General features: G+C 74.3%; 42 protein-coding genes and 1 other RNA gene. 21 read left to right on the forward strand and 22 right to left on the reverse strand.

What is annotated here, in order from left to right; all coding sequences use genetic code 11:
- Positions 1 to 1,833: M4 family metallopeptidase (locus tag ACIGG8_RS24905; RefSeq protein ID WP_396550834.1), on the reverse strand; the 1,833-nt coding region annotated here is incomplete at its 3' end.
- A gap of 554 nt (positions 1,834 to 2,387) precedes the next feature.
- A complete protein-coding gene (pulA, locus tag ACIGG8_RS24910; RefSeq protein ID WP_396550836.1) occupies positions 2,388 to 7,892 on the reverse strand; it encodes a pullulanase-type alpha-1,6-glucosidase in 5,505 nt (1,834 codons plus the stop codon).
- A gap of 317 nt (positions 7,893 to 8,209) precedes the next feature.
- Between pulA and ACIGG8_RS24915 the strand changes: the two genes are divergently transcribed.
- Positions 8,210 to 9,178, forward strand: a complete 969-nt coding sequence (locus tag ACIGG8_RS24915) for a phosphatase PAP2 family protein (protein WP_350523303.1) — start codon at positions 8,210 to 8,212, stop codon at positions 9,176 to 9,178.
- Positions 9,179 to 9,297: 119 nt separating this feature from the next.
- On the opposite strand, the gene ACIGG8_RS24920 is transcribed toward ACIGG8_RS24915, so the two are convergent.
- The gene (locus tag ACIGG8_RS24920) at positions 9,298 to 12,336 is read right to left on the reverse strand and encodes a bifunctional [glutamine synthetase] adenylyltransferase/[glutamine synthetase]-adenylyl-L-tyrosine phosphorylase (protein WP_396550838.1); all 3,039 of its coding nucleotides are present in this window, start codon (positions 12,334 to 12,336) and stop codon (positions 9,298 to 9,300) included.
- A gap of 224 nt (positions 12,337 to 12,560) precedes the next feature.
- On the opposite strand from ACIGG8_RS24920, the gene ACIGG8_RS24925 reads away from it, so the two are divergent.
- On the forward strand, positions 12,561 to 13,313 hold the full coding sequence (locus ACIGG8_RS24925) for a class E sortase (RefSeq protein ID WP_396550840.1): 753 nt from the start codon (positions 12,561 to 12,563) through the stop codon (positions 13,311 to 13,313).
- Positions 13,314 to 13,413: 100 nt separating this feature from the next.
- On the opposite strand, the gene ACIGG8_RS24930 is transcribed toward ACIGG8_RS24925, so the two are convergent.
- On the reverse strand, positions 13,414 to 14,625 hold the full coding sequence (locus tag ACIGG8_RS24930) for a hypothetical protein (protein ID WP_396550842.1): 1,212 nt from the start codon (positions 14,623 to 14,625) through the stop codon (positions 13,414 to 13,416).
- A gap of 182 nt (positions 14,626 to 14,807) precedes the next feature.
- Entirely contained in the window at positions 14,808 to 16,169 is a 1,362-nt protein-coding gene (gene glnA / locus ACIGG8_RS24935; protein WP_097238167.1) for a type I glutamate--ammonia ligase, read from the reverse strand.
- A 251-nt stretch (positions 16,170 to 16,420) separates the two neighbouring features.
- On the opposite strand from glnA, the gene ACIGG8_RS24940 reads away from it, so the two are divergent.
- Positions 16,421 to 18,175, forward strand: a complete 1,755-nt coding sequence (locus ACIGG8_RS24940) for an NAD+ synthase (protein WP_350523299.1) — start codon at positions 16,421 to 16,423, stop codon at positions 18,173 to 18,175.
- A gap of 6 nt (positions 18,176 to 18,181) precedes the next feature.
- Here ACIGG8_RS24940 and ACIGG8_RS24945 read toward each other — a convergent pair whose 3' ends face one another.
- The 3 genes from ACIGG8_RS24945 to ACIGG8_RS24955 all read right to left on the reverse strand — a co-directional run bounded on the left by ACIGG8_RS24945 (position 18,182) and on the right by ACIGG8_RS24955 (position 22,006).
- Positions 18,182 to 19,228, reverse strand: a complete 1,047-nt coding sequence (locus ACIGG8_RS24945; RefSeq protein ID WP_396550844.1) for an endonuclease/exonuclease/phosphatase family protein — start codon at positions 19,226 to 19,228, stop codon at positions 18,182 to 18,184.
- Between the two features lie 330 nt (positions 19,229 to 19,558).
- Positions 19,559 to 20,212 (reverse strand): TetR/AcrR family transcriptional regulator, encoded by a 654-nt coding sequence (locus ACIGG8_RS24950; protein WP_350523297.1) that lies wholly within the window; start codon positions 20,210 to 20,212, stop codon positions 19,559 to 19,561.
- Positions 20,213 to 20,395: 183 nt separating this feature from the next.
- Entirely contained in the window at positions 20,396 to 22,006 is a 1,611-nt protein-coding gene (locus ACIGG8_RS24955) for a DHA2 family efflux MFS transporter permease subunit (protein WP_396550847.1), read from the reverse strand.
- Positions 22,007 to 22,317: 311 nt separating this feature from the next.
- Here ACIGG8_RS24955 and panB point away from each other — a divergent pair, with 311 nt between their 5' ends.
- The 3 genes from panB to ACIGG8_RS24970 all read left to right on the forward strand — a co-directional run bounded on the left by panB (position 22,318) and on the right by ACIGG8_RS24970 (position 25,180).
- Positions 22,318 to 23,187 (forward strand): 3-methyl-2-oxobutanoate hydroxymethyltransferase, encoded by an 870-nt coding sequence (gene panB / locus ACIGG8_RS24960; RefSeq protein WP_350523295.1) that lies wholly within the window; start codon positions 22,318 to 22,320, stop codon positions 23,185 to 23,187.
- A gap of 161 nt (positions 23,188 to 23,348) precedes the next feature.
- Complete coding sequence (locus ACIGG8_RS24965; protein ID WP_350523294.1) at positions 23,349 to 24,371, forward strand: ATP-binding cassette domain-containing protein; 1,023 nt, start codon at positions 23,349 to 23,351, stop codon at positions 24,369 to 24,371.
- The gene (locus ACIGG8_RS24970) at positions 24,368 to 25,180 is read left to right on the forward strand and encodes an ABC transporter permease (RefSeq protein WP_396550850.1); all 813 of its coding nucleotides are present in this window, start codon (positions 24,368 to 24,370) and stop codon (positions 25,178 to 25,180) included. The genes ACIGG8_RS24965 and ACIGG8_RS24970 overlap by 4 nt, the downstream gene beginning before the upstream one ends.
- A 141-nt stretch (positions 25,181 to 25,321) precedes the next feature.
- Here ACIGG8_RS24970 and ACIGG8_RS24975 read toward each other — a convergent pair whose 3' ends face one another.
- A complete protein-coding gene (locus ACIGG8_RS24975; protein ID WP_396550852.1) occupies positions 25,322 to 28,684 on the reverse strand; it encodes an AfsR/SARP family transcriptional regulator in 3,363 nt (1,120 codons plus the stop codon).
- Positions 28,685 to 28,881: 197 nt separating this feature from the next.
- Between ACIGG8_RS24975 and ACIGG8_RS24980 the strand changes: the two genes are divergently transcribed.
- Positions 28,882 to 29,697 carry a site-2 protease family protein gene (locus ACIGG8_RS24980; RefSeq protein WP_396550854.1) on the forward strand — a complete coding sequence of 272 codons (816 nt, stop codon included), beginning with the start codon at positions 28,882 to 28,884 and terminating at the stop codon, positions 29,695 to 29,697.
- 95 nt (positions 29,698 to 29,792) lie between these two features.
- Here ACIGG8_RS24980 and ACIGG8_RS24985 read toward each other — a convergent pair whose 3' ends face one another.
- On the reverse strand, positions 29,793 to 29,987 hold the full coding sequence (locus ACIGG8_RS24985) for a hypothetical protein (protein ID WP_350523290.1): 195 nt from the start codon (positions 29,985 to 29,987) through the stop codon (positions 29,793 to 29,795).
- A gap of 112 nt (positions 29,988 to 30,099) precedes the next feature.
- Complete coding sequence (gene npdG, locus ACIGG8_RS24990) at positions 30,100 to 30,792, reverse strand: NADPH-dependent F420 reductase (protein ID WP_396550857.1); 693 nt, start codon at positions 30,790 to 30,792, stop codon at positions 30,100 to 30,102.
- A gap of 47 nt (positions 30,793 to 30,839) precedes the next feature.
- Between npdG and ACIGG8_RS24995 the strand changes: the two genes are divergently transcribed.
- From ACIGG8_RS24995 to ACIGG8_RS25005, 3 genes are all read left to right on the forward strand, one after another.
- The gene (locus tag ACIGG8_RS24995) at positions 30,840 to 31,445 is read left to right on the forward strand and encodes a hypothetical protein (RefSeq protein WP_396550859.1); all 606 of its coding nucleotides are present in this window, start codon (positions 30,840 to 30,842) and stop codon (positions 31,443 to 31,445) included.
- A 125-nt stretch (positions 31,446 to 31,570) separates the two neighbouring features.
- Positions 31,571 to 32,947 (forward strand): MFS transporter, encoded by a 1,377-nt coding sequence (locus ACIGG8_RS25000; protein WP_396550861.1) that lies wholly within the window; start codon positions 31,571 to 31,573, stop codon positions 32,945 to 32,947.
- Between the two features lie 85 nt (positions 32,948 to 33,032).
- Positions 33,033 to 33,800 (forward strand): hypothetical protein, encoded by a 768-nt coding sequence (locus ACIGG8_RS25005; RefSeq protein ID WP_396550863.1) that lies wholly within the window; start codon positions 33,033 to 33,035, stop codon positions 33,798 to 33,800.
- A 25-nt stretch (positions 33,801 to 33,825) separates the two neighbouring features.
- Here ACIGG8_RS25005 and ACIGG8_RS25010 read toward each other — a convergent pair whose 3' ends face one another.
- On the reverse strand, positions 33,826 to 34,056 hold the full coding sequence (locus tag ACIGG8_RS25010; RefSeq protein ID WP_396550865.1) for a hypothetical protein: 231 nt from the start codon (positions 34,054 to 34,056) through the stop codon (positions 33,826 to 33,828).
- A gap of 105 nt (positions 34,057 to 34,161) precedes the next feature.
- Between ACIGG8_RS25010 and map the strand changes: the two genes are divergently transcribed.
- Entirely contained in the window at positions 34,162 to 35,007 is an 846-nt protein-coding gene (gene map, locus ACIGG8_RS25015) for a type I methionyl aminopeptidase (RefSeq protein ID WP_396550867.1), read from the forward strand.
- Between the two features lie 96 nt (positions 35,008 to 35,103).
- Here the strand turns inward: map and ACIGG8_RS25020 are convergent, their stop codons facing one another.
- A complete protein-coding gene (locus ACIGG8_RS25020) occupies positions 35,104 to 35,805 on the reverse strand; it encodes a bifunctional DNA primase/polymerase (RefSeq protein ID WP_350523281.1) in 702 nt (233 codons plus the stop codon).
- 474 nt (positions 35,806 to 36,279) lie between these two features.
- On the opposite strand from ACIGG8_RS25020, the gene ACIGG8_RS25025 reads away from it, so the two are divergent.
- Complete coding sequence (locus ACIGG8_RS25025) at positions 36,280 to 36,510, forward strand: hypothetical protein (protein WP_350523280.1); 231 nt, start codon at positions 36,280 to 36,282, stop codon at positions 36,508 to 36,510.
- Between the two features lie 57 nt (positions 36,511 to 36,567).
- Positions 36,568 to 36,765: a hypothetical protein gene (locus ACIGG8_RS25030; protein ID WP_350523279.1), complete on the forward strand. Its 198-nt coding sequence runs from the start codon at positions 36,568 to 36,570 to the stop codon at positions 36,763 to 36,765.
- Positions 36,766 to 36,810: 45 nt separating this feature from the next.
- Here ACIGG8_RS25030 and ACIGG8_RS25035 read toward each other — a convergent pair whose 3' ends face one another.
- Positions 36,811 to 37,488, reverse strand: coding sequence for a PadR family transcriptional regulator (locus tag ACIGG8_RS25035; protein WP_396550870.1), 678 nt, complete (start codon positions 37,486 to 37,488; stop codon positions 36,811 to 36,813).
- A gap of 213 nt (positions 37,489 to 37,701) precedes the next feature.
- Between ACIGG8_RS25035 and ACIGG8_RS25040 the strand changes: the two genes are divergently transcribed.
- On the forward strand, positions 37,702 to 38,112 hold the full coding sequence (locus tag ACIGG8_RS25040; RefSeq protein WP_350523277.1) for an ACT domain-containing protein: 411 nt from the start codon (positions 37,702 to 37,704) through the stop codon (positions 38,110 to 38,112).
- 109 nt (positions 38,113 to 38,221) lie between these two features.
- The gene (locus tag ACIGG8_RS25045) at positions 38,222 to 38,479 is read left to right on the forward strand and encodes a hypothetical protein (protein ID WP_030056921.1); all 258 of its coding nucleotides are present in this window, start codon (positions 38,222 to 38,224) and stop codon (positions 38,477 to 38,479) included.
- A gap of 79 nt (positions 38,480 to 38,558) precedes the next feature.
- Here ACIGG8_RS25045 and rnpB read toward each other — a convergent pair.
- The 5 genes from rnpB to ACIGG8_RS25070 all read right to left on the reverse strand — a co-directional run bounded on the left by rnpB (position 38,559) and on the right by ACIGG8_RS25070 (position 42,900).
- Positions 38,559 to 38,956: RNase P RNA component class A (gene rnpB, locus ACIGG8_RS25050), an RNA gene on the reverse strand.
- A gap of 13 nt (positions 38,957 to 38,969) precedes the next feature.
- A complete protein-coding gene (locus ACIGG8_RS25055) occupies positions 38,970 to 40,412 on the reverse strand; it encodes an MFS transporter (RefSeq protein WP_396551001.1) in 1,443 nt (480 codons plus the stop codon).
- Between the two features lie 243 nt (positions 40,413 to 40,655).
- Positions 40,656 to 42,143: an RNB domain-containing ribonuclease gene (locus ACIGG8_RS25060; RefSeq protein ID WP_396550873.1), complete on the reverse strand. Its 1,488-nt coding sequence runs from the start codon at positions 42,141 to 42,143 to the stop codon at positions 40,656 to 40,658.
- A 41-nt stretch (positions 42,144 to 42,184) separates the two neighbouring features.
- Positions 42,185 to 42,565: a type II toxin-antitoxin system death-on-curing family toxin gene (locus tag ACIGG8_RS25065; protein ID WP_396550875.1), complete on the reverse strand. Its 381-nt coding sequence runs from the start codon at positions 42,563 to 42,565 to the stop codon at positions 42,185 to 42,187.
- Entirely contained in the window at positions 42,562 to 42,900 is a 339-nt protein-coding gene (locus ACIGG8_RS25070) for a hypothetical protein (RefSeq protein WP_396550877.1), read from the reverse strand. Before ACIGG8_RS25070 ends, ACIGG8_RS25065 begins: the two co-directional genes overlap by 4 nt.
- 293 nt (positions 42,901 to 43,193) lie before the next feature.
- On the opposite strand from ACIGG8_RS25070, the gene yaaA reads away from it, so the two are divergent.
- Positions 43,194 to 43,979 carry a peroxide stress protein YaaA gene (gene yaaA / locus ACIGG8_RS25075; RefSeq protein WP_396550879.1) on the forward strand — a complete coding sequence of 262 codons (786 nt, stop codon included), beginning with the start codon at positions 43,194 to 43,196 and terminating at the stop codon, positions 43,977 to 43,979.
- A gap of 106 nt (positions 43,980 to 44,085) precedes the next feature.
- Here yaaA and ACIGG8_RS25080 read toward each other — a convergent pair whose 3' ends face one another.
- From ACIGG8_RS25080 to ACIGG8_RS25090, 3 genes are read right to left on the reverse strand one after another with little or no spacing between them, the layout of a single operon-like run.
- Positions 44,086 to 45,231: a bifunctional RNase H/acid phosphatase gene (locus tag ACIGG8_RS25080; RefSeq protein WP_396550881.1), complete on the reverse strand. Its 1,146-nt coding sequence runs from the start codon at positions 45,229 to 45,231 to the stop codon at positions 44,086 to 44,088.
- Positions 45,232 to 45,235: 4 nt separating this feature from the next.
- Positions 45,236 to 45,979, reverse strand: a complete 744-nt coding sequence (locus ACIGG8_RS25085) for a C4-type zinc ribbon domain-containing protein (protein WP_350523272.1) — start codon at positions 45,977 to 45,979, stop codon at positions 45,236 to 45,238.
- 23 nt (positions 45,980 to 46,002) lie between these two features.
- Positions 46,003 to 46,839, reverse strand: a complete 837-nt coding sequence (locus ACIGG8_RS25090; protein ID WP_396550884.1) for a Nif3-like dinuclear metal center hexameric protein — start codon at positions 46,837 to 46,839, stop codon at positions 46,003 to 46,005.
- A gap of 607 nt (positions 46,840 to 47,446) precedes the next feature.
- Here ACIGG8_RS25090 and lanL point away from each other — a divergent pair.
- The 5 genes from lanL (at position 47,447) to ACIGG8_RS25115 (ending at position 56,870) form a co-directional block, all read left to right on the forward strand.
- Positions 47,447 to 50,545 (forward strand): class IV lanthionine synthetase LanL, encoded by a 3,099-nt coding sequence (gene lanL / locus ACIGG8_RS25095; protein ID WP_396550885.1) that lies wholly within the window; start codon positions 47,447 to 47,449, stop codon positions 50,543 to 50,545.
- The gene (locus ACIGG8_RS25100; RefSeq protein ID WP_396550887.1) at positions 50,542 to 52,536 is read left to right on the forward strand and encodes an alpha/beta hydrolase family protein; all 1,995 of its coding nucleotides are present in this window, start codon (positions 50,542 to 50,544) and stop codon (positions 52,534 to 52,536) included. The genes lanL and ACIGG8_RS25100 overlap by 4 nt, the downstream gene beginning before the upstream one ends.
- A gap of 141 nt (positions 52,537 to 52,677) precedes the next feature.
- Positions 52,678 to 52,821 (forward strand): VenA family class IV lanthipeptide, encoded by a 144-nt coding sequence (locus ACIGG8_RS25105; protein ID WP_158835523.1) that lies wholly within the window; start codon positions 52,678 to 52,680, stop codon positions 52,819 to 52,821.
- Positions 52,822 to 53,041: 220 nt separating this feature from the next.
- The gene (locus ACIGG8_RS25110; protein ID WP_396550888.1) at positions 53,042 to 54,700 is read left to right on the forward strand and encodes an ATP-binding cassette domain-containing protein; all 1,659 of its coding nucleotides are present in this window, start codon (positions 53,042 to 53,044) and stop codon (positions 54,698 to 54,700) included.
- Between the two features lie 370 nt (positions 54,701 to 55,070).
- Complete coding sequence (locus ACIGG8_RS25115) at positions 55,071 to 56,870, forward strand: ATP-binding cassette domain-containing protein (RefSeq protein ID WP_396550890.1); 1,800 nt, start codon at positions 55,071 to 55,073, stop codon at positions 56,868 to 56,870.
- Positions 56,871 to 56,879 lie beyond the last annotated feature (9 nt).

Here is a 56,879-nt window from a genome sequence, read left to right on the forward strand (position 1 = left end):
GGACTTGCCGGCCGAGTCCTTCACCGTCACGGTGACGTTGGAGGTGCCCGCCGCGGTCGGGGTGCCGGTGATCGCGCCGGTGGAGGCGTTGATCGCCAGGCCGGCCGGCAGACCGGTCGCCGAGTACGACAGCGGAGCGGTGCCGCCCGAGGCCTTGATGGCCAGGTTGACCGCGGTGCCGACGGCGGTCGACTGGTTGCCCGGGTTGGTGACGGTGACGCCGCCCGGGTTGGGCAGCGAGCCGACGTTGACGGCGGCCCAGGCGGTGGCGACCGCGTTGTACTCGGCGCTGTTCGCGCCGTACAGGTCGGTGGCCGCGTTCAGGGTCGCGGTGCGGGCGGCCGCGTAGTTGGTGGTGGAGGTCATGTAGGCGGTCAGCGCCTTGTACCAGACCTGCTGCGCCTTGTCGTGGCCGATGCCGGTGACGGTGATGTTGTTGACGGTCGGGCTGTTGTAGCTGACGCCGTTGATCACCTTGGCGCCGCTGCCCTCGGACAGCAGGTAGAAGAAGTGGTTGGCGACGCCGGACGAGTAGTGCACGTCCAGGTTGCCGACGCCCGAGTACCAGGAGTCGGCCGACTGGCCGTCCTTGGAGGGCTTGTCCATGTAGCGCAGCGGCGTGCCGTTGCCGTTGATGTCGATCAGCTCGCCGACCAGGTAGTCCGGCACGTCCTTGGGCAGGTTGGCGTAGAACTCCACCATGTTGCCGAAGATGTCCGAGGTGGCCTCGTTGAGGCCGCCGGACTCGCCCGAGTAGTTCAGGTTGGCGGTGGCCGCGGTGACGCCGTGGCTCATCTCGTGGCCCGCGACGTCGAGTTCGGTCAGCGGGTGGGTGTCGCCGTCCCCGTCGCCGTAGGTCATGCAGAAGCAGCCGTCGTCCCAGAACGCGTTGACGTAGCCGGTGTCGTAGTGCACGCGGCTCATGGCGCCGACGCCGTCGTTGCGGATGCCGTTGCGGCCGAAGGTGTTCTTGTAGAAGTCCCAGGTGGCGGCGGCGCCGAACTGGGCGTCCACGGCGGCCGACTCGCGGTTGCTGGCCTGGCCGTTGCCCCAGGTGTCCGAGGACTTGGAGAACAGGGTGCCGTTGCCGGAGGTGCCGTTCTTCATGTCGGTGGTGTTCTGGCCGCCGCGGGTGGCGTCCTTCAGCGAGTAGGTCGAGCCGCTCTGGGTGGTGGTCAGCGGAACGTTGCCGACGAAGACGCCGGTGCCGGTGCCGCGCATGATGCCGTCGGCCTTGCTGAGCACGTCACCGGTCTTGGCGTCGGTGACCACGTGCAGCTTGCTCGGGGTGCCGTCGGACTCCTGGCCGGCGATGACCGTCTCCCAGGCGAGCTTCGGGGTGCCGTCCGCGGCCCACACCACCAGGCGCGGGGCGGTGTCGACGGAGCCCGCCTCGACGGCCAGCGCGGCGGCCTGGGCCTTCGGCGCGGCCAGCGCCGGGGTGGTCTGGACACCGGCGAGGCTGGCCTCGCTGGCCTTGGTCACGCTCTTGGTGGCACCGTTCGCGTCCTGGTGGACGATCAGGTCGCCGCCGAGGACGGGGAGTCCGGCGTAGGTGCGCTCGTAGCGCAGGTGGCGACCGCCGTTGGCGTCCTGGACGACGTCCTTGGTGACCAGCTTCTCCTCGGCGCTCAGGCCGAGGGCCTGGGCGAGGGAGGCGGTCTGCTGGTTCGCCGAGGCGATCAGCGCGGCCCGGGTGGACTGCTGGGCGGCGACGGCGGCCGGCGCGTCCGGGGTGGCCGCCTGGGCGATGACCGGTATGCCGGTGACCAGCAGCGCGGTGGACGCGGCCAGGACGACCGCCGCCTTCCGGGCGTGAGCGTAACGGGACATGCGGACTCCTTTTCCGACCGGAGCTGGGTCGCACCGGTGGAGAGAAACCTGGGCCGCGGGGTTGCGGCGCAGTGGGGGCCCCCGCCGGGTGCGACGGAGGTGCGGTAGCGGGTTGCGGTGCACACAACCCGTTGCAGGGTCGGGACGCGCTGCACCATGGCTGGAACGGCTGCACCGGGGGGTGGGGCCCCCTCGTCTGCAGCCGGAGGAATCGTGGCAGCAAACCGGCCGCCAATGACAGATGCATGCCACTGATTGGCCGGTTCATTACCGAAACCGTATGCATGGCGGTTCGTCAGTTGTGGTACGCCATCGCGAACTCGTGAACACGGTTTTCATGCCCCGGACAAAGTTCGATCACTACCGGCGGTCACTGACCAGCAGTCGGAAGCGGCGGCCGTGCCGTCGGGCGCCGCGCAGCGCCGAACGGGCGCGGCACGTCACAGTTCCGGCCGTGCCAGTGGAGCTTTCCGGCCATTCTGTGGCCGGAACGGAACCGGGCCCCGCTCCGCCTCGACGGCGGTGCGGGGCCCGGCAAACAGCGGGTGTACGGATCAGTGTTGGACGAACACCGCCACGGTGCGGCCCGGCACGGTGAAGGTGCCGGTCGCCGCGTCGAAGCCGGACTGCCTGACCACCTGGTCCGCTCCGCCCGCCTGGACGGGGTGCAGCGCCTGGCCCGTCCCCCGCAGGGCCGCCACGGTCTGCGCCTGCGCGGTGGGCGTGGCGTTGAAGACCACCGTGATGCCCTTCTCGGCCCCCGTCAGCCCGGTGCCGTCCAGGTGCAGGGTGATCACGCCGGGCGTCTCGCCGGCGGTGCCGGAGAGCGGGTACGAGAGCCGCTGCTGGACGGCGGCCAGGGTGGGCAGGGAGAACAGCGGCGAGGACTGCTTGATCCGCAGGAACTCCTGGTACTGCGCCGAGGTCGCTTGGATGTCGGCCGCGCCGACGGTCAGCTTCGGGTTCGCCAGCAGGGACTGCGCAGTCGGCCACATGCCCTTGTTGTCGGCCGCCGGCGGCAGGCCGCGGCCCCAGCCGTTGCCGTCCGCGGCGTTCCAGTGGATCGCGTTGAACCAGTCGCCCGAGTCGTAGGCGTTGGAGTCGAGCGACTTGGAGCGCAGCAGGTCGCTGCCGGCCTGGGCGAAGCCCGCGCCCTGGGTGAGCGCGGTGAGCGACAGGCCGAGCGCCTGCATCCGGGCCCGGTCGGCGGGCGCGGTGCCGGTCGGCAGCTTGTACGCGAGCGCGTCGAAGAGGTCGGTGTTGTCGTGGGCGTCCACGTACTCCACCGCCTCGCCCGGCTTGGCCGCGTACCCGGTCGGAGAGCCGTTGTAGTCGACCTGGGCGCCGGTGACGGCCTTCCCGGAGCTGTCGGTGAAGGAGTACCCGGCCAGGTTGCCGGTCAGCCCCACCTTCAACTGGTCCATCTGGTGCAGCAGTCGGGCCTTCTGCTGGTCCGGGCCGCCGTTCGCGGGCGAGCCGTTGGGGTCGGTGAACAGGCCCGAGGCGAAGCCCTGCTGGGGCGCCGAGTCGAGCATGAAGTTGCCGCCCCGCGCGGCGTCGCGGATCCGGTCGTCGAAGGTGGCGATGCCGGTGCCGGCCATGTTGGCCTGGGTGGCCTGCTCGAACCGGGCGTTGTTCGCGACGGCGCCGAAGTTCCAGCCCTCGCCGTACAGGAAGACGTTCTTCCCGTCCACGCCGTCCGAGTCCGGCGTCATCTTCCGCAGCGCGGCCTGCACGTCCAGCATGGTGGACTTCGGGTCCAGGCCCATCAGGTCGAAGCGGAAGCCGTCGACCTTGTACTCGCGGGCCCACAGGGTCACCGAGTCGACCACCAGCCGGTTCATCATGGCGTGCTCGGGCGCGGTGTCGGCGCAGCAACTGTCCGTCGTCACCTTGCCGTCGGCGTCCAGCCGCTGGTAGTAGCCGGGGACGACCCGGTCCAGCACCGAGTGCTCGGCCTGTCCGGCGGCGGCGGTGTGGTTGTAGACCACGTCGAGCACCACCCGCAGCCCGGCCGCGTGCATCGCCTGCACCATCTGCCGGAACTGCACGGTACGGGCCGTGCCCGCGGGGTCCGTCGCGTACGAGCCCTCCGGCACGTTGTAGTGCAGCGGGTCGTAGCCCCAGTTGTAGGCGTCGTCGGCGGCGACCGCCGCCACGCACTCCTGCTGCTTCGGGCCGTCCGCCGGGAGGGACTTGAGGTCGCAGGCGGGCAGCTTCTGGTCGGCCCGGTTCTCCCGGATGGTGGCGATGTCGAAGGTCGGCAGCAGGTGGATCGTGGTCACCCCGGCCTTGGCCAGGTCCCGCAGGTGCTGCATGCCGGCCGACTGCGACTCGGTGAACGCCAGGTAGGTGCCGCGCTCGGCGGCCGGGACGGTGGGGTCGTCCACCGAGAAGTCCCGGACGTGCAGTTCCTGGATCTGCTGCTGCGCGGGCGGCACGGCCTGCGGCCGGGCGTGGTCGTCCCAGCCCGCGGGCTTGAGCTCCTTGGCGTCGAGGTCGGCGACCAGGCTCCGCTCGGAGTCGGTCGACAGCGCCACCGAGTACGGGTCGGTGACGGTGTTGGTCACCACCTGCTGCACCGAGGGCGCCCAGACCTTCACCTGGTACAGGTAGTACTTGCCGTCCAGCTCGCCCTTGTCGCGGACGACTTCCCAGACCCCGGTCTCGTCGTCGAGCTTCAGCGGCAGCGTCTTCGGGGTGCCCCCGGCGGCGCTGTCGAAGACCTGGACGGAGACCTCCTGCGCGGTCGGCGCCCACAGGGACAGCGCCACCTTGCCGTCGTAGTACGCCGGGCCGAAGTCGACCTTGCCGGTCCGCCCGGCGTAGAGGTCGTCCAGCACGCCCGGGGTCTGCACCCCGGTTCCGGCCAGCACGGCGCCGCTGGGCAGGTGTTCGGTGAACAGCAGCTGGCTGCGCAGCGCGGCCGGGACGCGGGCGGTGTCCCGGGCGTCCACGGTGAAGGCCCGGTAGCCCGCCAGGTGCGGGTACTTCGCCTTCTGCGCGTCGGTCAGCCCGCCCTTGACCGGGGTGAGCCGCAGCCACTGGCCGGGCTTGGTCAGCACTCCCTTGTCGGCCTTGATGCCGCCCGCCGGGTCGTAGACCAGCTGGGCGCTGGTGCCGCCGGCCAGGGCGTCGTCGCCCGCGCCGTAGTTCGCCGGGACGACGACGGTCCTCGCGTCGATCCACTGCGCCTTGGCGCCGGTGAGGTCGACCTGCGAGGAGGCGGCCGGGTTCTGCGGCAGCAGGTGGCCCTCGCGGCCGCCGAGGATCCAGACCTCCCTGCCGTCGACCGCGAAGTCCAGCGACTGGTCGGCGGGCAGGTCCTTGTCGTTGCCCCGGTGCAGGATGTAGCTGAGGCTGGTCGCGCCGGGGGCCAGCGGCACCTCGAAGACGGCGCCGAAGGCGTCGCGGCGCGCCGGCGTCAGCGGCTTGCCCCAGTCGGTGGGGGTGGCGGCGCCGGTCCAGTCGTGCAGGCCCCAGCCGTCGTAGTCGCCGTCGGCCCGGTTGTAGTGGATGACGGCGGTGTTCGCCGGCGGCGTGCTCGTCGGGCCCGGGTTCGCGGTGCGCACCGCCGGGTCGCCCTGCTTCAGCCACACCTCGCCGGTGCTGCCGACGTCGATGTGGCGGTCGGCGTCCACGTCCTTGACGCCGTTCTTCTCCACGATGAACCCGACGTCCGAGGCGCCCGGCTTCAGCCGCACGTACGCGAAGGCGCCGTACGCGTCCCGCCCGGTGAAGGCGTGGCCGGCGGGCCACTGGGTGCCCTCGCCGTCGGCGAGGTCGCCCCAGGCGTAGAGGTTCCAGCCGTCGTAGTCGCCGTCCGGCCGGTTGTAGTGGACGACGGCGTACGGGCGGGCGCCCGCGGTGGGCACCGGCCGGGGTGCGGGGGCGCCGGTGGTGAAGCTCGCGGTGGCGGAGCGCAGGTGGCCGCCGGAGTCCTGGACGACGGCCTTGTAGCGCACGACCGTGCCGGGGGCGACGGCGCCCAGGTCCTGGGTGACGGCGTACTTCCCGGTGTCGGCGGTGCCCAGGGTCTGCCAGGGTCCGTTGCCGATCTGGGCGGCGAAGCTCACCCGGTCGAAGCCGCCGCCGTCGACCTTCGCGCCGACCGTGACGAGGCCGGTGGCGCCGTCCGCGGGCGGCTGCAGCGAGATCTGCGGCGCGGCGGTCACGGCGGCGAGCCTGCCGCCCGCCTTGAACACCACGGAGGACAGCGCCGGAACGGTCACCGTCACCTTGCGGTCGGCGCCGGAGGTCAGCTTCTCCCCCGCGGCCGGGTAGATCCGGTCGAAGCCCATTCCCGCCGAGAAGGTGTCCAGCGTGACGGTCTTCGCCTCGGCGGCGTTGTTGACCGCCACCAGGTACTCGACCTGCTGCCCGGCGTCGATCCGGGAGAAGGCGTAGACGCCCGCGCCGTCGGCGGCGTACCGCTCGATCTGGGCGCCGTCGGCCAGCGCCGGGTTGTCGCGGCGCAGCTTCGCCAGGCCCGCGATGCCCTGGTAGAGCGCGCCGTCCTGCCCGTACCGGTCGGCCGGGCCGGAGGCGCCGCCGAGCACGCGGTCGCTGTTGTAGGAGGGCGTCTTCGAGGCGAACAGGTCCTGCCGGGCGTCCTTGTCGCCGCCCGCGCCGGTGAAGCCCTGCTCGTCGCCGTAGTAGACGACGGGCTGGCCGCGGGTGAGGAACTGCAGCTCGGTGCCGAGCCGGTCCTTCTTCAGCAGGGTCGCCTCGTCGGCGCCCGGGTTGTCGGCGAGCAGGAAGGAGCCGAAGCGGCCCATGTCGTGGTTGCCGAGGAAGGTCGGCAGCTCGTAGGCGTCGGTGTCGGCGCCGGTGTAGCGGTAGTCCTGGCCGTAGACGTCGGCGAGGGCCTTCGCCGAGCCGCCCTGGGAGACGTACGAGCGGGCCGCGCCCTGGAACGGGAAGTCCAGGGTGGCCTGCAGCTTGCCCTGGGTGACGTACGGCGAGGTGATCGCCGGGTCGCCCGAGTAGACCTCGCCGAACATGAAGAACTTCTTGTTGCCCTGCTTGGCGGCGAAGTCCTTCAGCGCGGGCGCCCACTGCCGCCAGAACGCCATGTCGACGTGCTTGACGGTGTCGATCCGGAAGCCGTCCACGCCGGCGTCCTTGACCCACTGCTGGTAGACCTTCTCGAAGCCCTTCACCACCCGGGGGTTCTGGGTGTCGAGGTCGTCCAGGCCGCTGAAGTCGCCCTCGGTGGCGGACTCGCCGACGAAGGTCGAGTCGCCGCGGTTGTGGTAGAGCGAGGGGTCGTTGAGCCAGGACGGGGTCTTGGCGTTCGCGTCGGCGGGGTTGCGGAAGACCGGGGTGTAGGGGAACGAGTCCTTGGTGATCCGCGGCCAGGGGGCGCCGGCGTCGGCGACGGCGGTCTCGTCCACCGGGTTCCCGTCCGCGTCGAGCGTCGGGTAGGCGCCCGCCGAGCGGTAGCCGTGCTGCTGCTCGGCGTCGTCGACGACGTCGGCGGTGTGGTTGGTGATGACGTCGAAGAAGACCTTGATGCCGCGGGCGTGCGCCTTGGCTATCAGCTCCTTGAGCTGGTCGTTGGTGCCGAAGTGCGGGTCGACCTGGGTGAAGTCGGTGATCCAGTAGCCGTGGTAGCCGGCCGAGGCTTCGGCCCCGCTGCCCTGCACCGGCTTGTTCTTGAAGATCGGCGCCATCCAGATCGCGGTGGTGCCGAGGTCCTGGATGTAGTCGAGCTTCCGGATCAGGCCGGCCAGGTCGCCGCCGTGGTAGAAGCCCTTGTCGGCGGGGTCGAAGCCGTTGTCCAGCCGCCCGCCGGTGATGCCGCCGGTGTCGTTCGCCGGGTCGCCGTCGGCGAAGCGGTCGGGCAGGACGAAGTAGAACTGCTCGCGGGTGAGGTCGTGCCGCCCGGCGGTCGCGGCGAGCGCGGCGTCCGAGGGCGGGGCGGGCGGGGCGGCACCGAGGGCCGCGGGGGCGCTGCCGAGGGTGGCGGCGGTCAGCGCGACGGCCAGCAGGACGGCCGTGCGGCCCGTCCTGCGGGGTGATCTGCTCCGTCGGGGGCGGAGCGGGGCATCGGCCACTGAGGGCTCCCTTAGGGGAAGGGGCGATCGAGTTTCCAGGAAGCTAGCGGCCTGCAATATGTTTCAGCAAGATGCAGAAACCGTTTCGTCCCGGGAAAATCCAGCTCCACGGCCGCCTCCGGCCACCCCGATTACTCCCCCGGAGCGACGGGCGTGACAATGGGACGTATGTCCGTCCCACCGGTTAGCACCAGAACCCCGCGCACCCCCGACCCCGGTGGGAGCCGGCCCCTAGCCCTCAAGGGGGACAGCCGGTGAAGAATCCACTTCCAGAGGATGAGCAGACGGCTACGAGCGGTCTGGCAGACTTCTCGTCCATGGGGGAACCGACCGAGATCCAGCGAGGCGACGCCGGGCGCGCCGACACGGCCGACGGTGGCGGTTCCGAAGCGGCGACGACCGTCCCCGGTCACGTGCCCGACGGAGCCACCCGTACCGTCCAGTCCCGTTCCGCAGCCCTGCGCAATCGTTTCCGCGAGCAGCGCCGTTCGCCGGCCCGGCCGCGGATCTGGTTCGAGCTGGCCCTGATCGGGATCAGCTACTGGATCTACTCGATCGTCCGCAACGCGGTCCCGGAACAGGAAGCGATAGCCCAGAAGCACGCGCGCTGGATCTGGGAGCTGGAGCAGCACCTCGGCATCGCCGTCGAGCGCTCGGTCAACCACGCGATGGACGGCGTCGGGTGGCTCATCACCGGGATGAACTACTACTACGCGACGCTGCACTTCATCATCACGATCGGCGTCCTGGTCTGGCTCTACCGCAGCCACCCCGGCCGGTACGTCGCCGCCCGCACGGTGCTGTTCGTCACCACCCTGATCGCCCTGGTCGGCTTCTACTCCTTCCCGCTGGCCCCGCCCCGGCTGATGACCGACGGCGGCTTCATCGACACCGTGAAGACCCACGGCACCTGGGGCTCCTTCGCCTCCGGGCCCGCCGCGCACGTCTCCAACATGTACGCCGCGATGCCGTCGATGCACATCGGCTGGTCGATGTGGTGCGGCCTGGCGATCTTCTTCCTGGCCCGCCGGAAGTGGGTCAGGGCACTCGGCCTGATGTACCCGGCCGCCACGCTGGTGGTCATCGTCTCGACCGCCAACCACTTCTGGATGGACGCCGTCGGCGGCGAGATCTGCCTGGCCGTCGGCTTCCTCGCGGCCCGCTGGCTCTACCACGAGTGGGTCTACAAGCTGCCGCAGGTGCCCGCCCGGGAGTCGGCGCAGGACCAGCCGGTCACCGTCCCCGAGCAGTGGAGCGAGCCCGCGGTCAGCACCGCCCGCCGGTAGCGACGACGAACGACGAAGGGGCCCCGCACGGGGCCCCTTTCGCGTGCCCGGGGGCGCTTCCGCAGGCCCGGAGTGACGCTTCCGCGTGCCCGGGGACCCTTCCGCACGCCCCGGGGCGCTCAGAGCCCGTAGAACAGCCGGTCCACCACCGCCCGGGCCCGCCGGGTGGTCCGCCGGTAGTCGTCCAGCAGCTCCCCGCTGTGCCCGGCACCGTACCCGAGGTAGCGGGCCACCCCGGCCAGCTCCCTGGCCTCCCCCGGGAAGCTGTCCCCGGGACGGCCCCGCACCAGCATCACCGCCGCCCGCACCCGGGACGCCAGCACCCAGGCCGCTTCCAGCACCTCGGCGTCCGCCGGCTCCACCAGCCCGCCCGCGACCGCGGCCGCCAGGGCCGCCCTGGTCCGGGTGGTGCGCAGGGCCGGCAGCTCGTGCCCGTGCTGCAGCTGGAGCAGCTGCACCGTCCACTCCACGTCCGCCAGCCCGCCCCGCCCGATCTTGGTGTGGGTGGTCGGGTCGGCCCCGCGCGGCAGCCGCTCGGCCTCGATCCGGGCCTTGATCCGGCGGATCTCCATCAGGTCCCGTTCCGGCACCCCGTTGCCCGGGTAGCGCAGCGGGTCGATCAGCTGCCGGAACCGCGTGCCCAGCTCCTCGTCCCCGGCCACCGGTTCGGCCCGCAGCAGCGCCTGGCTCTCCCAGGCGTGCGACCAGCGCCGGTAGTACGCCGCGTACGAGGCGAGGGAGCGCACCAGCGGACCGCTGCGCCCCTCCGGCCGCAGGTCGGCGTCGACCAGCAGCGGCGGCTCGGTGGACGGCGCGCCCAGCTGGGTGCGCAGCTCGTGGCAGACCGCCTGGGCGGCCCGGGCGGCCTCCTCCTCCAGCGAGCCGAGCAGCGGCTCGTGGACGAAGAGCACGTCCGCGTCCGAGCCGTAGCCCAGCTCGTGGCCGCCGAAGCGGCCCATCGCGACCACCGAGATCCGGGTCGGCAGGTCCCCGTGCTCGGCCTCCCAGCCGGCGACGCAGGCCCGCAGCGCACCCTGCAGGGTGGCGGCGTTGAGTGCGGTGAGCGCCTCCCCCGCGACGTCCAGCGCCTCGGCGGGGTCCTCCCCGAGCCGGCCGAGGACGTCCGCGGCGGCCGTGCGGAACAGCTCCCGGCGGCGCACCGAGCGGGCGGAGGCCACGGCGGCCGTGGTGGACCCGGCCCGGCCGACGGCGGCCAGTATCTCCGACTGCAGCGCCGCCCGCCCGCGCGGTTCCAGGCCCTGCGGATCGCCCAGCATGGCCACCGCCTCGGGGGCGCGGAGCAGCAGGTCGGGGGCGAGTCGGCCGGCCGACAGCACCCGGGCCAGCTGTTCGGCGGCCGCGCTCTCGTCCCGCAGCAGCCGCAGGTACCAGGGGGTGCGGCCGAGCGCGTCGGAGACCTGGCGGAAGTTGAGCAGCCCGGCGTCCGGGTCGGCCGAGTCGGCGAACCAGCCGAGCAGCACCGGCAGCAGGGTGCGCTGGATCGCCGCCTTGCGGCTCACCCCGGAAGCCAGCGCACTGATGTGCCGCAGCGCGGCCGCCGGGTCCGCGTAGCCGAGCGCCTCCAGCCGGGCCCGCGCGGCGTCCGGGGTCAGCCCGGCGGCGCCCGGCGGCAGCTCGGCCACGGCGTCGAGCAGCGGCCGGTAGAACAGCTTCTCGTGCAGCCGCCGCACCTCCACCGCGTGCCGCTTCCACTCCCGGTGCAGCGCGGCCACCGGGTCGGCGCGGGTGTCGTCGTTGATCAGCGGGGCCAGCGACCGGGCCAGTCGGCGCAGGTCCTCGGCCCCGGTGGGCATCAGGTGGGTGCGGCGCAGCCGGTACAGCTGGATCCGGTGCTCCAGCGAGCGCAGGAAGCGGTACGCGGTGTCCAGCGAGGCGGCGTCCGCCCGGCCGACGTACCCGCCGCGGGAGAGCGCGGCCAGCGCCTCCAGGGTGTTGCCGCTGCGCAGCGCCGGGTCGGTGCGGCCGTGCACCAGCTGGAGCAGCTGGACGGAGAACTCGACGTCGCGCAGCCCGCCCGGGCCCAGCTTGAGCTGGCGGTCCAGTTCGGTGACCGGGATGGAGTCGATCACCCGGCGGCGCATCTGCTGCACGTCGGTGACGAAGTTGTCCCGGGCGGCGGCCTGCCAGACCAGCGGGGCGAGCGCCTCGACGTACGCGGTACCGAGGTCGGCGTCCCCGGCGACCGGCCGGGCCTTGAGCAGCGCCTGGAACTCCCAGGTCTTGGCCCAGCGCTGGTAGTAGGCGAGGTGGCTGGCCAGGGTGCGGACCAGAGGTCCGTTGCGGCCCTCGGGGCGCAGGTTGGCGTCCACCGGCCAGATGGTGCCCTCGCCGGTGGTGTCCGCGCAGAGCCGGGTGAGGGCGGCGGCGAGCCGGGTGGCGGCCCTGACCGCCTCGGGCTCCGCCACGCCCTCGCGCGGCTCGGCGACGAAGATGACGTCCACGTCCGAGACGTAGTTGAGCTCCCGGCCGCCGCACTTGCCCATGCCGATCACCGCGAGCCGGCAGGCCGCGGCGGCCTCCGGGTCCTGCTCGGCGGCGAGGTCCAGGGCGGTCTGCAGGGTGGCGCCGGCCAGGTCGGCGAGTTCGGCGGCGGTCCGGGCGAGGTCGGTGGTGCCGGTCAGGTCGCGGGCGGCGATGGCGAGCAGGCAGCGGCGGTAGGCGATCCGCAGCGCGTCCGCCGGGCTGCGGTCGCCGCCGCGGACGTCCGCGTCCCGGACGCCGTCGGTCAGCGCGCGGCTGAAGTCCTCCGGGCCGGGGTGCATGTCGCGCAGCTCGAAGGTGACCAGCACGTGCCAGTCGTGCGGGTGCCGGGCCAGGTGGTCGCCGAGCGCGGTCGAGACGCCGAGCACGCCGAGCAGCCGGTCGCGCAGCGGCTTGGAAGTGGTGAGCGTGTCGCGCAGGGTGTGCCGGTCGGCCTCGTCGGCGGCCTCCATCAGCCGGGCCAGGCCGAGCAGCGCGAGGTCGGGGTCGGCGGTCGCGCCGAGCGCGTCCAGCAGCACCGGGTCGTCGGCCAGGCCCTCCAGGCCGGGGCCCTCCAGCAGCCGCACCGCCCGCGCCGGGTCGCCGAACCCGCGCCGTACCAGCCGGTTCTCCGGCCTGCTGACCCGGCTCCCGGCCCGCTGCTCGTCCACCGCCATCGGCCCCTCCATCCGTCCGCCCCAGCAGGTTACGCGCCCGGGCGGCCCGCCGCCGGACGGCCCACGGGCCGGGCCCGCCCGGTCACCGGCCGGCCCGGCGCACGGACCCGGGCGGCGGCGTGGCGTGTCGGCTTGCCCGCCGGCTCGCGGGCGCGGTGGAGTACGCGCATGACCAGCCCGGACGCCCCCGGCGGCGGCCGGCGCGGCGGCCGAAGGGACGAACCATGGCAATCGAGCACCCGACCGAGGGACGAGCACCTCGCCGGCACCCCCTGCGGGTCGCGTTCGGCGCGCTCGGCGACGTGCTGTTCACCATCGGCGTCCTGCTCGCCCTGTTGCTCACCTACTCGCTGTGGTGGACGAACCTCACGGCCGACCGGCACTCCGGGGTCGCGGCCGAACAGCTCCGCCGGTCCTGGTCGGCCGCGGCCCCGACCGTCCCGACGCCCTCGGCCTCCGGGGCCGCGGCCGCCGCGCCGCCCCCGTTCGACGCGGGCGGAGGCATCGGGTTCCTCCACGTGCCGGCCCTGGGCGCGGGCTACGAGGTGCTGATCAGGATCGGTACCGACGAGGACACCCTCGCGGACGGGGTCGCCGGCGTCTACACCACGCCGTACCGCTCGGCCATGCCCTGGGACGCGCAGGGCAACTTCGCCCTCGCCGCCCACCGCGACGGGCACGGCGCGAAGTTCCACGACCTGGACCGGCTGAAGCCGGGCGACCCGCTGGTCGTGGAGACCCGCGACCGCTGGTACGTCTACCGGGTCGACGCCACGCTGCCGGAGACCTCCGCGGACGACACCGGTGTCATCGCCCCGGTGCCCACCGGCTCCCCGTACACCGGGCCGGGCCGCTACATCACCCTGACGACCTGCACCCCCGTCTACACCTCGCTCTACCGGATGGCCGTCTGGGGCAGCCTGGTCGACGAACGGCCGATGGATCCGGGCCGTACGCCGCCCCCCGAGCTGCGCTGACGGGGCCGGGGCCCGGGAGGGAGCGCGGACGGAAACCGGGACGGAAGACCGACGGGCGGTGCGCTCTCCGCGCACCGCCCGTCGGTCACCCGCTGCCGCGTCATACACGCCGTCGGCTGATCCGCATGGCTGCCGCGCCGGCCACGAGGAACGCCGCCGAGAGAGCCGCCAGCAGCGGCGTCTGGCTCCCGGTGTGGGCCAGCTCGCCGTGGTGGTGGTGCCCGGCCGCGTGCTGCTCGCCCCCGCCGTGGTGCCCGCCCTGCGGGGCCGGCTTGTGCGACCCCTCCTGCGCGGCGAACTTGGCCTTGTTCACGTTCTGCGCGGCCTGGTGATTGCTCTGGCTCTGGTGGTTGGACAGGTTGTTGCTCTGCGCGGCCGACTGGTGCGCGGAGTTGTTGGAGTTGCTGGTGGAGCTGTTGTTCGACGTGCTCGCGGCGCTGTTGTTCGCGCTGTTGTCGAGGTTGTTGGTGACGACGTTCTGGACGACGACGGTGAGGTCGACCTTCTGGTCCTGCCGACCGTCCTGCTTCTGCTCGGCGTTCTGGGCCTGGCCCTGGGCCTGCTCCTGACCCTGCGCCTGCTCCTGGCCCTGGGCCTGGTTCTGCTCGCCGTTCTGGCCCTGCCCCTGGTCCTGACCGCCGTGCTCGCCGTGGCCCTCGTGACCACCGTGGCCCTCGTGGCCGCCGTGCTCACCGTGCTCGCCATGGCCCTCGTGCCCGCCGTGGCCTTCCTGACCCTCGTGGCCGCCGTGCTCGCCGTGCTCGCCGTGCTCATCATGGCCCTCGTGGCCGCCGTGCTCACCGTGCTCACCGTGCTCACCGTGCTCACCGTGCTCACCGGGCGGGCAGACGCACTCGGGGAGCTCGTGGTGGCCGGGGCTGCCCTCCTCCCCGCAGGACGCGCCGCCGGCCGCGGCTCCTTCGGGGAGCCCGGGCGCCGCCGGCTCGCCCATCGGCCGGCCACGCTCGGCGCCGTCCTCGCCCACCTGGACCGAGTCGCCCGGCTCTGCGGCGTCACCCGGCTCGGTGGCGTCGCCCGGCTCGATGGCCTCGTTCGACTCCGGGTCGGCCGGCTCCGGCGTGTCCGACCGCATGATGCTCCGGCTGGTGACGGTCCAGGTGTTGCCGGAGAAGCCGGTGCCGTCCCCGGCGAGGCGCAGAAGGCTGTCGACCCATTCGCCCTGGGCCCCTGCCGACTCGGAGGCGGTGCCGTGGTCGACGGAGGACGAGGCGTAGGCCGTGTGACCGGCACCCAGCACGAGCGTGGCCGAGGCCAGTCCGGACAGGACCAGGGTGGTGATTCGAGTACGCATGGACACTCCAGGATGATCCGTAAAACGGATCTTCTGAATACGCCCCTGGGTCACTCGACCGCGGTTCGCACCGCTGCAGAGTCGTCGGATTGGCCCAACGGATTAGCGTGCGCGGAGGATGCCGCACGAAACAGGCGGGCCCGCTCCGACCGGAGCGGGCCCGCCTGGTGATTGACGGACCGTCAGAGGACCTGGAGGTTCTTCCGCAGCTCGAACGGGGTCACCTCGGAGCGGTACTCCTCCCACTCCTGGCGCTTGTTGCGCAGGAAGAAGTCGAAGACGTGCTCGCCCAGCGTCTCGGCGACCAGTTCGCTGCGCTGCATCAGGTCGATGGCCTCGCCGAGGTTCTGCGGCATCGGCTGGATGCCGAGGGCGCGGCGCTCGGAGTCGGAGAGCGCCCACACGTCGTCGTCGGCGCCGGGCGGGAGCTCGTAGCCCTCCTCGATGCCCTTCAGGCCGGCCGCGAGGGTGACGGCGTAGGCGAGGTAGGGGTTGCAGCCGGTGTCGAGGGAGCGGACCTCGATCCGGGTGGAGCCCTGCTTGCCCGGCTTGTACATCGGCACCCGGATCAGCGCCGAGCGGTTGTTGTGGCCCCAGCAGATGTAGGAGGGGGCCTCGCCGCCGGCGCCGGCGGTGCGCTGGGAGCCGCCCCAGATCCGCTTGTAGGAGTTCACCCACTGGTTGGTCACGGCGGCGGTCTCGGCGGCGTGCTTCAGCAGGCCGGCGATGAACGATCTGCCGACCTTGGAGAGCTGGTACTCGGCACCGGACTCGTGGAAGGCGTTGCGGTCGCCCTCGAACAGCGAGACGTGGGTGTGCATGCCGCTGCCGGGGTGCTCGGAGAAGGGCTTGGGCATGAAGCTCGCGTGCACGCCCTGCTCCAGCGCGACCTCCTTCATGACCAGGCGGAAGGTCATGATGTTGTCGGCGGTGGAGAGCGCGTCGGCGTAACGCAGGTCGATCTCCTGCTGGCCGGGGGCGCCCTCGTGGTGCGAGAACTCGACCGAGATGCCCATCGACTCCAGCATGGTGATCGCCTGGCGGCGGAAGTCGTGGCCGACACCGCGCGGGGTGTGGTCGAAGTAGCCGGACTGGTCGGCCGGGATGGGCGCGGTGCCGTCGCCGGGCAGGTTCTTCAGCAGGAAGAACTCGATCTCCGGGTGGGTGTAGAAGGTGAAGCCCAGGTCGGAGGCCTTCTCCAGGGTGCGCTTGAGCACGAACCGGGGATCGGCGTAGGACGGCGAGCCGTCCGGCATCAGGATGTCGCAGAACATCCGGGCGGTGCCCGGGGTCTCCGAGCGCCACGGCAGGATCTGGAAGGTGGTCGGATCCGGCTTGGCGATCATGTCGGACTCGTACACCCGGGCGAAGCCCTCGATCGCGGAGCCGTCGAACCCGATGCCCTCCTCGAAGGCCTGCTCCAGCTCGGCCGGGGCCACCGCGACCGACTTGAGGAACCCGAGCACGTCGGTGAACCACAGCCGGACGAACCGGATGTCACGCTCTTCGAGCGTCCGAAGCACGAACTGCTGCTGCTTGCCCATGGGGACAGTCTCACCTCTGCTCTTTACGCTCGTGTTACGCCCGGGAGGCCACCGGAAGACCCCTGCCGGCGAATGCCCCCATCATGGCCGATCACCGGGCGGCACGGCAGTGCCGACCCCCGGGAAGACCTCCGGAACCTCCCCTGAGGACCAAGGGAGGACCAAGGGAGGACCAGAGGACGGCGCCGGGAGGACCCCGGAGCGACCCCCTCGCGGGACATTGCGTCAGATAGACGATTACACTCGGGGACATGCCCAATCTCCGTCTCGCCCTGAGCCAGATCGACCCCTGGGTCGGTGACCTCGCCCGCAACAGCGATGAGGTGGTGCGCTGGACCAAGCAGGCCGTGGAGGCCGGCGCCCAGCTGGTCGCCTTCCCCGAGATGGCCCTCACCGGGTACCCGGTCGAGGACCTCGCCCTGCGGCACTCCTTCGTCGAGGCCTCCCGCGGTGCGCTGGTCGAGCTGGCCGGCCGGCTGGCGGCCGACGGGCTGGGCGAGGTCCCCGTGGTGGTCGGCTACCTCGGGCGCTCCGACCACGCGTCGCCGCGCTTCAACCGCCCGGCCGGGTCCCCGCAGAACTGCGCCGCCGTGCTGCACCGGGGTGAGGTGGTGACCCGCTTCGCCAAGCACCACCTGCCCAACTACGGCGTGTTCGACGAGTTCCGCTGGTTCGTCCCGGGCGACCAGCTGCCGGTGGTCCGGGTGCACGGGGTCGACGTCGCGCTGGCGATCTGCGAGGACATCTGGCAGGACGGCGGCCGGGTCACCGCGGCCCGCGAGGCCGAGGCCGGGCTGCTGCTGGTGATCAACGGTTCGCCGTACGAGCGGAACAAGGACGACCAGCGGCTGGAGCTGGTCCGGCGCCGGGCGGCCGAGGCGGGCTGCACCCTGGCGTACGTCAACATGGTCGGCGGCCAGGACGAGCTGGTCTTCGACGGCGACTCGATCGTGGTCGGCGCGGACGGCGAAGTCCTCGCCCGCTCCCCGCAGTTCGAGGAGCACCTGCTGCTGCTCGACCTCGACCTGCCGGCCGCCAGCAGCGACCACACGGACGGCCTGCTGCTGAGCGACGGGCTGCACCTGGTCCGTACCGAGCTGGGCGGCGAGCCGGTGCCCGCGCCCGCCGACCGGGCGGACGCCGGGGTCGCGCCGCGGCTGTCCGACGAGGCCGAGATCTGGGCCGCGCTGGTCTCCGGCACCCGGGCGTACGTCGCCAAGAACGGCTTCGGGTCGGTGCTGATCGGCCTCTCCGGCGGCATCGACTCCGCGCTGGTGGCCTCGATCGCGGTGGACGCGATCGGCGCCGAGAACGTGTACTGCGTGTCGATGCCCAGCCGCTACTCCTCCGAGCACTCCAAGGGCGACGCGGCCGAGCTGGCCCGCCGCACCGGGCTGCACTTCCGGACCGTCTCCATCGCCCCGATGTTCGACGCCTACCTGGCCGCCACCGAGCTGACCGGCCTGGCCGAGGAGAACCTGCAGTCCCGGCTGCGCGGCACCCTGCTGATGGCGATCTCCAACCAGGAGGGGCACATCGTGCTCGCGCCCGGCAACAAGAGCGAGCTGGCGGTCGGCTACTCGACCCTGTACGGCGACTCGGTGGGCGCGTTCGGGCCGATCAAGGACGTCTACAAGTCGCTGATCTTCCGACTGGCCCGGTGGCGCAACGAGGAGGCCGAGCGGCGCGGCGAGGTGGCTCCGATCCCGGAGAACACCATCGTCAAGCCGCCGTCCGCCGAGCTGCGGCCGGACCAGAAGGACACCGACTCGCTCCCGGACTACGACCTGCTGGACAGCGTGCTGGCGCGCTACATCGAGGGCGACGAGGGCCGGGACGCGATCGTGGCGGCGGGCTTCGACCCGGCCGTGGTGGACCGGGTGGTGCGGCTGGTCGACACCGCCGAGTACAAGCGGCGCCAGTACCCGCCGGGCCCCAAGATCTCGGTGAAGAACTTCGGCCGGGACCGCCGACTGCCGATCACCAACCGCTGGCGGCGCGGCTAGGAGCCTTCAGTACCGGTAGGTGGCGACCACCGCGAGGTGGTCGCTGCCGTCCCGGGGCAGGGTGCGGGAGTCGACCGGTTCGAGCCCGCCCTTGCTCATGATCTGGTCGATCCGGGCCATCGGGAAGGACGCCGGCCAGCTGAAGCCGAAGCCGTCCCCGGCGGCGCCCTGGGCCGAGCGCATCTGCGAGGTGACGGGCGCCAGACTGCGGTCGTTCATGGTGCCGTTGAGGTCGCCGAGGAGCAGCACCTTCTTGATCGGCTCGGCCTCGATCGCGTCGCCGAGCGCCTGCGCGCTGGCGTCCCGCTGGTTGACGGTGAAGCCGCCCTCGGCCTTCAGCCGCACCGAGGGCAGGTGCGCGACGTACACCGCGACCGGACCCTGCGGGGTGCCGACCTGGGCGCGGAACGCCCTGGTCCAGCCCATCTTGAGGTCCACCGGCGCGACCCCGCTGATCGGGTACTTCGACCAGAGCCCGACCGTGCCCTCCACGGTGTGGTACGGGTAGGCCTCGGCGAGCCCGGTCTCGTACGAGTGCAGCGCCCGGCCCGCCAGCTCCTGCAGGGCGACGATCTGGGCCCCGGAGGCGACCAGCCCCCGGATGGTGCCCGGCACGTCGGTGTTGGCGGCGGCGACGTTGTGGCTGACCACCTTCCACTCGCCCTTGCCGCCGCTCCGGTCGATCAGCAGGCCGCCGAACAGGTTGGCCCAGAGCACCACGGGCAGCAGCAGGGCGAGCAGCGCGGTGGCGGAGCGGCGCAGCAGCGCGGGCACCAGCAGCACCGGGACGGCCAGGCCCAGCCAGGGCAGGAAGGTCTCCAGCAGGCTGCCGAGGTTGCCGGCGCCGTTGGGCACCTCGGCGTGGAAGGCGAGCAGCGCGGCGGTGAGCCCGGCCAGGGCGGCGATCACCAGGCCGCGCCGCCAGGTGGTGGCGCCGCGGGCGTCCCGACCCCAGTTCCGCAGGCCGAGGAAGCCGCCGGACCGCGCCGCCGGGGCCGACTCGTCGGCACCTCCGGGGGCCGCGATCCGCTCGGTCCTGTCCGCCTGCGTCATGCCGTGGCTCCCGTTCGCTCGTGCCGGCCGCCGGTCCGGGGTCCGGCCCGTGGGACGGGCACGGCACCGGACCGGTGCCGGTTCGATCGGATACCCGGCTCAGCCTATGCCGGGACAGACGTCAGGCCCCCGGAGCGGGTTCCGGCGCGGCCCGGATTGGTGAGTTAGGCCACGTCCGGCCGGTGCGGCGCCCGGGCGGCCCCGGACGGCGGGCCGGTGCCCGGGCCGGCGCGACCTCGCACGGCGGGCCGGTGCCCGGGCCGGCGCGACCTCGCACGGCGGGCCGGTGCCCGGGCCGGCGCGACCTCGCACGGCGGGCCGGTGCCGGGGTCAGCGCGGCCCGAGGCCTCCGATCAGCGAATCGACCATCTTGCGGGCGAGGTCCGGGTCCTCCAGGTCGGAGTCGTCCCACAGGATGCTGCGGTAGAGGATCGGGCCCATCAGCAGGTCGCCGAGCAGGTCCAGGTCGAGGTCGGAGCGGAGCACGCCCTCGTCCACGGCGCGGCGGATCAGCTTCAGCCCGGCTTCGCGGCGCGGCTTGACCACCCGTTCGCGGTAGGCGTTGTGCAGCTCGGGAAGGCTGTGCATCTGGCCCAGGGCGGCCTTCAGCACCCAGCGGGTGCGCTTGGCGAGGCCGCGCCGGCGCATGTAGTCGATCATCTCGATCAGGTCGGCCCGCGCGCCGCGGCCGGTCGGCTCCGGCATCGGGACCTCCAGCTTGCCGACCACGTCGACCAGCAGGGCCTCCTTGTTGGGCCAGCGCCGGTAGATGGTGGCCTTGCCGACGCCCGCCGCGGTGGCGATGCCCTCGATGGTGAGTTCGGACATCGTGGTGCCGCCCGACATCAGGTCCACCACCGCGCCGAAGATGGCCTGCTCGGCGGCCTCGCTGCGGGGCCGGCCGCGGCGTGCCGCGGCACAGGCCTGGCCGCTGTCGGCGGCGCAGTCCTGATCGGTGTCGGCGGTCGGGGTGTCCGTCTTCATCCCCGCTGTACTCCCTCGCTGTCCGCGGGCGCGCGGGCGCCGTCCGTGTCGTTGACGGTCCGTGCGGCGGGCGGGAGCCCGCCGTCGGACCGAGGCCCTGCCCCCTCGGGCGCACCCGGGGGGACAGGGCCATTGTCACCCAGTCGTGTTCGAGGCCTCACCGCCGTCCGGTCGGACCGCAGGTCAGGCGTCCGCGGCCGCGGTCTCGGCGAGGGGCTCGTCCCGCTGCTCGGGGGCCGGACCGGCCGGCGCACCGGGGGCGGCCGAGCGACGCGGCAGCAGGAACCAGGCGACCAGCGCGCCGAGCACCGAGATGCCCACCGAGAGGGAGGCCACGACGTGCATGGCGTGGATGAAGGAGTCGTTCGCCGGGCCGATCAGGGCCTTGCCGCCCGGGATCCGGTCGGCGATGGCCAGGGTGGCCTCCAGCGACTCGCCGGCCTTGTCCCGCAGGTTCTCGGGCAGCTGGTTCAGCGTGTCGGACATCCCGTCGCGGTAGACGGTGGAGAGCACCGCGCCGAGCACGGCGACGCCCAGCGAGCCGCCGACCTGGCGGAAGGTGTTGTTGACGGCCGAGCCCGCGCCAGCCTTCTCGCGGGGCAGCGAGCCCATGATCGCGACGGTGACCGGCGGCATGACGTGCGCCATGCCGGCGCCCATCACCAGGCCGAGCACGATCAGCACCCAGATCGGGCTGGTGGCGGTCAGCACGGTGTAGCCGACGAAGCCGAGCGCGACCAGCAGCATGCCGCCGGCGGCGGTGGCGGCGACGCCGATGCGGTCGACCACCAGCCGGGCCCGCGGCGCGAACAGCAGCTGGGCGACGGCCAGCGGCAGCATCAGCAGGCCGGCCTGCAGTGCGCTGTAGCCGCGCACGCTCTGGATGTAGAAGACGCCGAAGAAGGAGACGCCCATCAGCGCGAAGAAGATCACGCCGACGACGACCACGGAGGCACTGAACACCTTGTTGCGGAACCAGCTGACGTCCAGCGCGGGGAACGCGGTGCGGCGCTCGAACCAGACGAAGGCGACCAGCGCGACCACGCCGATCAGGGTCGGCGCCCAGGCCTCGACGGCCGTGAAGTCGGCCAGCTCGCCGCCCTTGATGATGCCGTAGATCAGCGCGACCAGGCCGATGATCGACAGCAGCACGCCGACCGGGTCGAGCTTGCCCGGGTTGGGGTCCTTGGACTCGGGCACCAGGACCGCCATCGCGATCACCGCGACGATCACGATCGGGACGTTGATCAGGAAGACCGAGCCCCACCAGAAGTGCTCGATCAGCACGCCGCCGGTGATCGGGCCGATGGCGATGGCCAGACCGACCGCGCCCGCCCAGATGCCGATGGCCTTGGGCTGCTCGGAGCGCTCGAAGACGTTCATGATGATCGCCAGCGTGGCGGGCATCGCGAGCGCGGCGCCGACGCCCATCAGGGCGCGGAAGCCGATGAGTTCACCGGGCGAGGCGGCCATCGAGGACAGCAGCGAGGCGATGCCGAAGACCACCATGCCGGCCAGCAGCGCGAGCTTGCGGCCGAAGCGGTCGCCGAGCAGGCCCGAGGTGAAGAGCAGCCCGGCGAACACCAGGGTGTAGGAGTTGATCGACCACTCCAGGTCGCTCTGGGTGGCTCCGAGGCCGACCGGAGCGGGGGTCGCGATGGTCTTCATCGCGACGTTGAGGATCGAGTTGTCGAGCACGACGACGAGCAGGGCGAGCACCAGGGTGCAGAGGATCGCCCAGCGCCGGCGGTGGATGGCTTCCGGCACGCGGGGTGGCGCGGCTGCGGTGGTCATTGGTCTTCCCGTCCGTGTTGGTGTGGCACTGGCGGGTAATTCCGAGCCGGATACGTCTCGTAACCCCCCGCACCAGAGTAGCCGGGAATACGATACGAGACGACCCCGTTTCGCAAAAACGAGGCAAAGCCCGCCGCCTCCGCCCACCACGACCGGGCCCGGTGTGCCACCACGACCGGACCCGGTGTGTCACGGATCGCACCGGGACGAACGCACCCCTCTTTGCGCGCACGCCGGGGCGTGCAAGCATGGAGGGGATCCGGGGACGCCGCACGGCGCCACGAGACGACAACCCTTCAGGAGTCCGTTCGATGAACGCTTCTTCGCCTTCGCCTGCCCAGAACCAGGCGTCGACCGCCACCCTCTACGGCGGGGTCACCAACCGCCGCATCACCGTCCGCGACCTGGCCTCCGCCAAGCAGCGCGGCGAGAAGTGGTCGATGCTCACCGCCTACGACGCCCTGACCGCGGGCGTGTTCGACGAGGCCGGCATCCCGGTGCTGCTGGTCGGCGACTCGGCGGGCAACTGCCACCTCGGCTACGAGACCACCGTCCCGGTGACCATGGATCAGATGGTGATGCTCTCCGCCGCCGTCGTCCGCGGCACCAAGCGGTCGATGATCGTCGCCGACCTGCCGTTCGGCTCCTACCAGGAGTCCCCCGCGCAGGCCATGCACAACGCGGCCCGGCTGATGAAGGAGGCCGGCGTCGGCGCGGTGAAGCTGGAGGGCGGGGAGCGCAGCGCCCGCTCGATCGAGCTGCTGGTCGAGGCCGGCATCCCGGTGATGGCGCACATCGGCCTCACCCCGCAGTCCGTGCACGCCCTCGGCGGCTACCCGGTCCAGGGCCGCGGCGACGAGGCGGCGCACCAGCTGCTGCGCGACGCCAAGGCCGTCCAGCAGGCGGGCGCCTTCGCGGTGGTGCTGGAGGCGGTGCCGGCCGAGCTGGCCGCCCAGGTCACCGAGCAGCTCGCGATCCCGACCGTCGGCATCGGCGGCGGCCCCGACACCGACGCCCAGGTGCTGGTCTGGACCGACATGGCCGGCATGACGGCCGGCCGGGTGCCGAAGTTCGTCAAGCAGTACGCCAACCTGCGGGCCGTCCTGGGCGACGCCGCCCGGGCCTTCGCCGAGGACGTCCGCGGCGGCGCCTTCCCGGCGGAGGAGCACACCTTCCACTGACGGGCCGTACGACCCACCGCCCCCGCTCCGCCCGTCGGAGCGGGGGCGCTGCCGTGCCCCGCCGGCGGATGACAGCGGCGTGACAGCCGCCTGGCAGCGGGGTGCCACGGCCGCCGCCCGGCTGACAGGGGGCTGACAGCCGGGGCGGACAACCTGGTGGCATGACACGAATCGCCACCGCCCCGAACGACCGGGGAGCCGCCGTCGGCAACGCCGTCGAGGTCCGCGGCATCGTCAAGCACTACGGCACCACCAAGGCCCTCGACGGGGTCGACCTCACCGTGAAGGAGGGCACCGTCCTCGGCGTGCTCGGCCCCAACGGCGCGGGCAAGACCACCCTGGTGCGGGTCCTCTCCACGCTGATCAAGCCGGACGCCGGCACCGCCGTCGTCGGCGGCTACGACGTCCTGCGCCAGCCCAAGCAGCTGCGCCGCACGATCGGCCTCACCGGCCAGTACGCCTCCGTCGACGAACTCCTGTCCGGGTACGAGAACCTCTACCTGATCGGCCGGCTGCTCGACCTCCCCCGCCGCGAGGCCAAGGCCCGCGCGACCGAGCTGCTGGAGCGCTTCTCGCTCACCGAGGCCGCCAAGCGAACCGCCAAGACCTACTCCGGCGGCATGCGCCGCCGCCTCGACCTGGCCGCCAGCATGATCGGCCGGCCCCGGGTGCTCTACCTGGACGAGCCCACCACCGGCCTGGACCCGCGCACCCGCAACGAGGTCTGGGACGAGGTGCAGCGGATGGTCTCCGAGGGCACCACCGTGCTGCTGACCACCCAGTACATGGAGGAGGCGGAGCAGCTCGCGAACGAGCTGACCGTCATCGACCGCGGCAAGGTCATCGCCAACGGCCTGGTGGCCGATCTCAAGGCCAAGGTCGGCGGCCAGACCCTGCAGGTCCGCCCGGTCCGCCCGGCCGACCTGCCCGAGATGGCCCGCTGCCTGCGCGAGAGCGGCATCACCAGCGCCACCTTCTCCGCCGACACCGGCCTGCTCGCGGTGCCGATCACCGACGAGGAGCAGCTGACCGCGGTGATCGGCGTGCTCGGCGGCCGCGGCTTCGCGATCGCCGGCATCGACACCAAGGTGCCCAGCCTCGACGAGGTCTTCCTCGCCATCACCGGCAAGCCCGCCGCCGACGCGGAGCCCGCCCCCAGCCTCGCCAAGGAGCCCGTCGCATGACCACCGCCGCACTCGCCCCCGCCCGGGTGGAGGACTCCCGGATCGGCCTGTCCGGGACGCTGCGCCACGTCGGCGCGCTGACCCGGCGCAACCTGATGCGGATCAAGGCCGACCCGGAGTCGATGTTCGACGCCGTGCTGATGCCGATCATCTTCACCGTGCTGTTCGTCTACGTCTTCGGCGGTGCGATGGCCGGCGACCAGGACACCTACAAGCAGTACCTGGTCCCCGGCCTGCTGGGGCAGACCGGCCTCACCCTCGCGATGGCCGTCGGCACCGGCCTCAACAGCGACTTCCAGACCGGTGTGATGGACCGCTTCCGGACCCTGCCGATCGGCCGGGCCTCCGTGCTGCTCTCCAAGATCGCCGCCGAGACCCTCCGCGGGCTGCTCTCCTTCGCGATCCTGATCGGCTTCGCGATGTGCATCGGCTTCGAGGTGAAGACCGGCCCGCTGGAGGTGCTGGCCACGGTCGGCCTGGGTCTGGTGTTCGGCATGTCGATCGTCTGGATCTCGATGCTGCTGGGCATGGCGCTGCGCAGCGCCCAGGCCGTCCAGGGCGTGGCCATCCTGGTCCTGATGCCGATGCAGTTCGGCAGCTCGATCTTCGCCCCGACCAACACCATGCCGGGCTGGCTGCAGTCCTTCACCAAGATCAACCCGCTGTCCGCGCTGGCCGACGCCTCCCGTGCGCTGCTCAACGGCGAGGGCGCGGTGGCCCACCCGGTGATGATCGTGCTGGTCTGGTCCGCCGCCGTGACCGCGGTCTTCGCCCCGCTGGCGGTCGCCCGCTTCCGCAAGCGGACCTGAGCTCCACGGAGAAGAGCCACCGTCGGCCCCCCGTGGGGGAGGGCCGCCGGACGGGACGGCCGGCCGCCCGGGACAGGCACCGGCCGTCGCGAGGGCCCGGCGGGCCGGTGACCAGGGGACGGGCACCGGCCCGCCGGGCCCTCAGCCCTCGCCGATCAACTCGTCCATCAGCGCGTGGGTCTGGGCCTGGGTCATCCCGGTGCCACGGGTGCGGGCCGCTTCGAAGGCGGCGTCGCCGAGCAGCTCCCGCAGGGCGCCGGCGGAGCGCTCCCGCTCGACCCGGTCCAGGTAGCCGCCCTTCGGGCCGTGCAGTCCGGTGTGCGCGCCGAGCAGCACGGCGGCGGCCTCGGCCCGCTCCAGGTCCCCGTCCCGCTGGGCGAAGCTCACCAGCACCGCGGCCACCGCAGGCACCACCATGACCGCCACGTGCTCGGCGAACCCGCTGGTGGCCGACGTGGCGCGCAGCAGCCGCCGGCCCTCCTGCAGCAGGGCGAAGCCCTGGTCCGGGTCCCCGGCCCGGGCGACGATCCAGCCCCGGGCGCTCAGCAGCATCCCGTCCACGATGCCCGGCGCGAAACCGCCCACCCTGACCACGTCGAGGGTGTCCAGCTCGGCCAGGGCCGCCTCGTGCTCGTCGCGCACGGCGTGGATGCCGCACAGCGTCAGGTGGCCGAACATCAGGGCTCCGGTGGTGGACTGGTTGGTGCCCGGGGCGTCCACGGAGGCCAGTGCCTCCCGGACGATCCGCTCGCCGCGCTCCATGTCGTGCTCCAGCATGGCGGTGCCCAGGTGCACCCGCAGGATCGGGACCTCCTGCGGCGCGCCCAGTTCCTCGGCCAGCTCGATCGCCCGCGCGTACGCGGCGGCGGCGGCCTGCGACTCGCCCTGGCCGGCCAGGCTCTCCCCGTGCGCGGCCAGCGCCTGGGAGACCCCCCAGAGGTCGCCGGCCCGTTCGTACAGCTCCAGCGAGCGCTCGCCGTCACGCAGGCTCTGCTCGGCTCCGGTCGGCCAGTCGTTCATCATCCGTGCCCGGACCTGCAGGATGAAGGCCAGGTCGCCCGGCCCGCCGTACTTCTCGCAGCCGAGGACGGCGTCGTCCAGCAGGTCCTTCATCAGCTCCAGCCGGCCGGCCAGGAAGGCGCCGAACACCCGCATCAGCGCCGGGAACCGGTAGGACTGCGGCAGTTCCGGGCCGTAGGCGTCCAGCAGCTGCCGGGACACCTCGACCGCCTCCGGGTCTCCGAGCACGTCCAGGTTCCCCTCGAACAGGCCCATCAGCCGGTACATCGCGAGCAGCCGGCGGGACTCCTCCAGCACGCCCTCGGGCATCGGCACGCCGTACGCGAGCACGTCGCGCTCCAGCGGCAGCGGCGGCGGGGCGTCGGGACCGAACGGGTCCGGCCCCAGGGCGGCGACCGCGTCGTACCAGCCGCGGGCCTCCATGCTGTAGGCGCGAAGCGACCAGTACCAGCTCATGCCGAGGCAGAGGACCAGCGCCTGTTCCTCGTCCCGGAGGTCGATCGCGCGGCGCAGCACGGCCCGGATGTTCTCCTGCTCGCGCTCCAGCACCGCCAGCCAGTGCAGCTGCCGGGGGCCGTGGATCTGCTGCTCGGCCTCGGCGACCAGCGCGCGGAAGTGCGCCAGGTGACGGGCCTCGGCGGCGACGCGCTCGGCGGCGGACTCGGCGAGGCGCTCGGTGGCGTACTCGTGGATGGTCTCCAGCATCCGGTAGCGCGGCAGGCTGGCGCCGTCCAGGTCGGCGACCAGCAGGGACTTGTCGACCAGCGACAGCAGCAGGTCGGCGACCTCCCCGGGGGCCACGTCGAGGCCGTCGGCGCAGACCGCCTCGGCGTCCTCCAGCTGCCAGCCGCCCACGAACACCGAGAGCCGGCGAAGCACCGCCCGCTCCCGCTTGCCCAGCAGGTCCCAGCTCCAGTCGACCACCGCGCGCAGGGTCTGCTGGCGCGGCAGCAGGGTGCGGCTGCCGGCGGTGAGCAGCGCGAACCGGCCGTCCAGCCGGTCGGCTATCTGGCGGGCCGTCATCACCCGCAGCCGGGCGGCGGCCAGTTCGATGGCCAGTGGCAGCCCGTCCAGCCGGCGGCAGATCTCGGCGCAGGCCTCCGGGTCGCCCTGCGGGTCGAAGCCGGGACGGGCGGTGGCGGCGCGCTCGGCGAACAGCCGCAGAGCGACCGGGTCGGGCAGCGGCTCGACCGGCAGCACCGTCTCGCCGGGCACGCCGAGCGGCTCGCGGCTGGTGGCGAGCACGGTCAGCCCCGGGCACTCGGCGAGCAGCACGTCGGCGAGGTCGGCGGCGGCCTGGATCAGGTGCTCGCAGTTGTCCAGGACGAGCAGCATCCGGCGGTGGCCGCAGTGCTCGACGAGCCGGCGCAGCGGGTCCTCGGCGCGCTTCTCGATCACTTCGGCGACCATGTTGGTGCTGTGCAGCACGATCTCGCGCAGGCCCAGTGCGGAGACCACGGCGGCGGGCACCGCCTCCGGCCTCTCCAGCGGGGCGAGTTCGGCCACCCAGACGCCGTCCGGCCAGGCGCCCGCGCCCTGTTCGGCCCGGCCGGCCTCGACCGAGAGGCTGGTCTTGCCGGAGCCGCCGGGGCCGATGAGGGTCACCAGCCGACGGTCCGTCAACATTCCGCGCAGCGCGGTGAGATCGGCTTCGCGGCCGACGAAGCTGGTCAGCCGGCCGCGCAGGTTGCCGCCGGCGCGCGGGAGCCGGGGCGCCGGCGCGTCCTCGGCCGGCGCCGGCAGCGGGGCCGGGTCCGGGTCCGCCTCGGCCGCGGGGGCGAGCAACTCGGCGTAGAGGGACTGCAGTTGGCGGCCCGGGTCGACGCCCAGCTCGGCGGCCAGCGCCCGCCTGGTCCGCTCGTAGTGGCGCAGCGCCTCCGCCGTGCGGCCGCTCGCCTGCAGCGCCCGGATCATCAGCAGCTGCAGCGGTTCGTCCAACGGCTGCCGCTCGCACAGCTCGGCGAGTTCGGCGACCAGCTCCGCGGCGCGGCCGAGCCCGAGGTCCGCGGTGATCCGGTGGCGGCGGGCCTCCTCGCGCTGGACCTCCAGCCGGGCGGCCGGGCCGGTGCGGTCCGGCAGGTCGGCGAGGGCGGGGCCGCGCCACAGCGCCAGGGCGGCGCGCAGCCGCTCGGCGGCGAGCGCGTCGTCCCCGGTGTCCAGGGCGCGGCGGCCCTCGGCGCTCAGCCGCTGGAAGTCGGCGAGGTCGGTGCCGGGGCCGGTCAGCCAGTAGCCGGCCGGGCCGGAGCCGACCTCGTCCCGGCCGATGGTGCGGCGCAGCCGGCCGACCAGGGTCTGCAGCGCGGCGGAGGCGTCCTGCGGCGGGTCGGTGTCCCACACCTCGTCCACCAGCAGGTCGGCCGGGACGGGACGGCCCTGCCGCAGGGCCAGCGCGGTGAGCAGCGCCCGCAGCCGGGCGCCGCCCAGGGGCACCGGGGTTCCGTCGTCGTGGTGGGCCGTGGTCGTCCCGAGGATGCCGTAGTGCACCGGACCATTCTGGTCGATCGGCGCGGGTACGGCCGCACAATTGTGCTGGAACTCCCGGCGCCCGCCTGCACCCGCGACGGAACGCGGCCGGGCGTTCGGACGTTCACCCGGAGCGGCTTGTCCGGTCACCGGCCCGCCCGGCATGATCGACCCCGGCCCGCATCCCGACCTCCCCCTGCCCACGGAGCATCCACACCATGACCTTCGCCGCCACGCCGCGCTCCCGCAGCGAGGACCGCCGGATCAGCCCGGTGTTCTGGGTGCTCCTCGCCGTCCTCGCCACCTCCGCCTGGGCGGTGTACGCCGACTACGGGAACAGCTCCTTCGGCGTGTTCCTGTTCGTCGTCGCCGGCTGGATGGTCTCCCTCTGCCTGCACGAGTACGCCCACGCGCGCACCGCGCTGCACGGCGGCGACATCACCGTCGGCGCCAAGGGCTACCTCACGCTCAACCCGCTGAAGTACACCAACGTGCTGCTGAGCTTCGTGCTCCCGATCGTCTTCGTGATCCTCGGCGGCATCGGCCTGCCCGGCGGCTCGGTGTGGATCGAGCGGCACCGGATCCACGGCCGGCTCAAGCACAGCCTGGTCTCGGCGGCCGGGCCGCTGGTCAACGTGCTGTTCGCGGCGGTGCTGCTCATCCCGGTCGGCGCGGGGTGGCTGCACGGCGACGGCGGGGTGTACGTCTGGGCCTTCGGCGTGGACCCGTACAAGCCGATCGAGTGCGCGATGGCCTTCCTCGGCCTGCTCCAGCTGAGCGCCGCACTGCTGAACCTGCTCCCGGTGCCCGGCCTCGACGGCTACGGGATCGTCGAGCCGTGGCTGTCGGCCAAGACCCGGCGCGCGGTCGAGCCGTTCGCGCCGTACGGGATGCTGGCGGTGTTCGCGCTGCTGTGGCAGCCCCAGGTCAACCACCTCTTCTTCGAGGCGGTGCACGGGCTGATGGGGCTGTTCGGGGTGGACGGCCGGGTCTCCGACCTCGGCTACGCGATGTTCCGCTTCTGGGACAACTGATCCGAGGGCGGCCGGCCCTGCCCGGTCAGCCCTCTTCGGCCGGCCCTGCCCGGTCAGCCCTCTTCGGCCGGCCCTGCCCGGTCGGTCCTCTTCGGTCAGCCCTGCTCGGCTGCCGCGGCGGTGGCCTCGGCGATCTTCGCCCGGCGGCGGTTCAGCCACACCACGTTGCTGGCCACGCCGGCCAGCGGCAGCCAGATCAGGCCCAGCCACAGGCCCTGGGTCAGCGAGAAGACGGCGGCCGCCAGCGCGAGGACGACGACGGTCAGGGCGAGCACGGACGTGCGGGGCATGGTGGAGGGCTCCTAGAACGGGTACGGCCGACCGGGGCGCGGCCGCGTCCCATTGTCGCCGACCTCACCTCCGGAACGGGTCCAGGGGTGAGGTCGACACGGCACCCACCGGTCAGACGTCGGTGATCCGCAGGCCCGCGTGGGCCTTGTAGCGGCGGTTGACCGAGATCAGGTTGGCCACCAGCGCCTCGACCTGGTGGGCGTTGCGCAGCCGGCCCGCGTAGATGCCGCGCATGCCGGGGATCCGGGCGGCCAGTCCGCGCACGACGTCGGTGGCGGCGCGGTCGTCGCCGAGCACCATGACGTCGGTGTCGATCGCCTCCACCGACTCGTCCTGCAGCAGCACCGCCGAGAGGTGGTGGAAGGCGGCGGTGACCCGGGAGTCCGGCAGCAGCGCGGCGGCCTGCTCGGCGGCGCTGCCCTCCTCCGGCTTCAGCGCGTACGCGCCCTGCTTGTCGAAGCCGAGCGGGTTGACGCAGTCGACGACGATCTTGCCGGACAGGTCCTCGCGCAGTGCGGTCAGCGTGGCGGCGTGGCCGTCCCACGGGACCGCGATGATGACCACGTCGCTCTCCCGGGCGACGGTGGCGTTGTCGGCGCCGCGCACGCCGAGGCCCAGCTCGGCGGCCGAGGCCTCGGCCCGGGCCGCGTCACGGGAGCCGATGATCACCTGCTGGCCCGCCTTGGCCAGCCGCAGGGCCAGGCCCCGCCCCTGGTCGCCGGTGCCGCCGAGGACGCCGACCACCAGCTGCGAGACGTCCGGCAGCTCGTGGGCCGGGTTTGTCGCTGAATCGAGGGAAGTCATGGGCCGATCCTGCCAAACCCCCGGCCCCGCGCGACATCCTGGCCCGCATGGATGCGGTGAGAGTTTCGGCACTCCGGGAACGGCTGGCGGGCACGGGCTGGCCGGAGGCGGTCGGCGGCTTCGCCGGGGCGCTGCGGCGCTCGGTGCAGCGGCGCGGGGCGGACGCCCTGCTGCTGGTCGGCACCGAGGCGTACGAGCCCTGGCACCTGGCCGCCCACCTGGCGGACGAGGCCGCGTGGTCGGCCGTCCCCCGGCTGGCGCCCACCCTGCTGCGGCACCGTCCGCCGGCCGGCGCGCCGGCCCACCTGGCGCACGACCTGCGGCGGCTCACCGGGGCCGGGCGCGGAGCCACCGTCCTGGTGGTCGCCCCGGAGGCGGCCGGCGCCCCGCTGCTGGAGCGGGTGCACGACGCCCGGCGGCACGGCGCCACCGTGCTCGCGCTGGACGGCGCCGACCCCACCGCGCCGGGCGACCTCGGCGGGCTGGCGCACGAACGGCTGGCCGTCGGCACCGCCGCCGAGGAACCCTTCGACCTGGCCCAGCACCTGGTCAGCGCCGCCGCCGGCCGGCCGCCCGGCCGCCGCTCCACCCTCGACCGCCTGGCCGACCTCGCCGGCCGGCTGACCTCGACCCCCGGGCTCAGCCGCTGGTAGCCCGCCCGAACACCCGGTCACCAACGCCGCGGCATCAGGTGCGGCGGACCGCGGAACGGTGGCCGGTGCGGGCGGCTCGAAAACCCTTTGCGGGAGGGGTGGGGCCCGGCTCAGGATGATGGTTCGTGAACGTCGACGAACCCCCGCATACCTCCGCGCCCGGGCGGATCCGGTCGAGCCTGCGCTCGCTGACGCCCGACCTGTCGCCGTGGCGCGCGTCGCGCGACTTCCGCTACCTCTGGACGTCCGGCTGCGTCACCAGCTTCGGCAGCTTCCTCACGCTCGTCGCCGTGCCGATGCAGATCAAGGAGCTCACCGGCTCCTCCTTCGCGGTCGGCCTGATCGGCGCCGTCGAACTCGTCCCGCTGATCGTCTTCGGCCTGTGGGGCGGCGCCCTCGCCGACGCCCTGGACCGCCGCAAGCTGGTGCTGCGCGCCGAGGCCGCGCTCGGCGTACTGGCCGGGCTGCTGCTGCTCAACGCCCTGCTGCCGCACCCGCTGCTCTGGCCGATCTACCTGGTCGCCGCGCTGGTCGCGGCCGCCGACGGCGTGCAGCGCCCGGCCCTGGACTCGCTCACCCCGCGGATCGTCCCGCACCAGCACCTGACCGCCGCGTTCGCCCTCAAGTCCCTGTACCACAACGCCGCTTCGGTGGCCGGGCCGGCGCTGGCCGGTGTCGTGGTGGCGCTCGCCGGGGTGCAGACGGCGTACGCGCTGGACGTGCTCACCTTCGGCGCCTCGCTGCTGCTGCTCGTCCGGATCAAGGCGGTGCCGCCCGCCACCGGCGCCGAACGGCCTTCGGTGCAGGCGGTGTTGACCGGCGTCCGGTACGCGTGGAGCCGCAAGGACCTGCTCGGCACCTACGCGATCGACGTGTGCGCCATGCTGTTCGCCTACCCGGTGGCCGTCTTCCCCTTCCTCGCCTCGGAGTTGGGTGCGGACTGGGCGCTCGGCCCGATGTACGCGGCCTCCGCCGCCGGCGCCCTGCTGGTCGGGGCGACCAGCGGCTGGACGTCCCGGGTGCACCGGCACGGGCGGCTGCTGCTGGCCGCCGCCGTCGGCTGGGGCGCGGCGATGGCGCTGGCCGGGCTGTCCGGGAACGTCTGGCTGGTGCTGCTCGGGCTGGCACTGGCCGGCGGCGCCGACGAGATCAGCGGGCTGGCCCGCTCGACCATGTGGAACCAGTCCATCCCGGACGCGGTCCGCGGCCGGATGGCCGGTGTCGAGCTGCTCAGTTACTCGGTCGGGCCGCAGCTCGGCCAGGTCCGGGCGGGCACCGTGGCCGGGCTGATCGGCGTGCGCGCCGCCGTCTGGACCGGCGGTGTCGCCTGCGTCGTCGCCGTCCTCGCGGTCGCCGCCGCGCTGCCGAGGCTGCTCGCCTACGACGACCGCACCGACCTGCACGCCGCCGCCGTCCGCGCCGAACACGAACAGGCAGAACACGAACAGGCCGAGCAGGAACGGCCCGAGCAGCAAAGGTCGCTGCAGGAACGGGCGCTGTAGGAAGGCTCGCTGCAGCAGCGCGCGGCCGGACGGGAGCCGGAGAAGTCCACCGGGACGGCCGCCACGCTGTGACAGACTGCCCGGCATGAGAACCGGGGGCTGGAAGCCGTGGGCGGCCGTGGGGATCGTCGTGGCCGCCGCCGTGGCCGGCGCGCTCGACTGGGCGCTGTCACCGGGCGACCAGGCCGCGGACCGGGCCCCGGCTCCCCGCGCGGTCGGCGGCACGCTCGCCCCTCAGCCGCCGGACGTCGCCGCCCTGGCCGCCTCCCCCGAGGTCGCCGCCGCCGACCGGTCCCTGGCCGCCGAGATCGACCGGCGGCTGGCCGTGCTGCTCCCGGCGCTCTCCGGCGCCCAGCCGATCGGCGAGGGCGTGCAGGACGGCTGCGGCGTCGATCCCGGCCGGTCCGACGGCTCCGGGGTGCACTGGCCGGCCCCGAAGTGCCGCCGACAGGTGGTCAGGTACCTGGCAGTGAGCGGCGATCCGCAGCAGGCCCGGTCGCGCTGGGACCAGGCGATGGCCGCCCAGGGCGCCCAGGGCACCGACTCCAACGCCTCGCCCCGGCCCGGCGAGGCGCTCTGGTACGGCTTCCCCCGCACCGACGGAGACCACGACCTGCTCGGGGTGAGCCTGGCCTTCGACGAGCGGAAGGACCCGAGCGGCGCCCCGACGCCGGGCGCGGGCTTCCCCTGGAAGCTCGCGGCGCCGAACGCCACCACGAAGGCCTGGGCGGACCGGGAGTCCCGGCCCGCGCCGCCCGTGGACCAGGCCGCCGCCCAGGCCCTCGTGGGCGGGCGGCGCCTCGTCGTGCTGAGCGTGGACGAGGAGTACTTCACCGCCCCCGACCCGCACTGACCTCCCCACTGCGCGCCGACGCCGTCTACTCGGCCGTCCCGTCCTCGGGCTTGTCGCTCCACCGCGGGTCGTTGCGCCACTCCCGGTTGCGCTCGTCCGCGATCCGCAGCGCGTGGGCGGCCTCCTCGGGGCTGTCGTACGGCCCCAGGCGGTCCTTGGCCGGGCACTCCGGGCCCTCCTCGACCTTTCCGTGCTTGATGCAGTAGAACCACTCGCCGGGCTTCCCGGTCGGCTTGCGGTTGAATCCGAAGGGCATGGCGTACTCCCGTTCAGGCGGATGGGTCGGTACCGATCATTCCCCGGCCCGGGCGGGTCCGCACACCGCCCGTCCCGGCCGGGCCCGGCGACTAGACTCGCGGCCATGGCTCTCGTACCCGGCATCCAGTCCCCCACCCGCAAGGTCCCGGCGCACATCGCGCGTCCCGAGTACGTCGGGCGGCCCGCCCCGACGCCGTACACCGGGCCCGAGGTGCAGACCGCCGAGACGATCGAGAAGATGCGGATCGCGGGCGGGATCGCCGCCCGGGCGATGGACGAGGCGGCCAAGCTGATCGCCCCCGGTGTCACCACCGACGAGCTGGACGTCGTCGCCCACGAGTACATGTGCGACCACGGCGCCTACCCGTCCGACCTGGGTTACCGGGGCTTCCCCAAGTCGGTCTGCACCTCGATCAACGAGGTGATCTGCCACGGCATCCCGGACTCGACCGTGCTGCAGGACGGCGACATCGTCAACATCGACGCCACCGCGTACATCCACGGGGTGCACGGCGACCTCAACGCCACCTACCTGGTCGGCGACGTGGACGAGGAGTCCCGGCTGCTGGTCGAGCGCACCCGGGAATCCCTCAACCGGGCGATCAAGGCGGTCAAGCCGGGCCGTCAGATCAACGTCATCGGACGGGTCATCGAGTCCTACGCCAAGCGCTTCGACTACGGCGTGGTGCGGGACTTCACCGGACACGGCATCAACACGTCGTTCCACTCCGGCCTGATCATCCCGCACTACGACAGCGACCGGGCCACCGAGGTGATCAAGCCGGGCATGACCTTCACCATCGAGCCGATGCTGACCCTGGGCACCTACGACTACGAGATCTGGCCGGACGGCTGGACGGTCGTCACCAAGGACCTCAAGCGCACGGCCCAGTTCGAGCACACCCTGGTGGTCACCGCGGACGGCGCGGAGATCCTCACCCTTCCGTAGCGCGTCCGTAGCACTTCCCTAGCGGGTGCAGGCGCGTGAGGGCCGGTCGTCAAACCCCCGCCGTCCGCCCGGAGGGCGGGGGTTTGACGACCGGCCCTAGCCGATGAGCCACTGCTCCTCGGCGACGGCGCCCACCTCGGTGCAGGCGTCGGTGAGCACGTCCAGCACGCGCAGCGGGTCCGGCAGTGGCTGCTCGGGCCCGCGCAGCCACTGCACCCGGGAGCCGTCCGGCAGCGCGGCCGGCGGCAGCAGGGTGTACGAGCCGCGGCAGTGCCAGCGCAGGCCGGGGTGCTCGGACATGGTGTCCGGGGTGGAGTCGAGCGCGCTGGGCCACCACTCGTCCTCGTCCTGCGGGGTGCCGCGGGTGGCGGTGAAGAACAGGTAGCGGTCCTCGCCGACCGCGGCGACCGGGCCCTCGACGCCCAGGGCGGTCAGCCGCTCCAGCGCCAGCCGTCCGGCCTCCGCCGGGACGTCCAGCACGTCGTGCACCCGGCCGGTGGCGGTGATGAAGTTGGCGTTCGGGTCGCGGGCGAGCCAGCGGGACAGCTGCTCGGGGTCGGTGGTGGCCTGGGTCTGCCAGGCGAAGGAGACCGGGTGCTGGGCCGGGGCCGGACAGGCCACCCGGTCGCAGGAACAGCGGTAGCCGGTCGGATGGGCGGCGGGCGCGAGCGGGAAACCGGCGCGCACTGCGCCGAGCAGCTGATCCAGCCCGGCGGCCGGGCCGTCCGCGCCCCCTGCCCTGGCCCGCTGACGATCACGCTTCTGCCACCAGGTCGTCCACCTGCCGCCGGCTTCCATCGGGCCCCTTCCGCGCAACTGCCGTGCCTGGTGCGGCACAGCGTTCGACGTACACTCCGACGCAACGCACGATGCCCCCGCATGCTTCCCGGGGTTGCTCGGCCCTGCCGTCCGCGCCCCGTCGACCGCGGCCCGGGGTCACCGGACGGCCGACGCCCGGGTCACGGTACGCAGTCGCGGCAGCACGTTGTCCGCGCCGGATCGACCGGAGAGCGCGCGGATCCGCGCCGAGCCCGGCCCGTACGGGGCCCGCTGACCCGGGTGAACCCCGAGGGCGTACAGGCAAGGATAGGGGTGCTCGGACCCTCCGGATGACCGGGGGCGGTGCCTCTCCGGTCACACTCCCGCGCGCACCCCGGGCACACTCCCGGCACTCCGCCCTCACGAAGCCTCCCGCTCACCCTCCCACCAGGGCGCCCCCGGTCACCCGACGGGGCCGGCCGGGCATCTCCGCGGAGGTGAGACCCTGGAGGGATGAAGAGCACGGACACCGCGTTCGTAGGCGGCCCTCTGGACGGGAAGGTCCTCCCGATCCCGCTGGGGCCGATGCTGGGCGTGCCCAAGAAGTACACCGTCCCGGTCCCCGCGCACGGAGACGTCCCCGCGCGCACACTGGTGTACGTCCGGGCCAAGCAGGTTCGGGGCCTGAGCTGGTTCTGGCGCTACGAGTACGACGAGGCGGCCTCCGCCAAGGCCTCCGGCTGACGGAGCCTCCGGCCGGCGGGCCGCCCGCTCCCCCATCGCCTTCCCCGGGAGGTCGACATGGCCAGGTCGGTACGGCACCCGCGAAGCAGCTCGCGCGCGGTCGCGCACCACAACCGGCAGGTCGCCGGGGTCACCGGGGTGCTGCTGCTGGCGGTGAGCCTCTACACGGTGACGATCGGGCCCAACGGCTGGCTCTGGTTCGGCTGGGCGGTGCTGCTGCTGGTCTGCGTGGCCCTGTTCCTGGTCCACCCCTGAGCAGCGGCACCGCCCGTCACGCCGGTGCGTCTCCCCCCGCGCCGGTCAGTCATCCTCGGCGAGGATGAGGTACAGCTTCTTGCGGGCCTCGGTCAGCACGGCCAGGCCCTTGGCGCGCTGCGTCTCCGTCCCGGTCGCCATGACCTGCCGGATCGCCTGGTCGACCGCGGCGAGCGCCTGGCCGACCTCCTGGACGGCCTCCCAGTCGACCTCACGGCCGGCCTCCGCCCACGGCTCCGCCGGTCCGGCCTCGGCCTCGGTCCGGCCCGCCTCGGTGAGCGAGACCAGCCGCTTGCCGCCGACCTCCTCCGCGGTGATCAGGCCCTCCTCCTCCAGCAGCTGGAGGTTGGGGTAGATCGAACCCGGGCTGGGCCGCCAGGCCCCGCCGGTCCGCTCGGTGATCTCGGCGATCATCTCGTAGCCGTGCATCGGCCGCTCCTTGAGCAGCGCCAGCAGCGAGGCCCGCACGTCACCGCGCCGGGCCCGGCCGCCGCGCCGCCCGTGCGGGCCGCCCCGCCGGCCGCCGTGACCGCCGAAGCCGTGCCCGAACGGGCCGCCCATCGGCCGCCCGGGGCCACCGCCGCCGAACGGCGGACCGAACCCGCCGAACGCCTCCCGGCCCTCGAAGGCCTCCCCGGGCATTCCCCGGAGGTCCGGCCCCGGCCCGCCACGGCGACCACCGCCGCGCGGACCCTCTCCACGAAATCGCATTCCTGAGCGCATGGCGCCCACCTCCTGGTTCTCCGAGACAGTCGAGTCACCGTCTCGATAGTTCGACGATATATCGGCGACTGTCGCTCGTCAACGGTTCACCGATATGTCGCCGACAGTCGCCCAGCAGTCGTACCGATGGCTCCGCCGGCGGCCCGCCCGGCCGCGCCCGACACGGCCGCCAGGCCCGGACTCCGCCACCACCCAGCCGCTACGGTGGCGGGCATGGCCGGAGAACGAGATCTTGCGACGCTGCTGCGCGGAATGCGCCCGCTGCTCAACCCGGGGCGGTACGTCTACTGCACGCTCCCCGCGAAGGTGCCCGCCGGCATGCGGCCGGTGGTGACCGTCGCCGAGCCCGAGGGGGTCACGGTGGTGGTCGCCCAGGAGGAGGCTGACGCCCTCGGGCTGCGCTACGACTACGTGGCGGCCTGGATCACCCTGCAGATCCACTCGGCGCTGGAGGCCGTCGGCCTGACCGCGGCCGTCGCCACGCGACTCGCCGAGGACGGGATCAGCTGCAACGTGGTGGCCGGCTTCCACCACGACCACCTGTTCGTCGCCGCCGACGACGCCGAGCGCGCCGTCCGTGCCCTGGAGGAGCTCTCCGAACGCCAGGGCCCGTCCTCGGACTGAGCCCGGGTCCGCCCCGACAGTCCCGCCGGGTGGCCGCCGCCGACCGGGCCTTCGACACTGGGAACAGCCGCCCCGCCGGGAGCGGCCCCACCGGAAGGAGACGGCCGCCATGGCCATCTGCGTCACCTGCGGCAACGACTACTGGCTGGCCTTCGAGATCAAGACGGTCACCGGCGACACCTACACCTTCGACAGCTTCGAGTGCGCGATGGAGAAGCTCGCGCCCCGCTGCGAGCAGTGCAACGTCCGCATCGTGGGTCACGGCGTCGAAGTGGCCGGGATGTTCTTCTGCTGCGCCAACTGCGCCCGGGTCAACGGCGGGCTCGGCGAGCAGATCCGCGACGCCGTCGGCGCGCATCCCGCGTAGTCGCGGGGAACGGCGTCGTCGCGGGGGGGCGCATCCCGCGTGACTGCGGTGCGCGCCCGCCCGGGGGCGGGGAAGGGGGCGGAAGAGTCGGCCTGTACGCCGGGTTCTGTCTCCCGGGTTGCTCGCGCGGCCCGGGGAGGCGGCCATCCATCTAGGGCTGCCGTTGCCGACAGCCTCGTGCGGTCCACCCGCGGACTCGGGCGAGCAGCCTTCAATCGTCCGCGCACGGTGCCCGAGGGCACCGATCTTGACCTTGCTCCAGGTGGGGTTTACCTAGCCGGCCGGGTCACCCCGGTCGCTGGTGGTCTCTTACACCACCGTTTCACCCTTACCCACCGCCGGAAGCGGTGGGCGGTCTGTTTTCTGTGGCACTGTCCCGCGGGTCACCCCGGGTGGGCGTTACCCACCACCCTGCTCTGTGGAGCCCGGACGTTCCTCGGCGGGTCTGGGACCCGTCGCGACCGCCCGGCCGGCTCTTCCGCCGTAGTGGTCATCGTAGCCGCTCGGGCGGCGCCTCCCGTACACCGGACCGCACCGCCGGCGGCTCGCTGCCGAGGCGGGCGGCGACCCGGGCGGCCGTCGCGCTCGCCCAGGCGCCGGTGGTGACCAGGCCCAGGACGAGGATCGCGCCGCCGAGGCCCACCAGGATCCACCAGCCGGTGTGGCTGGCCGGGGCGAAGCCGCTCACGACCGGGCCGACCACCGCCGAGGTGACGACCGTACCGATCACCGCGACGCCCAGCGACTGGCCGATCTGACGGCTGGTCGAGGCGACCGCCGCCGCCACGCCCGCCTGGGCGCGCGGCATGCCGGAGACGGCGGCGTTGGTGATCGGCGCGTTCACCATGCCGAAGCCGAAGCCGAACAGCGCGTACGCGACCAGCAGCAGCGCCGGCGGGGAGTCGGCGGCGAGCCGGGTGAGCAGCAGGCCGCTCGCCGCGAGGCCGAGCCCGGCCGCGACCAGCGGCAGGCGCGGGCCCCGGCTGCCGACGATCCGTCCGGACAGCGGCGCGCAGACCAGCATCATCCCGGCCATCGGCAGCGTCCACAGCCCGGCCTCGACCGGGTCGTAGTGCCGGACGACCTGGAGGTAGAGGGTGTTGAGGAAGAGGAAGCCGCCGAGTGCGGCGAAGGCGCAGACCGCGGTGACGGTCGCCCCGGTGAACGGCGCGCTGGCGAAGAACCGGGGGTCCACCAGCGGCTCGGCCACCCGCCGCTCCCACAGCGGGAACGCCACCAGCGCGGCCAGCGCGGCCGCGCCGAGCGCCAGGATCAGCGGGGAGGTCCAGCCGTTGCCCGGTCCCTCGATGATCGCGGCGGTGCCGCAGCCGAGCAGCACGATCATCAGCAGCTGCCCCACCGGGTCCAGCCGGCGCGGCCGGGGCGAGCGGGACTCCGGGACGTAGCGGGCCGTCAGCGCGATGGCGAGCAGCGCGACCGGGACGTTGATCAGGAAGATCGACGGCCAGCCCGCGCCGTCCACCAGGAAGCCGCCGAGCAGCGGGCCGAGCGCCATCGAGATGCCGACCACCCCGCCCCAGACGCCGATCGCCCGGGCCCGCTCCCTGGGATCGGTGAACGTGTTGGTGATGATCGACATCGCCACCGGGTTGAGCATCGAGCCGCCCACCGCCTGCAGCGCCCGGAAGGCCACCAGCCAGCCCAGGCTCGGCGCCAGGCTGCACAGCAGCGAGCCGAGCGCGAAGCACACCAGCCCGGTCTGGAACACCCGGCGGCGGCCGAACCGGTCGGCCACCGAGCCGAACAGCATCAGCAGCGAGGCCAGCACCAGGGTGTAGGCGTCGATGATCCACTGCAGCCCGGAGGCCGGGGCGCGCAGGTCCCGCTGGATCGCGGGCAGCGCGATGTTCACCACGGTGTTGTCCAGGCCGACGATGAACAGGCTCAGGCAGCAGATCGCCAGGACGAGCAGTCGGCGGCGCCGACCGGGCCCGGGATCGGGGGCGGACGCGGGGGCGACGGCGGGGGGCTGGGCATCGAGCACGGACCGATCCTCCCACCGCGGGCCGGGGGCGGGGCGGCGGGACGGACCGTACGGGTGGCGGGCGGCCGGCGTGCGGGTGGCGGGCGGCGCGCCAGGGACGGGCGCGGCGGCGCGGGGGCAGGCGGGGGCGGGGGCGGCGGCGGGCGGAGCAGGCTGGGGGGCGGGCCCCGGTCACACCGCCGCGAAGCGGACGGTCCGGGTGGCCGGGTCGGCCTTCGTCAGCCGGACGTCGATCACCCGACCGAGCGGCAGCGGACCGGCCGCACCCCCGGTCGCGCCCGCCGCCGTACCGGTGCCCGGAGGCTCGCAGCGCGCCCTGACGGCGGGGTCGCGCAGTTGCACGGTGCCCGAGCCGGGCCGCTGCTCGTCCACGTCGACGACCACCGCGGAGAAGTCCTCGCCCTCCCGGCCGGCCAGCAGCTCCGCCTCCACCAGGTCCACGCAGAGGCGTTCGACCTCGGCCGCGCGGCGGTCCCCGCCGGCCATCAGCTCCGGCACGGACGGCAGCGCCTCCCGCGCCCAGTCCGGCACGTCCTCCCCCGCCGCCACCGCCGCGCAGATCTCCAGTGCGAAGCGGTCGCCGAGCCGGCGCAGCGGCGCGGTGCAGTGCGCGTACGGGGCGGCGAGCGCGGCGTGGCCCGGCTCGGCGGGCGCGGGCAGGCCGCGGGACTCGTCGAAGGCGTGGTAGCCGGCGCCGCGCAGCAGGCCCGTACAGGCGTTCAGGAAGGCGGCGTTCAGCGGCACGTCCGGGTCCAGGGAGCGGATCAGCTCCGGGTACGGGAGCGCCTGCGGCCAGTCCACGTCCAGTGCGGCGGCGATCCGGCGCAGCCGCTCGTACGCGGCGGCGGGCGCGGCGGGCAGGGTGCGCAGCAGGCCGACGCCCGCGTCCAGCATCAGCTCGGCCGCGGCCATGCCGGTGAGCAGCGAGATCTGGGCGTTCCAGCCGTCGGCCGGTCCGGGCGCGCGGTAGCCGAGGACGTAGCCGTGCAGGGTCTCCTCGACCTCCTGCTCGGGCACCGGCAGGCTGATCCCGCCCCGGGCGCGCTCCTGCTCCTCGCGCAGCCGTCCGACGGTGGCGAGCAGGGCGAGCTGTTCGTCGGCGCCGCCGAGCTCCACTGCGCGTTCGACGGCGGCGTAGTCCAGCCGGCGGTGCGAGCGGACCAGCGCGCGGCGCAGGTCGGCGAGGACGACGGCGCCGTCGGCGTCCAGGTCCAGCTGCCAGAGCAGGGCGGGCCGGGGCTCGCCCGGCAGCAGGCTGGCGGCGTCCTCGGAGATCCGGGTGGGGTGCAGCGGGACGCGGTGGTCCGGGAAGTAGAGGGTCTCGACCCGGCGGCGGGCCTCGGCGTCGATCGCGCCGCCCGGGCGGACGAAGGCGGCCACGTCCGCGATCGCGTAGTACACCCGGTAGCCGCCGCCGGCGCGGTGGGTGAGGTGCATGGCCTGGTCGAGGTCGCGGGAGCCGGGCGGGTCGACGGTGAACAGCGGCAGCTCGGTGGCGTCGTCCTCGGGCATGCGGGGGCGCTCGGCCGCCTCCTCCGCCTCGGCGAGCACCGGCTCCGGCCACTCGGTGTGGATCTCCAGGCAGGAGCGGAGTTCGGTCAGCTCGGTGTTGATCCGGGCGGAGTCGGCGGCCTTGACGCGCAGTTTTCGGCGAGGCATGGAGGCAGCGTAGGGCGAATCAGGTGATTCCGGACGAAGGCTCAGCGTCCCAGCAGGGACTTCAGGTCCTTCGCCGCGAGCGCGACCGCGTCGTCGTACCCGCCGGTGGCCAGCCGCAGCATGAACGCCACGGCGTCGTCCGGGTGCGGGTCGGTGTACGGCTCGCCGTTGTAGTCCAGGAACAGCAGCATCGCCTCGAAGGCGGTGCGCTTGTTGCGGTCGACCAGGGGGTGGTTGCGGGCCAGGCTCTGCCCGAGTGCGGCCGCCTTGGACCAGAGGTCCGGGTAGGCGTCGTCGCCGAACACGCTCGCCTGCGGGCGGGCGATCGCCGAGAGCAGCCCGCCGAGGTCGCGGATGTTCTCCGGGCCGCCGGCGAGGTAGGTGACGTCCTCCAGGTCCAGGTACTCGGTGAGGGTCGTCACAGGTCCTTCAGCCTCTCCAGCGTCTCCGCGTTGGCGGCGCGGATCCGGGCCACCAGGGCCGCCCGGCGCTCGGCCCTGTCCGGCCGGGCCTGCTCGGCGAGCGCCTCGGGCACCTCGGACTGCCGGACCTCGAAGGTCAGCTCGGCGGTGTCCGCCCCGCCGGGCGCCTCCGTCACCCGCACCCGCCCGGCCATCACCGCCTGCGCCGTCGCCCGCAGCGCGAACTCCAGCGCCTGCCGGGTCTCCTCCGGCAGACCGGCGGGCAGCCGCACGGACAGGGACTCCTCCACGGCGTCACCGTCGTCGGGCACCAGGTCCAGGGGTCGCAGGGTCATCTCGATCACTCTCCTCGCTGCTCACGGTAGCGGCGGGCGGGGGATGTTCCCACCGGATTCTCGCCACCGCCCCGGGCCGCCGGCGCGGAGCGGGTACGGAGCGGGAGCGGTGCGGTGCGAAGCGGGAGCAGCGCGATGCGAAGCGGGAGAGGAGCGATGCGAAGCGGGAGAGGAGCGGTGCGAAGCGGCGGCCGGAGCACCGTGACCTCCCGCCCCTCCGCGTGGCGTCGGGAGCCGGAGCGGTCGCAGTAGGGTGGCGGGGTCCGTCGCCACGAACTGTTGAGGAGTCCGCTGTGCTGGTGCTGTTGCCGCCCTCGGAGGGCAAGGCCGGGTCCGGGGACGGCGGGCCGGTGGCGCTGGACCGGCTGTCGCTGCCCGGACTGACGGCGGCACGCGCGACGGTGCTGGACGCGCTGGTCGGCCTCTGCCGGGGTGACGAGGACACCGCCGCCGAGGTGCTGGGCCTGTCCCCCGGCCTGCGCGGCGAGATCGCCAAGAACGCCGGCCTGCCGACCGCCGGCGCCCGCCCGGCGGGCGAGGTGTACACCGGGGTGCTGTTCGACAACCTCGGCCTGGCCACCCTGGACTCCGCCGCGTACGACCGGGCCGAGCGTTCGCTGCTGGTCTTCTCCGGCCTCTGGGGCGCCGTGCGGATCTCCGACCGGATCCCGTCCTACCGCTGCTCGATGGGCGTGAAGCTCCCCGGCCCGGGGGCGCTCGGGACGTACTGGCGGGGCGCGACGGCCGCCGTCCTCCCGGAGGTCGCGGACGGGCTGGTGCTGGACCTGCGCAGTTCCGCGTACGCGGCGGCCTGGAAGCCGGCCGGCGAGGTGGCCGCCCGGACCGCGACCGTCCGGGTGCTGCAGGAGCGCGGCGGCAAGCGCACCGTGGTCAGCCACTTCAACAAGGCCACCAAGGGCCGGCTCGTCCGGGACCTCCTGGTCGCCGGGGCCGAGCCGAAGACGCCCGGCGAGCTGATGGACGCGCTGCTGGACCTGGGCCACCGGGTGGAGCTCGCGGCCGAGGGCACCGCCCGCAAGCCGTGGCAGCTGGACGTGGTCGTCACCAAGGTGCACTGACGGGCCGGGGCGCGGGACCGTCCCGGGAGGCGGGACCGTCCCGGGGCGCGGGACCGTCCCGGGAGGCGGGACCGTCCCGGGGCGCGGGACCGTCCCGGGAGGCGGGTCAGCGCAGGTGCGAGGTGTCGTTGAGCAGCCGCAGCGAGGCGTTGCCGTCCGAGTAGTACTGGACGGCGCAGATCGAGGCGGCGCTCAGCTCCATCCGGTACATCGAGTCCGGCGGGGCGCCGAGTGCCAGCCGGACCAGCGTCTTGATCGGGCTGACGTGCGAGACCACCAGCACGGTCTTCCCCGCGTACCGGGCGATGATCTTGTCCCGGGCGACGCCGGCCCGGTGGGTGAGGGTGGTGAAGCTCTCGGCGCTGCCGGTCGGCTTGGCCTTGGCCGAGCCCAGCCAGGCCGAGAGGTCCTCCGGGTGGCGCTGCTGCACCTCCGCGAACGTCAGGCCCTCCCAGTCGCCGAAGTCGACCTCGCGCAGCCCGTCCTCGTACCGGACCTCCAGGCCCAGCCGGGCGGCGACGGTCTCGGCGGTCTGCCGGGTGCGGCGCATCGGGGAGGCCACCACCGCCTGGATGCTGCCGCGCGCGGCGAGGGCCTCGGCGGCCCGCTCGGCCTGCCAGCGGCCCTTGTCGGAGAGCTCCGGGTCACTGCCGCCGCTGCCGGAGAAACGCTTCTCCGGGGTGAGCGGGGTCTCGCCGTGGCGCAGCAGGACGAAGGTGGTCGGGGTGCCGAGGTCGGCGGGGGCGGCCCAGCCGGCCTTCGGGGCGGCGGTCTCCAGCGGCGGCTCGTCGGCGGCCGCGGCGACGGCCGGGGCCTTCGGCCTGGGCTCCCACTGGCGCCCGGCCTTGCCCGCGTCCATCGCCTCGTTGGCCAGCCGGTCGGCGTCCTTGTTCCGCTCGCGCGGGATCCAGGTGTACGCGACGCGGCCGCGCGGGAAGACCGTCCGGGCCTCGGCGGCGAGCGGCTGCATGTCGGGGTGCTTGATCTTCCAGCGCCCGGACATCTGCTCGACGACGAGCTTGGAGTCCATCCGGACGTCCACCGAGGCGTCCGGGTCGAGCTCGCGGGCCGCCTTGAGGCCGGCGATCAGACCCCGGTACTCGGCCACGTTGTTGGTGGCGTGGCCGATGAACTCGGCGGCCTCCGCGACGATCTGCCCGGTGTCCCCGTCCCGGACCACCGCGCCGTAGCCGGCCGGCCCCGGGTTGCCCCGGGACCCGCCGTCCGCCTCGACGATGAAGCGCGCCGCCACCGGCTCAGACGCCCGAGTCCGCGGTGCGGACCAGGATCCGCGAGCAGTTCTCGCAGCGGACCACCTTGTCGGCCGGCTCGGCCTTGATGGCGTTCACCTCGGTGATCGAGAACTCGGTGCGGCAGCCCTCGCAGCGGCGCTGGTAGAGCCGGGCCGCGCCGACGCCGCCCTGGGTCTCACGCAGCTTGGTGTAGACCTTCAGCAGGTCGGCCGGGATGACCGCGGCGACCGTCTCGCGGTCCCGCTTGACCTTGTCGGCCTCGCCGTCGATCTCGGCGAAGGCGGCGTCGCGGCGGCCCTCGGCCTCGTTGAGGACGACGGTGGAGTGCTCCAGGCGGGCGGACAGCTCCTCGACCCGGCTCTTGGCGCTCTCCTGGCGCTCCATGATCTCCAGCACGACGTCCTCCAGGTCGCCCTGGCGCTTGGCGAGCGAGCCGATCTCGTGCTGGAGGTTCTCCAGGTCCCTCGGCGAGGTGATCGCGCCGGAGTCCAGGCGCTGCTGGTTGCGGGCGGCACGGGCGCGGACCTGCTCGACGTCCTGCTCGGCCTTGGTCAGCTCGCGGGCGGTGTCGCCCTTCTGGGCCTCGGCGGCGACGACGAGGTCCTTGAGGGCGGTGTGGTCGGCGGTCGCCTTGTCGATCTCGGCGTGCTCGGGCAGCGTCCGGCGCCGGTGGGCCAGCTGGTCGAGCTTCGAGTCGATGGCCTGGAGGTCGAGCAGGCGGATCTGGTCGGCGGGCGCGGCGTTCAAGCGGGGAGCTCCTGTGAATCGGGTCAGGCGGTGAAGGACATGGGGGCGTGCGCGGTCCACGGGTCGGTGACCCGGTGGGAGACCTTGGTCTCCACGGTCCAGCCGTGCTTGTCGGCGGCGGACTGCAGGGCGCGCTCGGCCAGGCCGAGCCAGGGCCACTCGGTGGCCCAGTGGGCGGCGTCGACCAGCGCGACGGGCGCCGCCTCGGCGGCCTCGGAGGCCGGGTGGTGGCGCAGGTCGGCGGTCACGTAGGCGTCGACGCCGGCCGCCCGCACCTCGGCGAGGAAGCCGTCGCCCGAGCCGCCGCACACCGCGACCCGGCTGATCAGCCGGGTCGGGTCACCCGCGACGCGGACGCCGGCGGCGGTGGCGGGCAGGCCCTCGGCGACCCGCGCGGCGAACGCGGACAGCTGCAGCGGCGGCTCCAGCAGGCCGATCCGGCCGGAGCCCCGGCGGCCCAGCGGGTCGGTCGGGTCCGGCACCAGCGGACCGGTCACTCGCAGGCCCACCGCCTCGGCGAGCGCGTCCGAGACGCCGGGGGCCGCGTGGTCGGCGTTGGTGTGCGCGACGTGCAGGGCGATGCCGTTGGTGATCAGCGTGTGCACCACCCGGCCCTTGAAGGTGGTGGCGGCGACGCTGGTGGTGCCGCGCAGGTAGAGGGGGTGGTGGGTGACCACGAGGTCGGCGCCCCACTCCACGGCCTCGTCGACGACCGCCTGGACGGGGTCGACGGCGAACAGCACGCGGCTGACCTCGGCCTGAGGGTCTCCGCAGACCAGGCCGACGGCGTCCCAGGACTCCGCCCACTGCGGCGGGTAGACCTCTTCGAGCGCGGTGATGACGTCGGACAGTTTCGGCACCTGTCGAGACTACCGTGCGCGCGGGGGCGATCGGGCCTCGGCCGTTCGGGTGCCGGGGCGGCAACAGGGCGGTCGCGGGGTGCCCCGGCGGCGGACGCGGGTGTCGGCGCGGGTGTCGGCGCAGGTGTCGGCGCAGGTGCCGGTGCGGGTGCCGGCGGGGCTCGGCCGGGCGCGGTGGGGAGGCCGCGCGGGTGTCGGCGCCGGATCGGCGCGGTGTTCGAACGGCTCGCGGAGGGCTTCGGACGCGGGTGCCGTCGGCGCACGGATGCGCGTCAACCTGCGACGGGGGGCGCCCGGACAGCCCCGCGCGGGCCGTGCGCACCCGCACGCCCGGCGCCCGCTGCACACACCAGGGCTCTCGTACGAATTCGAAACCGCCCCTGGATCACCCTTACGAGTGAAGTGACCGGCTGTGCGTTGAGCCGCCGGTTTTCTCGAAACTAACTTCAGTCCTGCGAACGGGAGTTGCCCCAGTCGCCCCGGCGGGCCGGCGGGGCGGCGGGGCGGCGGGGCGGGCACCCCGCCGGTGCGGGCCCCCTGGCCCCGCCGAGGCGTCGTCCTCACCGCCCCTGGAGGGGCAGCAACCGACGAAGGGATGTGGTGGCGAATGAGCGCGGGCACATCGCTGCGTGCTGCTGGGGGCCGGGGACCGGCGCGCCGCGAACCGGATGCAGGCGGTTCGTGGCCCGAGACGACGCGGGCGGCGCTGGCCGGCGCCGGAGGCCGGGGAGGCGACGGCGACTGGGACGTCACCGTCGGCGGCTTCTGGTGCACGGCCAGGCCGTCCGCGTCCTCTCCCCTGCCCGAGCAGGGGTGGAAGCTCCATGTCAGCGCGGCGTCGATGGCCGGCGAGGAGGTGCTCACGGCGGTCGTCCGGATACTCGCCGCGGACCCGTGCAGCTTCAAGTTCGCCGCCGCGCAGGAACGACTGAGCGAACTCAACTCCCGCAACAGCGACCGCGGTTCGGCGGGCAAGTTCATCACCGTCTACCCGGCGGACGACGCGCAGTTCCAGCGGCTGGCGGCCGAGCTCGACCGGGCCACCGCCGGACTGCCGGGGCCGGTGGTGCTCTCCGACCGGCCGTACCGGCCCGGGAGCCGGGTGCACTACCGGTACGGCGCGTTCGCGCTGCCGGCGGAGCTCGGCAACGACGGGGAGTACCGGTCGGTGCTGCGCGGGCCCGGTGGGGAGCGGGCCGAGGACGTGCGCGGCGGGTCGTACCGGGCGCCGGGCTGGGTACGGGACCCACTGCGCAGCGAGGCGGCGGCGCAGTCCCAAGCGGCCGCGCACTCCGAAGCTTCGGCGCGGTCCGAAGCGACTCCGCGGCCCGAGCCGGCGCCGCGCTCCGAAGCCGCCGGGCGCGGGAAGCGGAGGGGCGGCGTGCTGCTGGCCGGACGGTACGCGGTGACCGCCGCCGTGCGGCACGGCGCCAAGGGCGGGGTGTTCCTCGGACGGGAGGCGTCCAGCGGCGCCGAGGTCGTGGTCAAGCAGGCCCGGGCGCACATCGAGGTCGACCGCGCGGGCACCGACGCCCGCGACGCGCTGCGGCACGAGGCCGCGCTGCTCGACCGCCTGACCGGGCAGGGCCTGGCGCCGCGCGCCGTCGAACTGATCGAACAGGACGACTCCGTCTTCCTGGTGCAGGAACGAATCGCCGGAGAGCCGCTGAGCAGCTGGGTCGCCGCCCGGCTGCGCCGCGACGGCAGCCCCGACGTCGACTGGGCCGAGGCCGGACCGGTCGCGCACGCCCTCCTCGACCTGGTCGAGCGGGTGCACGCCCAGGGCCTGGTGCTGCGCGACCTCTCCCCCGGCAACGTCATGGTCCGCCCGGACGGCACCCTGCGCCTGGTCGACCTCGAACTCGCCGCCGAGGCCGGCCGGACCGCCGGATCGGCCGGCACCCCCGGCTACCGCGCCCCCGAGCACGGACCCGGCCGCCTGGCCCCCGCCGGCAGCTGCGTCGCCGACCCGGCCGTCGACCTGTACGCCCTCGGCGGCCTGCTCTTCCTGCTGGCCACCGGCCACGACCCGCTCCTGCCGGAGGACCTCCCGCAGGCCCGCCCGGTCGCCGAACGCCTCGGCCGCTGGCTCGTCCTCGCCGCGCGAACGGGAACCACCGCGCGCCGCCTGGCACCGGCCGTCCTCGGGCTGCGGGCCGACGATCCGGAGCAGCGGTGGGCGATCGCCCGGGTGCGGGAGGCACTGCGCGAGGGCGCGGCGGCGCAGGACGCCGACGCCGGCCGCGCCGCGCGGCCCGCCCTGGTCACGCCCCTGTGGCACGCGCCCGCCCGACCGGGCACCGGCCCGGCACGCGGCGACGCCGCCCGCCGCGACCACCTCCTGGGCGACGGTCCGCCGGGTGACCGCCTCCTGGGTGACCGCCTCCTCGGCGACGGCCTGCGGCACATCGCCGCGACCGCCACCCCGGAGCGACGGGACCGACTGTGGCCGGTGGTGCCCGCCGGCGAGCGGACCGATCCGTGCAACGTCCAGCACGGCGCCGCCGGGGTGCTGGCCGTCCTGGCACGGGCGGTCGCGGCCGACGGGCTGCCGGAGGCCGTCCGGACGGACGCCGCACGGACGGCCCGGACCGCGGCCGACTGGATCGAACGGCGCGTCGCCGCCGAGCCGGTGGTGCTGCCCGGGCTGCACTTCGGGCGCTCCGGGACGGCCTGGGCGCTGCTGGACGCCGCCCGGGTGCTGGGCGACGCCGCACTCGCCGACCGCGCCGCCGGGCTCGCCCACCGGATCGCGGTCGAATGGCCCAACCCCGACATCTGCCACGGCGCGGCCGGCGCCGGATTCACCCGACTGCGCTTCGCCGCGGACGACTTCGGCGCTGCCGCCGTCGATGCGCCCGGCGCCCACGCCCCCGGCCCGGACACCGCCGGCTTCCTCGACCGGGCCGCCCGCGGCGCCCACGCACTGCTCGCCGCCGCCCGCCGCGAACCGTACGGGACGGTCTGGCCGGTACCGGCGGACTTCGACTCGGCGCTCGCCGGGATCACCCACCTCGGCTTCGCCCACGGCGTGGCGGGCGTCGGCGCCTTCCTGCTGGCCACCGCCGGGGCCACCGGCGACGACGCCCTGCTCGCCGGCGCCGCCGACGCCGGGCGCACGCTCGCCGCCACCGTCCGCTGGGGAGCGGGCCCGGACGGCGAGGACGGGCGGAGCGGCGGACGGGCTGCTGCCGACCGCGGGACCGCCTGGTGGCCGCAGAGCGCCGGCGACCCGGCGCACATCCGGCTCGCCCACTGGTGCAGCGGCTCCTCCGGCGCGGGCAGCTTCCTGCTGCGGCTCTGGCGCGCCACCGGCGACACCGAGGCGCTCGACCTGGCCCGCGCCGCCGGCCGCGCCGTACTCGCCGCCCGCTGGCACAGCGGGGCGAGCGCCTGCCACGGGCTGGCCGGCGACGGCGAGTACCTGCTGGACCTCGCCGAGGCCACCGGCGAGGCCGAGTTCCGCACCGGTGCCGAGCAGGTGGCCACCCTCCTGGCCACCCGGGCAGCCCTGCGCGACGGCCTCCTGGTCCTCCCGGACGAGACCGGCACCGGCTGCGCCCCCGCCTACGGAACCGGCACGGCAGGCCCGTTGGCCTTCCTGCTGCGACTGCGCCACGGTGGCCCCCGGCTCTGGCTGGACCCGGCCCCGCCCGGACTCCCACCCGGACTCCCGCCCGGTGGAAGCGGGGTGAGCGGAGCATGAACGTGGCCACCCGGACCGTGACCCAGGCGCTGCGCCGGCTGAGCTACGCCTTCGCCGCCGACGGCAGCCACGCCGCCTGCCTGGCCGCGTCCGCCGACAGCGGTTGGTACGTGGAGAGCTGGCGGCTGCCACAGGACGGCACACCGGGCGCGCCGCTACCGCTGCCACTGTCCGGCAACCGCTCGGAGAGCCTGCGCTCCCAGCTGGTCGCCCTGCCGGACGGCTCGGTGCTGGTCTGCCGACACGACGGCGACCGACACGACCTGGTCCGCCTCCACTACGGCGAAACCACCACCGTGGAACAGCCGTTGGCCTCCCTCCGGATGGCCGGACTGCGCCTGCTGCCACTCCCCGTGCCACCCGAGGGCCTCGGCCCCCGGGCCCCGGTGGCGGTCGCCCTCGGCACCGACACCCGCCCGGCGACCACCGCCTGGCTGGTGCGGGCGGACGGCAGCGCGCCCGAACCGGTGGCCCAGATCCCGGGGTTGCACGGCGGCGGCACCTGGCTGGACCGCACCGGTGCGCTGCTCGCCCTGGACCGGGTGAACGCGGGCCTGGTCCGCAGCGTGGTCCTCGACCTGCGCAGCGGCACCACCACCCCGCTGCTGGAGATCGGCGAGCGCAGCAACGACCGCCTGGTGCTGTTCGACCCGGACAGCCGGTTCGCGATGGTGCGCAGCGACGCCCCCGGCACCGACCGGCTCGGCTGGGGCGTCCTCGGCGGCGGCGAGCCGCTGCGGTTCCCCGAGTGCCTGCACGTCGCCGGCATGTTCCTGCGGCCGGTCGCCCTTCACCAGGCGGCGGACGGCCCCCGGGTCGCGGTGCAGATCGACCACGGCGCCGGGTCCGCGCTCGCCCTGTGGCGGCCGGCCACGGGGCGGCTGGACCAGGTGCCGGTGCCGCCCGGGCGGCTCGGCGCGGTCGGGCACTGGGACGCGGCGGGGTTGCGGCTGCCGTACTCCTCGCCCGACCACCCGACGGCCCTGGCCACCCTGGACGTGGACGCGCTGCTGGCGCACGGCCCGGTGCCGAACGGCACCGGCCCGATGCCGCTGCCGCTGCAACTCGCGCCGCTGGCCTCGGGATTGCCCGGTCCGTGGCGGGACACCACACTGCCCTGGCAGCCCGGCGAGGTGCGCACCGTCCGGACCCCGCCGCCCGGCTGGCGACTGGACGGCAGCACCCCGCCCGGCGAGGGCGGCCGCTGGCAGCCCGCGCAGAGCCTCGAACTGGCGGGCCCGGCCGGCCCGTTGGAGGCCGTGGTGTACGGCGGCGACGCCTGGCTGAGCAGCCCGCACCTGGTGCTGGCGCTGCACGGCGGCCCGGCCGACGCCTGGCGGCTGGAGTTCGACCCGGCGCTGCAGCGGATGGCCGCCGAGGGGCTGGCGGTGGTCGCCCCCAACCAGCGCGGCTCCACGGGCTACGGCGTGGCGCACGCGCTGGCCATCCGGGGCGCCTGGGGCGGGCCCGACCTGGAGGACGTGCTGTACCTGCTGGACGGCATCGCCGGCCAGCGGGCGGCACTCGGCCTGGAGCCGCCCGCCCTGTTCGGGGTCAGCTACGGCGCGTTCCTGGCGCTGCTGGCGGCCGCGCACGCACCGGCGGACCAGGTCGCCCGCTGCGCGGTGGTCGCCCCGTTCCTGTCCGGCGCCCGACTGCTGGCCGAAGCGGCGCCCCCCGTACGGGCGTTGACCACCCGGCTGGGCGGCGGCGAACCGATCGCCGACGCCCGCGGCCCGCGCGACGTGCTGCAGCTCGCACACCGGCTGAGCGCACCGCTGCTGGTGGTGCACGGCAACCGGGACGAGGTCGTCCCGGTCAGCCAATCCCGTTCGCTGCGGCACGAGTTGCTGCGGATCGGCCGGATCGAGGGCGAGGACTTCCGGTACGTCGAGGCGGCCGGCTCGGGGCACGAGGTGCTCGCCGAGGAGGGCGCCGCCGTGCTGCACGAGCTGCTGGCCGCGTTCCTGCGGACCGGCCGGCCGGGCTGAGCCGCCCCGCACCCCACAGACTCCCGGGCCGTCGAGGCCCGGGGCACACCCCCGGCACGGTGGATGGAGGCCGTCCGGGGGCGATACCCGACGCCCGCGTGCAGATCGCGGCGGGCGTGACCTCAAGGGGAGGAAACGAACATGGAGAACACGGTGGACTTCGAGACCGACCTCGCGGCTCTGCAGGACCTGCCGGAGACCGAGTCCGTCGAGCTGACCGGCCACGGCAACGGCTGCCAGTACACCTGTCTCATCCTGACCTGCCTGCTGTTCACGGTCAGCTGACCCGGCGGCTCGGCCGACCCTGATCGGGCGGTAGTCACCGGGTGCCGCTCCTGCCTGTCCGGACAGGCGGGGGCGGCACCCGCCCTCTTCCGGCCGGCCTCGTGCCTGCTTCCGGCGGGCTTGCGGCCCGCCTCGCGCCGGCTTGCCGCCGTTCCGCCGCTCCGTTTCCGACGCTCCGTTTCCGACACGCCGTCTCCGACTCTCCGACGGGAGCCCCCGGTTGCCCCGCCGCCCCACCGGCTGGACCCTCGCCCTCGGCCTCGCCCTGCCGACCGGGGCCGCCAGCACGCTCGCGCTCCCCGCCGTACTCGCCGGCGCCGTCGACGCCGCCCTCGGCCGCCGCTCCGGACCCGGTGCCCTCCTGCTGCTCGCCCTCGTCCTGGGCACGGCCGCCGCCGCTGACGCGACCGCCGCGGCGGCCGGACCGGCCTGCTCCGCCGAGGCCACCGCCGCCCTGCGCGGCCGCCTCGTCCGCCACCTGCTCGCCCTCGGGCCCGGCGGCCGGCTGCACGGCGGACCACCGCCCGGCGACCTCGCCGCCCGCCTGCTGGGCTCGGCCGGCACCGCGGGCGGACGCCTGCCCGCCGTCCTCGGCGCCGCCACCGCGCTGCTCACCTCGGTCGGCGCGATCGTCGGACTCGGGGTGCTGTCACCGTGGCTGGCGCTCGCCTTCTTCGCGGGCGTGGTGCCCGGCGTGGTGCTGATCCGGCTCTTCCTGCGGCAGGCCGGGCCGGCGTTCGCCCGCTACCAGGAAGTCCAGGCCGTCCTCGCCGCCCGACTGAGCGACGCCCTCACCGGGCTGCGCAGCATCCACGCCGCGGGCGCCCAACAGCGCGAGGCCACAAGGGTGTTGGCGCCGCTTCCGGAGCTCTCGGCGGCCGGGCACGCGCTCTGGGCGGCCCAGCGACGCACCGCCTGGCAGGCGACCCTGCTGATCGCCCTGGTCGAGGTCTCGGTGCTCACCACCGCCGGCGCCCTGCTCGCCGACGGCGCCCTCGCCCCCGGCGCGCTCGCCGCGGCGGCCGGCTGGGCGGCACTCGGCGCGGGACTGTTCGAGCAGGTCGAGGCGCTGGTCGGGGTCGCCCACGCGCGCGCCGGGCAGGCCCGGGTCGACGAGCTGCTGGCGCTCGCGCCCGCCCCCTGCGGTGCGGGCGCGCTCCCGGCGGGCGGCCCCGGGCAGGTCGAACTGCGGGGCGTGGTGGTGCGCGACGGCGACCGGGTGCTGCTCGGGCCGCTCGACCTCACCGTCCCCGGCGGCCGCACGGTTGCCCTGGTCGGGCGCTCCGGCTCCGGCAAGTCGCTGCTGGCCGCGCTCCCCGGACGACTGCGCGACCCCGACGAGGGCACCGTCCTGATCGACGGCGTCCCGGTCGGCACCCTCGCGCCGACCGAACTGCGGCACGCGGTCGGCTACGCCTTCGCCCGGCCCGCGCTGGTCGGCCGCACCGTGCGCGACGCGCTGGCCGGCGCCGGCGCGACCGAGGCGGGGGCCGCCCGGGCGGACGGCTTCCTGCGGCGGCTGCCGTTCGGCTGGGACACCCCGCTCGACGAACTCCAGCTCTCCGGAGGCGAGTTGCAGCGCCTCGGGCTCGCCCGGCTGCTGGCCCGGCCCGCCCGGGTGGTCGTCCTGGACGACGCGACCTCGGGCCTCGACCTCGCCACCGAGTACGAGGTCACCGAAGCCCTCGACCGCGCCACCCGCGGCCGCACCCGGCTGGTGGTCACCCACCGAGCCGCCGTCGCCGCCCGTGCCGACCTCGTCGCCTGGCTCGACGCCGGCCGCCTCCGCGCCCTGGCCCCGCACACCACCCTGCTCACCCACCCCGACTACCGCGCCACCCTCGCCGACACCGCCCTGCGGGCCGCTGCCGCCGGGTGACGGCCCGCGTGGGAAGTCGGCGGGTCCGGCTTCCCACGTCGGATCGCCGTTCCCGCTCCGCGTTCGCGCCCGCCGGGCCGTCCCTCTCACAGAAAGCCGGTTCAGCCGACCAGCCATGCAGCCCACCTCGCTCCCCTCCACAGGAAGTCGGCGACATCGACTTTCCACGCCGCGGGGCCCCGCCACCGCGCCGCACCGGCACCGCCGCGCGCACCGCCGTCCGTCCGGACGCACGGACAGCCCGGCACCGAAGGCGCCCGCCCGCGCCCGCGCCGGAAGTCGGCGGGGCCGACGTTCCACGCCCGACGCCCCGCCCGGTTGGGGGCTGCTGTTCCGGCAACTGGCGGCCACCCGCGGGCCGCTGGTGCGGATGCTCGCGTGGTCCGGGGTGGAGGCCCTGCCGCCGCTGGTGTCCGGCCTGTTCGTCTCGGCCGCCGTCGACCAGGGGTTCCTGGCCGGACGCCCCGGCGTCGGGCTCGCCTGGTCGGGCGGGTTCGGCGCCGCCATGGCCGTCCGGGCGTTCGCGACGCGGGCCGGGTTCCCGCACCTCGCCGCCGTGGTGGAGCCGCTGCGGGACGCCCTGGTCGAGCGGGTGGTCCGCCGGGCGCTCGCGCGCCCGACCGCGGATCCGGCCGACATCGCCCGGCTCACCGAACAGGTCGAATCCGCGCGGCAGTTGACCGCCACCCTGCTCCGCACCCTGCGCGGCGTCGGGGTCACCCTGGTCGCCGCACTGATCGGACTGACGCTGCTCGCGCCCGCCGTACTGCCGCTGGTCCTGCTGCCGCTGGCCGTCTCCGGGCTGCTCTTCGTCCGGCTGCTGCGCCCGATGGTGGCGCGGAGGCGGGCGGTGGTGCTGGCCGAGGAACGGCTCGCCGCCGAGGCCGGACGCGCGCTGCACGGGCTGCGCGACGTCCAGGCCACCGGCACCGGCGACCAGGTCGCCCGGGCACTGCTCGGAGCGGCCGACGCGAGCGCCGCCGCCTCCCGGGCACTCGGCCGGGCATCGGCACTGCGCGCGCTCGTCGTGGCGGTCGGCGGGCGGCTGCCGGTCCTCGCCGTCCTCGCGGCGGCCCCCTGGCTGCTCGCGCACCGGGCCCTCACCCCGGGCGAACTGCTCGGCGTCGCCACCTACGTGGTCCAGCAACTCGACCCGGCAGTCCGGACCCTCGCCGGTACGGTCGGCGGCTGGCTGCTCGACCTGGCCGTGGTCCTCGACCGCCTGGCCACGACGACGACCGCCGACCGGCCCCACGACGCCGCCCGCGCCACCGCCACCGCACACCCCCTCGCGCCCGACCCCCGGGATGACACCGGCGTCCGGTACACCGACGTCCGGTACACCGGCGTCCGGTGCTCCGCCACCACCTCCGACCTGGCCCCGGGCGCAGCACCCACCACCGCCACCGGGCGTCCCCACCGGCCCGGGCCCGCGGGCAGTGCCCCCGACATCCGGCTGGCCGGCGTCCGCTTCGGGCACGGCGAGGGTGCGGTGCCGGTGCTGGACGGGATCGACGTCGCCGTCCGGGCCGGCGAGCACGTGGCGGTGGTCGGTCCCAGCGGGGCGGGCAAGTCGACGCTGGCGGCGCTGCTGGCCGGGGTGGTGGTGCCGACGGCCGGGTGGGTGGCGGTCGGCGGGGTGCGGCCGGAGCCGGGCGGGCCGGTGGCGCTGGTCCCGCAGGAGGCGTACGTGTTCCCGGGCTCGGTGCGGGAGAACCTGGCCTGGCTCGCTCCGGACGTCACCGACGACCGGCTGGCCGCGGCCGTGGCGCTGCTGGGCGCGGAGGGGCTGGTGGCGCGCCTCGGCGGGCCGGGCGCCGCGCTACTCGATCCGAGTGAACTCTCCGCAGGTGAGCGCCAGTTGCTGGCGCTGGTGCGGGCGTACCTGTCACCCGCCCCGGTCGTCGTGCTGGACGAGGCGACCTGCCACCTGGACCCGGTCGCGGAGGAGCGGATCGAGCGGGCCTTCGCCGCCCGCCCCGGAACGCTGGTGGTCGTCGCACACCGCATCAGTTCCGCGGTGCGGGCGGACCGGGTGCTGCTGCTGGACGGCGGGCGCGGCCTGCTGGCCCGGCACGGCGATCTTCAGGTGCTGTCCCGGCTCTACCGCGAGCTGGTCGGTCACTGGCTCGGTTCGGCGCCCCGGACCAGCCCGGGGCTCGCGTCATGATCTCGATAG

Source organism: Kitasatospora sp. NPDC085464, assembly GCF_044541955.1.
Lineage (GTDB): Bacteria > Actinomycetota > Actinomycetes > Streptomycetales > Streptomycetaceae > Kitasatospora.

What these genes read in the sequence shown, in the direction of transcription:
- ACIGG8_RS24915 (WP_350523303.1), top strand. Translation starts at nt 8,210, where the DNA reads ATGGGGGAACCGACCGAGATCCAGCGAGGCGACGCCGGGCGCGCCGAC.
- ACIGG8_RS24920 (WP_396550838.1), bottom strand. Translation starts at nt 12,336, where the DNA reads ATGGCGGTGGACGAGCAGCGGGCCGGGAGCCGGGTCAGCAGGCCGGAG.
- ACIGG8_RS24925 (WP_396550840.1), top strand. Translation starts at nt 12,561, where the DNA reads ATGGCAATCGAGCACCCGACCGAGGGACGAGCACCTCGCCGGCACCCC.
- ACIGG8_RS24930 (WP_396550842.1), bottom strand. Translation starts at nt 14,625, where the DNA reads ATGCGTACTCGAATCACCACCCTGGTCCTGTCCGGACTGGCCTCGGCC.
- glnA (WP_097238167.1), bottom strand. Translation starts at nt 16,169, where the DNA reads ATGGGCAAGCAGCAGCAGTTCGTGCTTCGGACGCTCGAAGAGCGTGAC.
- ACIGG8_RS24940 (WP_350523299.1), top strand. Translation starts at nt 16,421, where the DNA reads ATGCCCAATCTCCGTCTCGCCCTGAGCCAGATCGACCCCTGGGTCGGT.
- ACIGG8_RS24945 (WP_396550844.1), bottom strand. Translation starts at nt 19,228, where the DNA reads ATGACGCAGGCGGACAGGACCGAGCGGATCGCGGCCCCCGGAGGTGCC.
- ACIGG8_RS24950 (WP_350523297.1), bottom strand. Translation starts at nt 20,212, where the DNA reads ATGAAGACGGACACCCCGACCGCCGACACCGATCAGGACTGCGCCGCC.
- ACIGG8_RS24955 (WP_396550847.1), bottom strand. Translation starts at nt 22,006, where the DNA reads ATGACCACCGCAGCCGCGCCACCCCGCGTGCCGGAAGCCATCCACCGC.
- panB (WP_350523295.1), top strand. Translation starts at nt 22,318, where the DNA reads ATGAACGCTTCTTCGCCTTCGCCTGCCCAGAACCAGGCGTCGACCGCC.
- ACIGG8_RS24965 (WP_350523294.1), top strand. Translation starts at nt 23,349, where the DNA reads ATGACACGAATCGCCACCGCCCCGAACGACCGGGGAGCCGCCGTCGGC.
- ACIGG8_RS24970 (WP_396550850.1), top strand. Translation starts at nt 24,368, where the DNA reads ATGACCACCGCCGCACTCGCCCCCGCCCGGGTGGAGGACTCCCGGATC.
- ACIGG8_RS24980 (WP_396550854.1), top strand. Translation starts at nt 28,882, where the DNA reads ATGACCTTCGCCGCCACGCCGCGCTCCCGCAGCGAGGACCGCCGGATC.
- ACIGG8_RS24985 (WP_350523290.1), bottom strand. Translation starts at nt 29,987, where the DNA reads ATGCCCCGCACGTCCGTGCTCGCCCTGACCGTCGTCGTCCTCGCGCTG.
- npdG (WP_396550857.1), bottom strand. Translation starts at nt 30,792, where the DNA reads ATGACTTCCCTCGATTCAGCGACAAACCCGGCCCACGAGCTGCCGGAC.
- ACIGG8_RS24995 (WP_396550859.1), top strand. Translation starts at nt 30,840, where the DNA reads ATGGATGCGGTGAGAGTTTCGGCACTCCGGGAACGGCTGGCGGGCACG.
- ACIGG8_RS25005 (WP_396550863.1), top strand. Translation starts at nt 33,033, where the DNA reads ATGAGAACCGGGGGCTGGAAGCCGTGGGCGGCCGTGGGGATCGTCGTG.
- ACIGG8_RS25010 (WP_396550865.1), bottom strand. Translation starts at nt 34,056, where the DNA reads ATGCCCTTCGGATTCAACCGCAAGCCGACCGGGAAGCCCGGCGAGTGG.
- map (WP_396550867.1), top strand. Translation starts at nt 34,162, where the DNA reads ATGGCTCTCGTACCCGGCATCCAGTCCCCCACCCGCAAGGTCCCGGCG.
- ACIGG8_RS25020 (WP_350523281.1), bottom strand. Translation starts at nt 35,805, where the DNA reads ATGGAAGCCGGCGGCAGGTGGACGACCTGGTGGCAGAAGCGTGATCGT.
- ACIGG8_RS25025 (WP_350523280.1), top strand. Translation starts at nt 36,280, where the DNA reads ATGAAGAGCACGGACACCGCGTTCGTAGGCGGCCCTCTGGACGGGAAG.
- ACIGG8_RS25030 (WP_350523279.1), top strand. Translation starts at nt 36,568, where the DNA reads ATGGCCAGGTCGGTACGGCACCCGCGAAGCAGCTCGCGCGCGGTCGCG.
- ACIGG8_RS25035 (WP_396550870.1), bottom strand. Translation starts at nt 37,488, where the DNA reads ATGCGCTCAGGAATGCGATTTCGTGGAGAGGGTCCGCGCGGCGGTGGT.
- ACIGG8_RS25040 (WP_350523277.1), top strand. Translation starts at nt 37,702, where the DNA reads ATGGCCGGAGAACGAGATCTTGCGACGCTGCTGCGCGGAATGCGCCCG.
- ACIGG8_RS25045 (WP_030056921.1), top strand. Translation starts at nt 38,222, where the DNA reads ATGGCCATCTGCGTCACCTGCGGCAACGACTACTGGCTGGCCTTCGAG.
- ACIGG8_RS25060 (WP_396550873.1), bottom strand. Translation starts at nt 42,143, where the DNA reads ATGCCTCGCCGAAAACTGCGCGTCAAGGCCGCCGACTCCGCCCGGATC.
- ACIGG8_RS25070 (WP_396550877.1), bottom strand. Translation starts at nt 42,900, where the DNA reads ATGACCCTGCGACCCCTGGACCTGGTGCCCGACGACGGTGACGCCGTG.
- lanL (WP_396550885.1), top strand. Translation starts at nt 47,447, where the DNA reads ATGAGCGCGGGCACATCGCTGCGTGCTGCTGGGGGCCGGGGACCGGCG.
- ACIGG8_RS25100 (WP_396550887.1), top strand. Translation starts at nt 50,542, where the DNA reads ATGAACGTGGCCACCCGGACCGTGACCCAGGCGCTGCGCCGGCTGAGC.
- ACIGG8_RS25105 (WP_158835523.1), top strand. Translation starts at nt 52,678, where the DNA reads ATGGAGAACACGGTGGACTTCGAGACCGACCTCGCGGCTCTGCAGGAC.
- ACIGG8_RS25115 (WP_396550890.1), top strand. Translation starts at nt 55,071, where the DNA reads ATGCTCGCGTGGTCCGGGGTGGAGGCCCTGCCGCCGCTGGTGTCCGGC.